At 64.1% G+C, this 55,676-nt stretch carries 57 protein-coding genes, 3 tRNA genes and 1 pseudogene (2 of these 61 running past the window's edge); 26 read left to right on the top strand and 35 right to left on the bottom strand.

The window, feature by feature from the left end; genetic code table 11:
* The 4 genes from AC1MBU_RS03100 to AC1MBU_RS03085 all read right to left on the bottom strand — a co-directional run.
* A protein-coding gene (locus AC1MBU_RS03100) for an ROK family transcriptional regulator (RefSeq protein WP_479788473.1) crosses the window boundary here: on the bottom strand, positions 1–577 show its beginning. 692 nt of this gene lie to the left of the window's left edge; 577 of the gene's 1,269 nt are visible here — the first part of the coding sequence; its start codon is at positions 575–577; its stop codon lies beyond the left edge, outside the window.
* 143 nt (positions 578–720) lie between these two features.
* Positions 721–1,803, bottom strand: a complete 1,083-nt coding sequence (locus tag AC1MBU_RS03095) for a polyprenyl synthetase family protein (RefSeq protein WP_479788471.1) — start codon at positions 1,801–1,803, stop codon at positions 721–723.
* Positions 1,804–1,884: 81 nt separating this feature from the next.
* Positions 1,885–2,955: an ABC transporter permease gene (locus AC1MBU_RS03090; protein ID WP_056545904.1), complete on the bottom strand. Its 1,071-nt coding sequence runs from the start codon at positions 2,953–2,955 to the stop codon at positions 1,885–1,887.
* Positions 2,952–4,472 carry a sugar ABC transporter ATP-binding protein gene (locus tag AC1MBU_RS03085; RefSeq protein WP_471672708.1) on the bottom strand — a complete coding sequence of 507 codons (1,521 nt, stop codon included), beginning with the start codon at positions 4,470–4,472 and terminating at the stop codon, positions 2,952–2,954. The genes AC1MBU_RS03090 and AC1MBU_RS03085 overlap by 4 nt, the downstream gene beginning before the upstream one ends.
* A 155-nt stretch (positions 4,473–4,627) precedes the next feature.
* On the opposite strand from AC1MBU_RS03085, the gene AC1MBU_RS03080 reads away from it, so the two are divergent.
* The 9 genes from AC1MBU_RS03080 to AC1MBU_RS03040 all read left to right on the top strand — a co-directional run bounded on the left by AC1MBU_RS03080 (position 4,628) and on the right by AC1MBU_RS03040 (position 13,190).
* Positions 4,628–5,671, top strand: a complete 1,044-nt coding sequence (locus AC1MBU_RS03080; RefSeq protein ID WP_479788466.1) for a substrate-binding domain-containing protein — start codon at positions 4,628–4,630, stop codon at positions 5,669–5,671.
* A gap of 87 nt (positions 5,672–5,758) precedes the next feature.
* Positions 5,759–6,931, top strand: a complete 1,173-nt coding sequence (locus AC1MBU_RS03075; protein WP_277359042.1) for a Gfo/Idh/MocA family protein — start codon at positions 5,759–5,761, stop codon at positions 6,929–6,931.
* Between the two features lie 38 nt (positions 6,932–6,969).
* On the top strand, positions 6,970–7,725 hold the full coding sequence (locus AC1MBU_RS03070; protein WP_277359043.1) for a sugar phosphate isomerase/epimerase family protein: 756 nt from the start codon (positions 6,970–6,972) through the stop codon (positions 7,723–7,725).
* On the top strand, positions 7,722–8,825 hold the full coding sequence (locus AC1MBU_RS03065; RefSeq protein ID WP_479788463.1) for a Gfo/Idh/MocA family protein: 1,104 nt from the start codon (positions 7,722–7,724) through the stop codon (positions 8,823–8,825). Before AC1MBU_RS03070 ends, AC1MBU_RS03065 begins: the two co-directional genes overlap by 4 nt.
* Positions 8,826–8,849: 24 nt before the next feature.
* Positions 8,850–9,848 (top strand): sugar phosphate isomerase/epimerase family protein, encoded by a 999-nt coding sequence (locus AC1MBU_RS03060; RefSeq protein ID WP_346027850.1) that lies wholly within the window; start codon positions 8,850–8,852, stop codon positions 9,846–9,848.
* Positions 9,849–9,932: 84 nt separating this feature from the next.
* Positions 9,933–10,754, top strand: coding sequence for an ammonia-dependent NAD(+) synthetase (nadE, locus tag AC1MBU_RS03055; RefSeq protein WP_277359046.1), 822 nt, complete (start codon positions 9,933–9,935; stop codon positions 10,752–10,754).
* Between the two features lie 18 nt (positions 10,755–10,772).
* Positions 10,773–11,573 (top strand): exodeoxyribonuclease III, encoded by an 801-nt coding sequence (locus AC1MBU_RS03050; RefSeq protein ID WP_056545896.1) that lies wholly within the window; start codon positions 10,773–10,775, stop codon positions 11,571–11,573.
* A 3-nt stretch (positions 11,574–11,576) separates the two neighbouring features.
* Positions 11,577–12,425, top strand: a complete 849-nt coding sequence (locus tag AC1MBU_RS03045) for a DUF8083 family protein (RefSeq protein ID WP_479788460.1) — start codon at positions 11,577–11,579, stop codon at positions 12,423–12,425.
* Positions 12,426–12,548: 123 nt separating this feature from the next.
* Entirely contained in the window at positions 12,549–13,190 is a 642-nt protein-coding gene (locus AC1MBU_RS03040; protein ID WP_479788457.1) for an MFS transporter, read from the top strand.
* On the opposite strand, the gene AC1MBU_RS03035 is transcribed toward AC1MBU_RS03040, so the two are convergent.
* The 5 genes from AC1MBU_RS03035 to AC1MBU_RS03015 all read right to left on the bottom strand — a co-directional run bounded on the left by AC1MBU_RS03035 (position 13,183) and on the right by AC1MBU_RS03015 (position 18,355).
* Positions 13,183–13,941 carry an alanine--tRNA ligase-related protein gene (locus tag AC1MBU_RS03035; protein WP_479788453.1) on the bottom strand — a complete coding sequence of 253 codons (759 nt, stop codon included), beginning with the start codon at positions 13,939–13,941 and terminating at the stop codon, positions 13,183–13,185. The genes AC1MBU_RS03040 and AC1MBU_RS03035 overlap by 8 nt on opposite strands.
* A 43-nt stretch (positions 13,942–13,984) precedes the next feature.
* Positions 13,985–14,995 carry a LacI family DNA-binding transcriptional regulator gene (locus tag AC1MBU_RS03030; protein ID WP_479788451.1) on the bottom strand — a complete coding sequence of 337 codons (1,011 nt, stop codon included), beginning with the start codon at positions 14,993–14,995 and terminating at the stop codon, positions 13,985–13,987.
* 6 nt (positions 14,996–15,001) lie between these two features.
* Positions 15,002–15,958, bottom strand: coding sequence for a carbohydrate ABC transporter permease (locus AC1MBU_RS03025; protein ID WP_056545889.1), 957 nt, complete (start codon positions 15,956–15,958; stop codon positions 15,002–15,004).
* Positions 15,955–16,920 carry a carbohydrate ABC transporter permease gene (locus AC1MBU_RS03020; RefSeq protein WP_479788446.1) on the bottom strand — a complete coding sequence of 322 codons (966 nt, stop codon included), beginning with the start codon at positions 16,918–16,920 and terminating at the stop codon, positions 15,955–15,957. Before AC1MBU_RS03020 ends, AC1MBU_RS03025 begins: the two co-directional genes overlap by 4 nt.
* Before the next feature lie 85 nt (positions 16,921–17,005).
* Positions 17,006–18,355 (bottom strand): ABC transporter substrate-binding protein, encoded by a 1,350-nt coding sequence (locus AC1MBU_RS03015; RefSeq protein ID WP_277359052.1) that lies wholly within the window; start codon positions 18,353–18,355, stop codon positions 17,006–17,008.
* A 164-nt stretch (positions 18,356–18,519) separates the two neighbouring features.
* Between AC1MBU_RS03015 and AC1MBU_RS03010 the strand changes: the two genes are divergently transcribed.
* Positions 18,520–20,253: a glycoside hydrolase family 13 protein gene (locus AC1MBU_RS03010; RefSeq protein WP_479788444.1), complete on the top strand. Its 1,734-nt coding sequence runs from the start codon at positions 18,520–18,522 to the stop codon at positions 20,251–20,253.
* Between the two features lie 43 nt (positions 20,254–20,296).
* Here the strand turns inward: AC1MBU_RS03010 and AC1MBU_RS03005 are convergent, their stop codons facing one another.
* The 6 genes from AC1MBU_RS03005 to AC1MBU_RS02980 form a co-directional block, all read right to left on the bottom strand.
* Positions 20,297–20,905, bottom strand: coding sequence for a hypothetical protein (locus AC1MBU_RS03005; RefSeq protein ID WP_277359054.1), 609 nt, complete (start codon positions 20,903–20,905; stop codon positions 20,297–20,299).
* Positions 20,902–21,489: a DUF6286 domain-containing protein gene (locus tag AC1MBU_RS03000; protein WP_277359055.1), complete on the bottom strand. Its 588-nt coding sequence runs from the start codon at positions 21,487–21,489 to the stop codon at positions 20,902–20,904. The genes AC1MBU_RS03005 and AC1MBU_RS03000 overlap by 4 nt, the downstream gene beginning before the upstream one ends.
* Positions 21,486–21,866, bottom strand: a complete 381-nt coding sequence (locus AC1MBU_RS02995; RefSeq protein WP_346028049.1) for a hypothetical protein — start codon at positions 21,864–21,866, stop codon at positions 21,486–21,488. Before AC1MBU_RS02995 ends, AC1MBU_RS03000 begins: the two co-directional genes overlap by 4 nt.
* Positions 21,857–22,048: a DUF2273 domain-containing protein gene (locus AC1MBU_RS02990; RefSeq protein WP_277359790.1), complete on the bottom strand. Its 192-nt coding sequence runs from the start codon at positions 22,046–22,048 to the stop codon at positions 21,857–21,859. Before AC1MBU_RS02990 ends, AC1MBU_RS02995 begins: the two co-directional genes overlap by 10 nt.
* Positions 22,049–22,057: 9 nt before the next feature.
* Entirely contained in the window at positions 22,058–22,498 is a 441-nt protein-coding gene (locus AC1MBU_RS02985; protein WP_277359789.1) for an Asp23/Gls24 family envelope stress response protein, read from the bottom strand.
* A 66-nt stretch (positions 22,499–22,564) separates the two neighbouring features.
* Positions 22,565–23,044: a hypothetical protein gene (locus AC1MBU_RS02980; RefSeq protein WP_346027846.1), complete on the bottom strand. Its 480-nt coding sequence runs from the start codon at positions 23,042–23,044 to the stop codon at positions 22,565–22,567.
* Between the two features lie 167 nt (positions 23,045–23,211).
* On the opposite strand from AC1MBU_RS02980, the gene AC1MBU_RS02975 reads away from it, so the two are divergent.
* Entirely contained in the window at positions 23,212–24,432 is a 1,221-nt protein-coding gene (locus tag AC1MBU_RS02975; RefSeq protein ID WP_479788439.1) for a sensor histidine kinase, read from the top strand.
* An 18-nt stretch (positions 24,433–24,450) separates the two neighbouring features.
* Here AC1MBU_RS02975 and AC1MBU_RS02970 read toward each other — a convergent pair whose 3' ends face one another.
* The 6 genes from AC1MBU_RS02970 to AC1MBU_RS02945 all read right to left on the bottom strand — a co-directional run bounded on the left by AC1MBU_RS02970 (position 24,451) and on the right by AC1MBU_RS02945 (position 27,760).
* On the bottom strand, positions 24,451–25,899 hold the full coding sequence (locus AC1MBU_RS02970; RefSeq protein ID WP_277359786.1) for a glycosyltransferase family 2 protein: 1,449 nt from the start codon (positions 25,897–25,899) through the stop codon (positions 24,451–24,453).
* A 9-nt stretch (positions 25,900–25,908) separates the two neighbouring features.
* On the bottom strand, positions 25,909–26,880 hold the full coding sequence (locus AC1MBU_RS02965) for a HEAT repeat domain-containing protein (RefSeq protein WP_479788436.1): 972 nt from the start codon (positions 26,878–26,880) through the stop codon (positions 25,909–25,911).
* Between the two features lie 5 nt (positions 26,881–26,885).
* Positions 26,886–27,254, bottom strand: coding sequence for a response regulator transcription factor (locus tag AC1MBU_RS02960; RefSeq protein WP_277359784.1), 369 nt, complete (start codon positions 27,252–27,254; stop codon positions 26,886–26,888).
* Between the two features lie 163 nt (positions 27,255–27,417).
* Positions 27,418–27,493 (bottom strand) — tRNA-Phe (locus tag AC1MBU_RS02955).
* 56 nt (positions 27,494–27,549) lie between these two features.
* Positions 27,550–27,623: transfer RNA gene (locus AC1MBU_RS02950), tRNA-Asp, on the bottom strand.
* Positions 27,624–27,687: 64 nt separating this feature from the next.
* Positions 27,688–27,760, bottom strand: a tRNA-Glu gene (locus AC1MBU_RS02945).
* A gap of 141 nt (positions 27,761–27,901) precedes the next feature.
* Here AC1MBU_RS02945 and AC1MBU_RS02940 point away from each other — a divergent pair.
* The 3 genes from AC1MBU_RS02940 to AC1MBU_RS02930 all read left to right on the top strand — a co-directional run bounded on the left by AC1MBU_RS02940 (position 27,902) and on the right by AC1MBU_RS02930 (position 30,848).
* Entirely contained in the window at positions 27,902–28,261 is a 360-nt protein-coding gene (locus AC1MBU_RS02940; RefSeq protein ID WP_346028048.1) for a metallopeptidase family protein, read from the top strand.
* Between the two features lie 37 nt (positions 28,262–28,298).
* Positions 28,299–29,216 (top strand): cation diffusion facilitator family transporter, encoded by a 918-nt coding sequence (locus AC1MBU_RS02935; RefSeq protein WP_056545857.1) that lies wholly within the window; start codon positions 28,299–28,301, stop codon positions 29,214–29,216.
* Between the two features lie 141 nt (positions 29,217–29,357).
* Positions 29,358–30,848: a C40 family peptidase gene (locus tag AC1MBU_RS02930; protein WP_479788431.1), complete on the top strand. Its 1,491-nt coding sequence runs from the start codon at positions 29,358–29,360 to the stop codon at positions 30,846–30,848.
* On the opposite strand, the gene AC1MBU_RS02925 is transcribed toward AC1MBU_RS02930, so the two are convergent.
* Positions 30,845–31,861, bottom strand: coding sequence for a universal stress protein (locus AC1MBU_RS02925; protein WP_277358764.1), 1,017 nt, complete (start codon positions 31,859–31,861; stop codon positions 30,845–30,847). The genes AC1MBU_RS02930 and AC1MBU_RS02925 overlap by 4 nt on opposite strands.
* A gap of 263 nt (positions 31,862–32,124) precedes the next feature.
* Between AC1MBU_RS02925 and AC1MBU_RS02920 the strand changes: the two genes are divergently transcribed.
* Entirely contained in the window at positions 32,125–32,817 is a 693-nt protein-coding gene (locus AC1MBU_RS02920; protein ID WP_277358765.1) for an FAD-dependent monooxygenase, read from the top strand.
* 8 nt (positions 32,818–32,825) lie between these two features.
* On the opposite strand, the gene AC1MBU_RS02915 is transcribed toward AC1MBU_RS02920, so the two are convergent.
* Positions 32,826–33,485 (bottom strand): copper resistance CopC family protein, encoded by a 660-nt coding sequence (locus tag AC1MBU_RS02915; protein ID WP_277358766.1) that lies wholly within the window; start codon positions 33,483–33,485, stop codon positions 32,826–32,828.
* A gap of 114 nt (positions 33,486–33,599) precedes the next feature.
* Here AC1MBU_RS02915 and AC1MBU_RS02910 point away from each other — a divergent pair, with 114 nt between their 5' ends.
* Positions 33,600–35,030, top strand: coding sequence for an NCS2 family permease (locus AC1MBU_RS02910; RefSeq protein WP_428831025.1), 1,431 nt, complete (start codon positions 33,600–33,602; stop codon positions 35,028–35,030).
* Positions 35,031–35,041: 11 nt separating this feature from the next.
* Here the strand turns inward: AC1MBU_RS02910 and AC1MBU_RS02905 are convergent, their stop codons facing one another.
* The 5 genes and pseudogenes from AC1MBU_RS02905 to AC1MBU_RS02885 form a co-directional block, all read right to left on the bottom strand.
* Entirely contained in the window at positions 35,042–35,878 is an 837-nt protein-coding gene (locus AC1MBU_RS02905) for a spermidine synthase (protein WP_346027840.1), read from the bottom strand.
* Between the two features lie 31 nt (positions 35,879–35,909).
* Positions 35,910–36,224 carry a TM2 domain-containing protein gene (locus AC1MBU_RS02900; RefSeq protein WP_277358769.1) on the bottom strand — a complete coding sequence of 105 codons (315 nt, stop codon included), beginning with the start codon at positions 36,222–36,224 and terminating at the stop codon, positions 35,910–35,912.
* Position 36,225: 1 nt separating this feature from the next.
* Positions 36,226–36,780, bottom strand: a complete 555-nt coding sequence (locus AC1MBU_RS02895; protein ID WP_277358770.1) for a GNAT family N-acetyltransferase — start codon at positions 36,778–36,780, stop codon at positions 36,226–36,228.
* Positions 36,781–36,839: 59 nt separating this feature from the next.
* A pseudogene (locus AC1MBU_RS02890) lies at positions 36,840–37,486 on the bottom strand (O-methyltransferase).
* Positions 37,483–37,836 (bottom strand): thiamine-binding protein, encoded by a 354-nt coding sequence (locus AC1MBU_RS02885; protein WP_277358772.1) that lies wholly within the window; start codon positions 37,834–37,836, stop codon positions 37,483–37,485. The pseudogene AC1MBU_RS02890 and the gene AC1MBU_RS02885 overlap by 4 nt, the downstream one beginning before the upstream one ends.
* 135 nt (positions 37,837–37,971) lie before the next feature.
* Here AC1MBU_RS02885 and pta point away from each other — a divergent pair, with 135 nt between their 5' ends.
* Together pta and AC1MBU_RS02875 are read left to right on the top strand one after the other, a co-directional pair.
* Positions 37,972–40,065, top strand: coding sequence for a phosphate acetyltransferase (pta, locus tag AC1MBU_RS02880; protein ID WP_277358773.1), 2,094 nt, complete (start codon positions 37,972–37,974; stop codon positions 40,063–40,065).
* A complete protein-coding gene (locus tag AC1MBU_RS02875; protein ID WP_277358774.1) occupies positions 40,062–41,189 on the top strand; it encodes an acetate/propionate family kinase in 1,128 nt (375 codons plus the stop codon). Before pta ends, AC1MBU_RS02875 begins: the two co-directional genes overlap by 4 nt.
* Positions 41,190–41,239: 50 nt before the next feature.
* Here AC1MBU_RS02875 and AC1MBU_RS02870 read toward each other — a convergent pair whose 3' ends face one another.
* Complete coding sequence (locus AC1MBU_RS02870; RefSeq protein ID WP_346027838.1) at positions 41,240–41,551, bottom strand: AzlD domain-containing protein; 312 nt, start codon at positions 41,549–41,551, stop codon at positions 41,240–41,242.
* A complete protein-coding gene (locus AC1MBU_RS02865) occupies positions 41,548–42,267 on the bottom strand; it encodes an AzlC family ABC transporter permease (protein ID WP_346027837.1) in 720 nt (239 codons plus the stop codon). Before AC1MBU_RS02865 ends, AC1MBU_RS02870 begins: the two co-directional genes overlap by 4 nt.
* Before the next feature lie 102 nt (positions 42,268–42,369).
* Between AC1MBU_RS02865 and AC1MBU_RS02860 the strand changes: the two genes are divergently transcribed.
* A complete protein-coding gene (locus AC1MBU_RS02860; protein WP_479788423.1) occupies positions 42,370–43,545 on the top strand; it encodes a zinc-dependent alcohol dehydrogenase in 1,176 nt (391 codons plus the stop codon).
* Positions 43,546–43,611: 66 nt separating this feature from the next.
* Here the strand turns inward: AC1MBU_RS02860 and AC1MBU_RS02855 are convergent, their stop codons facing one another.
* Together AC1MBU_RS02855 and AC1MBU_RS02850 are read right to left on the bottom strand one after the other, a co-directional pair.
* A complete protein-coding gene (locus AC1MBU_RS02855; RefSeq protein WP_479788421.1) occupies positions 43,612–45,417 on the bottom strand; it encodes a glycoside hydrolase family 15 protein in 1,806 nt (601 codons plus the stop codon).
* Positions 45,418–45,429: 12 nt separating this feature from the next.
* On the bottom strand, positions 45,430–46,320 hold the full coding sequence (locus tag AC1MBU_RS02850; RefSeq protein WP_479788419.1) for a glycerophosphodiester phosphodiesterase family protein: 891 nt from the start codon (positions 46,318–46,320) through the stop codon (positions 45,430–45,432).
* A gap of 132 nt (positions 46,321–46,452) precedes the next feature.
* On the opposite strand from AC1MBU_RS02850, the gene AC1MBU_RS02845 reads away from it, so the two are divergent.
* On the top strand, positions 46,453–47,658 hold the full coding sequence (locus AC1MBU_RS02845) for a DUF445 domain-containing protein (RefSeq protein ID WP_479789710.1): 1,206 nt from the start codon (positions 46,453–46,455) through the stop codon (positions 47,656–47,658).
* Between the two features lie 2 nt (positions 47,659–47,660).
* On the opposite strand, the gene AC1MBU_RS02840 is transcribed toward AC1MBU_RS02845, so the two are convergent.
* Together AC1MBU_RS02840 and AC1MBU_RS02835 are read right to left on the bottom strand one after the other, a co-directional pair.
* On the bottom strand, positions 47,661–48,434 hold the full coding sequence (locus tag AC1MBU_RS02840) for a hypothetical protein (protein ID WP_277358780.1): 774 nt from the start codon (positions 48,432–48,434) through the stop codon (positions 47,661–47,663).
* A 105-nt stretch (positions 48,435–48,539) separates the two neighbouring features.
* Positions 48,540–48,806, bottom strand: a complete 267-nt coding sequence (locus tag AC1MBU_RS02835) for a GlsB/YeaQ/YmgE family stress response membrane protein (protein ID WP_056545828.1) — start codon at positions 48,804–48,806, stop codon at positions 48,540–48,542.
* A gap of 297 nt (positions 48,807–49,103) precedes the next feature.
* Here AC1MBU_RS02835 and AC1MBU_RS02830 point away from each other — a divergent pair, with 297 nt between their 5' ends.
* The 6 genes from AC1MBU_RS02830 (at position 49,104) to AC1MBU_RS02805 (ending at position 55,428) form a co-directional block, all read left to right on the top strand.
* Complete coding sequence (locus AC1MBU_RS02830; protein WP_056545827.1) at positions 49,104–49,361, top strand: DUF6458 family protein; 258 nt, start codon at positions 49,104–49,106, stop codon at positions 49,359–49,361.
* A 214-nt stretch (positions 49,362–49,575) separates the two neighbouring features.
* Entirely contained in the window at positions 49,576–50,343 is a 768-nt protein-coding gene (locus AC1MBU_RS02825) for a DeoR/GlpR family DNA-binding transcription regulator (RefSeq protein ID WP_277358802.1), read from the top strand.
* Positions 50,340–51,320, top strand: a complete 981-nt coding sequence (locus AC1MBU_RS02820) for a 1-phosphofructokinase family hexose kinase (protein WP_479788416.1) — start codon at positions 50,340–50,342, stop codon at positions 51,318–51,320. Before AC1MBU_RS02825 ends, AC1MBU_RS02820 begins: the two co-directional genes overlap by 4 nt.
* A gap of 17 nt (positions 51,321–51,337) precedes the next feature.
* Positions 51,338–53,380, top strand: coding sequence for a PTS fructose transporter subunit IIABC (locus AC1MBU_RS02815; protein WP_479788414.1), 2,043 nt, complete (start codon positions 51,338–51,340; stop codon positions 53,378–53,380).
* A 23-nt stretch (positions 53,381–53,403) separates the two neighbouring features.
* Positions 53,404–55,122 (top strand): phosphoenolpyruvate--protein phosphotransferase, encoded by a 1,719-nt coding sequence (gene ptsP / locus AC1MBU_RS02810; RefSeq protein ID WP_479788412.1) that lies wholly within the window; start codon positions 53,404–53,406, stop codon positions 55,120–55,122.
* Between the two features lie 30 nt (positions 55,123–55,152).
* Complete coding sequence (locus AC1MBU_RS02805; protein ID WP_056545823.1) at positions 55,153–55,428, top strand: HPr family phosphocarrier protein; 276 nt, start codon at positions 55,153–55,155, stop codon at positions 55,426–55,428.
* 209 nt (positions 55,429–55,637) lie between these two features.
* On the opposite strand, the gene AC1MBU_RS02800 is transcribed toward AC1MBU_RS02805, so the two are convergent.
* Positions 55,638–55,676 carry the end of a hypothetical protein gene (locus AC1MBU_RS02800; protein ID WP_479788410.1) on the bottom strand. It continues 702 nt past the right edge of the window, so the window shows 39 of its 741 coding nt (coding positions 703–741); its start codon lies beyond the right edge, outside the window; its stop codon occupies positions 55,638–55,640.

Below are 55,676 nucleotides of genomic sequence, written 5' to 3'. Positions count from 1 at the left end.
GAAGTGCGGCGAGCGGTTCATCACGCCAGCCGAGGTGCGGCGCTTCGATAACCGTTCCATCGACGGGATCCACCAACCCTGGAATGGCCAGCCCAACCCCCATGATCCTGTGTCCGGCGGGCAGCGACGTGCGCATTCCCGAGTAGACCGCTTTCACGATATTCACCACTTCGGGCACCGACGGCGCACGAACCGTATGGAACCGTACCGGATTCACGATGTGGCCGCCGAGCGAAACAAGTGCCACGCTGACGACGTCGATATCCGGGTTCACCGACAGCGCCAGTGCCCCGCGGCTCGGCTCGATCATGATGCTGGGGCGGCCGTGCTGCTGCGCCAGGTCGAGGTTGCTCTCCACAACGAGGCCCAGCTGGACCAGTTCGCCGACGAGCGCGGCAATGGTTGAGCGGTTGAGCCCCGTGGCCCGGGTGAGCTGTGCGCGGGAGACGCCTGCCATGGAGTGCACGAGCCGCAGCACCGTTGAGAGATTGTGCTGCCGGGTTGAATCGCGGTTATTACCGAGGTTGGTACCCGCGACCGTGCGGCGAATGCGTTCATCCTGCGATGGCGAAGTCATTTCGGAGGAACGCGCCTTCCTGGCAGATCGCCTCGGTGCCGGATTTGTTCCTTCATGATAACGGGGAACCACGAAGTATTTACGGCTAGGTCTCTCGCGGTGCAGTTCCGGAGGGCAACCGTGGCGGAGCAGCAGGAATGAGGTTAGTTGGAGTTCACGTCTGAGATGGCGGCGAACAGCATGCGCTCAAGGCTGCTGCGCAACCCGTTGGGCACGCCCTCGGACTCCAGGTGCATGACGGCGAGGTGTGCGTTCTCGGTAGCCAGACTGACCGCGAAGTCCCTGGCACCGCAGGCCACCAGCACGGAGCGGACGTACTCGGCGCTGGAGGCTGTCAGGTCCGGGGAGCCGATGAGTGCCGCGATGCTGCTCCATTCCGGCCGCGTTGCTGCATAGGAGAGCAGGGCTGTCCGCTTGCCCTCCCTCAAATCTCCCCAGCTGGTCTTGCCCGTCCGGCTTTCCCTGCCGAAAACACCCAGCAGGTCATCGGAAATCTGGTAGGCGATCCCGGCGTAACGCCCGAAAGACGTCAAGGCCGCGACGACCGGCTCCGGAGCCCCGGCCAGCACGGCTCCAGCCTGTAGCGGCGCCTCGAACGAGTAGACAGACGTTTTCTGGTGGGCCGTCTTGGTGATGTCCTCGAGCGAGGGCATGTCCTGCGTCCGGCTGAACTCAATGTCGAGGACCTCCCCGCCCACTGATGAGAAAACGGCGTCATCGAGGATGTCGCCAAGCCGCTGCGCTACGGCCTCCGGTGCCGCCACGGACCTCAAGAGCCGGTAGGCACCCGAGAGTGCGAGGTCGCCGGCGAGTACTCCTGCCGAAACTCCGGCGTGCTCAGCGGCCGCCGGGGAAGCTCCGGTGCGCAGTGCCCGGTTCCTGTAGTGGCCGGACACGTTGGGGCTGCCGCGACGGACGAAGTCACGGTCAATGACGTCGTCGTGAATGATCAGCGCGCTGTGCAGGAGCTCGTAGACGGCGGCGAGCTGCGCCGCGCTGGAGGCATCAGTACCTCCCAGCTGTTTGTAGGCAAGCAGAACCAGCCGCGGGCGGGAGCGCTTGCCGCCCGCGGCTGCCCTTTCCAGCGATTCCCAGAGACCGAGGTAGGCAGCGTTCACCGATACAGCACGGAGTTTCGCGTCACTGAAGAACCGCTGGAGGGCATCCTCAACCAGGTCGAGGTCTGCGTTGCCGTGCAGCGCGTAGTCCGCGTTCAGGAAACTCACCGACTCACCTTCCGGTTACCGCTGCTCGCCCGGCTCCCTGAGTTCGGGAGCCGGCTGGGTGACCTGCATCCTGGTGCCCGGTCAGGCCTTCGCTGGCTTCGTCTTGGCCCGTCGTGTTTTGCCACTGGCTGCAAAGCGCTGCTGCAACAGAACGGCGACCACGATGATCACGCCTTTGGCTAGAGCCTGAACGGAGGTGTCCAGATTGTTCTGAATGAAGACGTTGGTGAGTGTGCTGAAGATCAGCACACCAAGAACCGTGCCCATGATTGTGCCGCGCCCGCCGATGAGCAGTGTTCCACCAACAACGACGGCGGCAATCGCGTCCAGTTCGTAGAGCAGACCGTGCGTCGAGGTACCCGCGGTAGTACGGCCGAGCATCATGACAGCCGCAATGCCCGCGGCGAGTCCGGCCAGGACGTACAGGTAGACCAGGTGGCGCTTCACCTTGATACCCGCCAGGCGGGAAGCTTCGAGGTTTCCGCCGATGGCGATGGTCCGCCGGCCGAACGTGGTGCGGTTGAGGAGGAACCATCCTGCAACAGCGGCAAGGAGGAAGATCCACACGAGAACAGGAACGCCCAGGAAGTCAGCGCGCATGACCTGCAGGAAGTCCTGGTTGACGACGATCTGCGTGCTGCGCCCGGAGATGAGCTCGGCCAGACCCCGTGCGCCAACCAGCATGGCCAGCGTGGCAATGAAGGCGACGACATTGCCATAAGCAATCACAACCCCGTTGATCAGGCCCGCTCCGGCACCGACCGCGAGCGCCACAAGCACCATGAGAATCCAGGATGATTGCGTAGCGGCCAGCTGGACGCTGGTCAGGGTAGCAACGACGGTCGCCAGTCCCATGACCGAACCGACCGAAAGGTCAATGCCTCCGGCGGTGATAACGAAGGTGACGCCGATGCTGATCACACCGATGATCGAGGCGTACCGGAGGATGGTCAGCATGTTTTCGGGGTTGAGGAACCGGTCCCCACTGGTGATGGCACCCACCACGAACAGCAGCACCAGGGCAATGACCAGCCCCAGGCTGCGGCCTCCGGAGCCCTTCAGGAAGCTCTGTAGCGGGTTGGCCTTCGGGGCGCTGTGGTCGGCCGACGCGTCGATGCGCGGTTCAGCCACCTTGGTTTTCTGCTCGCTCACGCGGCACTTCCCTTCATGACGAGGTCGAGCACTCCGTGCTCGTCTAGATCGCTTGCTTTGGTTTGGGTGATAACGGTGCCGTCATCGATGACGAGGACATTGTCGGCGAGGCCGAGCACTTCCTCGATTTCGCTCGAAACAACAATGATTGCGGTCCCGGCAGCGGCGAGTTTGCGGATGAGCGCGTAGATTTCAGCGCGCGCCCCGACGTCGACGCCGCGGGTTGGTTCGTCGAGCAGCAGCACCGGAGTTCCGTGCACGAGCCAGCGGGCGAGGAGTATCTTCTGCTGATTTCCGCCGGAAAGCGTCCGGGCCGGGCGGTCCGGATCAGCTGGACGCAACTCGAGGGCTGCGATCTGCTCGCGCGCGGCGTTCCGCTCTGCCTTTTCATTCAGATATCCGGAGCGGGCAAAGCGCTCGAAGGTCGAGAGCGTTACGTTCTTGAAGATCGGTTCATCGAGAATCAGGCCCTGACTTTTGCGTTCCTCCGGCGAAAGCCCGATTCCCGCGTCAACCGCGGCTGGAACAGACCCGGGACGCAGCACCTTGCCGTTGACGGATACCGTCCCGGAAGAAGCCTTCCGTGCACCGTAGATGGTTTCAAGGATCTCCGACCGCTTGGACCCGACGAGGCCGGCGAGCCCGACAATCTCGCCTGCCCGTACCGTGAAACTGACATCCTCGAAGTGTCCGGCCAGTTCCAGGTTGTCGACCTTGAGAACTATGGGAGCATCGGACGGTACCGGTGTCCCCTCCGGGAAAACGTTCTCGACATCCCTGCCGGTCATCAGACGGATCAGCTCAGCCCTCGACGTATCGGTGACGCTCAGACCGCTCGCTGTGCTCCGTCCGTCCTTGATCACGGAGATGCGGTCACCGATCTGGCGGATCTCTTCCAGCCGGTGGGAGATGTAGACGACGGCGATGCCCTGGGCCGTGAGCTCGCGCACCACACGGAAAAGGTTAGCCACCTCGCCGGAGTCCAGGATGGCGCTCGGCTCATCCATGATGATCAGCTTGGTATCCCGCGACAGTGCGCGCGCCATGCTCACGATCTGCTTGTTGGCGGCAGAAAGCGAACCGACCTCGGTGGACGGCGAAAGACCGCCGTGCCCGAGCCGCTTCAGCAGGGTACGCGCGATCGCATTTGTCTTCTTGACGTGGAGCACGCCTCCGCTGGCGCGTTCATGCCCGAGGAAGATGTTCTCCGCTACGGACAGTCCATCCACGACGTCGAGTTCCTGGTACATCGTGGCGATGCCGAGATCCAGGGCGGCGGTGGGGCCGGGAATCGAGATCTCCTTTCCCTCCCAGCGGATTTCACCGCCGTCGGGCTGGTGTACTCCGGACAGCGTCTTGATGAGGGTGGATTTACCGGCTCCGTTCTGACCCATGACGCAGTGCACTTCTCCTGGAAGTACCTGCAGGTCGACGCCTTTAAGCGCCTGGACACCAGCGAATTGCTTGGTAATCCCCCAAACTTCGAGCAACGGACGTGGCTGATCTTCTTCGAACATGAGACGAAGCTAACACATTATGTCGGCAATCGGTATAAAGTCGTCGATTTCTTTCGATCTTCTGTTATTGTGATTGCAGTCACGCGAAGAAGCGGCCATGGAAGACGCATGCTGCACCCTTGCGAAGACGCACCTAACTCATTGAGGAGATTCACATGCTTGCAGTTCGTACGGGCCGGAAGATGCTCGTCACCACCGGTGCCTTCCTGGCTGTCGGCGCCCTTGTCACCGGGTGCACAGCCGACGCGGGTAACACCAACACGCAGCCCACCAATGCATCCGTCGAAGGAAATCAGGCCGAAGGCGACACCGTAGTCATCGGGTTCTCCGGACCTGCTGCCGACCACGGCTGGCTGGGCGCCATCAACTCCGCTGCCATCGCTACGGCTGAAAACTACCCGGACATCGACCTGCGTGTCGCCGAGGGAACCAATGACGCCAACCTTCAGATCAGCCAGGTTGAACAGTTCATCAACGACGGCGTCGATGCCATCGTGCTCCTGCCGACGGACGGCGCCGCCCTCACCCCGGTGGCCACCCAAGCCATGGAAGCCGGCATCCCGGTCATCAACGTTGACCGTGAATTCTCGAGCCCGTTCGCTGCCCGCACCACCATCCTCGGCGACAACTACGGAATGGGCGTCAGCGCCGGCACCTACATCTGCGAACAGCTCGAAGGTGACGAGGACGCAGTGGTTGCCGAGATCGCCGGCGTCGACTCCCTACCCCTGACTCAGGACCGCAGCCAGGGCTTCGCCGATGCACTGGAGTCATGCGGCCTCGACGTGGACAACCGCGTCGCAGCCGACTTCACCATTGCCGGAGGCGAAGCAGCAACCTCGCAGCTCCTCTCCGCAGCTCCTGAGATCGACGCCATCTGGAACCACGACGACGATCAGGGCATCGGCGTCCTGGCCGCCATCGACAACGCGGGTCGCGATGAGTTCTTCATGGTCGGCGGCGCAGGATCCGCGAACGCAATGCGTGAAATCGAGTCGGGCGAGAGTGTTCTCCAAGCTACCGTCATCTACCCGTCCACTCAGGCAGCAGACGGCATCCTGCTCGCCCGCCTGATCGCTCAGGGCAAGGCCATGAGCGACCTGGTGGAAGTGGAAGTTCCGAAGCGCATCGTTCTGAACGCTCCGGTTGTCACCAGTGAGAACGTTGAGCAGTACCTGCCGACCGCCTTCGAATCGTAGGACACTAAGGGGCGGGGCGCTCAATCGCTGGCAGGGCGCCCCGCCTCCATCCAACTGCTTATAACCGCCGCCGGATAAAGAGGAAACATGCACAACGACGCACCACCCCTGAGAATCGCCCTGATCGGACACGGATTTATGGGGGCTGCCCATTCGCAGGGGTGGCGGGTTGCACCGCGCTTCCACGACCTGCCGGCCCGGCCGGAGATGACCCTGCTCGTGGGGCGCAACGCCCGTGGAGTAGAGGAATCGGCTCGTAAATGGGGCTGGGAAGAGACGGCTACTGACTGGCGGGCGGCCATCGCCCGCGACGACATCGACGTCATCGACATCGTTACTCCCGGCGGATCCCATGCGGAGATCGCCATTGCAGCGCTTGAGGCGGGAAAGCACGTTCTGTGCGAGAAGCCGCTCGCCAACACCCTCGAAGAGGCTGAGGCGATGGCAGCCGCCGCTGACCGCGCCGGCAACAACGTCTTCGCGATGGTTGGTTTCACCTATCGCCGCGTTCCTGCAGCGGCCTTCGCGAGGGATCTGGTTCAGTCCGGTGCAATCGGCGAGGTCCGTCAGGTACGTGCCGCGTACCTGCAGGATTGGCTGGTTGACGCCGACGCCCCGCTGACGTGGCGGCTGCAGAAGGAATCCGCCGGCTCCGGCGCACTCGGTGACCTCGGCGCGCATGCGGTAGATCTCTCGCAGTTCATCACCGGCCAGAAGATCACAGGTGTGAGCGGGATCCTCAACACTTTTGTGCACGAGCGTCCGTTGCTGGCCGAAGCCTCCGGGCTCGCAGGCACCGCCTCAGCCGAGCGGGGAAGCGTCACAGTGGACGATCTTGCCCTGTTCAGCGGCCGGTTCGACGGCGGCGCGGTGGGCTCATTCGAAGCGACCCGCATGTCCACCGGGCGCAAGAACGCGTTGCGCGTTGAGGTGGCCGGCTCCACCGGCGCGATTTCCTTCGATCTGGAGAACATGAACTCGCTCGGCTTCTACGATGCAACCGCGCCTGATACCCGGCAGGGCTTCACCAACATTATGGTGACGGAGCCCTCCCACCCCTACATGTCTGCCTGGTGGCCCACCGGGCACATTCTGGGCTATGAACACGGATTTGCCCATCAGGCCAAGGATTTCGTCGAAGCAATCACAGCGAATCGCCAGCCGGAGCCGTCCTTCGCGGACGGACTGCAGGTGCAGAAGGTCCTTAACGGTGTGGAGCGCAGCGCGGAAGCTGACAGCATCTGGACTAAGACTATCTAGTACCGGCTATCCCGACGGCGCCAGCGAGAGGATCCCACGTGCCAACTCCACCCCTGTCTGTCCAGCTCTATACCGTCCGCGAAGCCCTCGAGGCTGATCTGGACGGCACCATCGACAGACTTGCATCGATCGGTTTCTCACGGGTCGAGCCCTACAACTTCGCAGCGAATACGGCGGCGCTCTCCGCTGCGCTTGAACGCAACGGCATGGCCGCTCCGTCGGGCCACGCACCGCTGCTCGACGGCGACCGCGACCTCATCTTCGAAGCAGCCCGGACACTGGGCATCGGCACGGTCATCGAGCCCATGGTGCACCCTGAGCGGTGGACCACCGAGGAGGCCGTCGAGCAGACCGCACAGGCCCTCAACGAGGTGGCGGCCCTCGGCGCGGAGTACGGCATCACCGTCGGCTACCACAACCACTGGTGGGAGGTGGAAACCGATTTCGGCGGCCGCACCGGGCTGGAGGTCCTCGCCGGCGCCCTGGATCCCGCCGTCGTGCTTGAAGTGGACACCTACTGGGTGGCAGTGGGCGGGCAGGATCCAGCCGAGCTGCTCGCGAAGCTGGGCGACCGCGTGCGGTTCATCCACCTCAAGGACGGCGCGCTGGACAAGGACAACACCTCGCAGGTGGCGGTGGGCGCCGGACGGATGGACGTCCCCTCAGTCCTGGCCGCTGCCGGATCGGTAGAGGTAGGTGTCGTCGAGCTCGATGACAGCGCCGGTGACCTGTTCGAGGCGCTCGAGGCGAGCCTGCACTACCTGCAGGCGGACTCCAGGCAGGCAGGAGCATGAGCGGCCCGGTGGGCGTCGGCATCATCGGTGCGGGCGTCATCAGCAAGGAGTACCTGACCAATCTCACGGCGTTCCCCGACGTCCAGGTCCATATCGTCGCGGACCTCTTCCCCGAGGCCGCCCGGGCGCGTGCCGAGGAGTTCGGGATCGCTGCCTCCGGGACTGTCGAGGACGCGCTCGCGCACCCGGACGTCGACATCATCGTCAACCTGACCACTCCCGCCGCGCATGTACCGGTAGGGCTCGACGCTGTGGCTGCGGGGAAGCACGTGTGGAGTGAGAAGCCGTTCTCGCTCGACCGCGAATCAGGCCGGTCACTCCTGAAGGCCGCTTCCGACGCCGGCCTCCGGCTGGGCTGCGCCCCTGACACCTTCCTCGGCGCGGGGCTGCAAACAGGCCTCCGGATGATCCAGCGTGGGGACATCGGAGTGCCGCTTACTGCGTTGACCCTCATGCAGTCCCCCGGGCCTGAGGCCTGGCACCCCAACCCGGCCTTCCTGTTCCAGGAGGGTGCCGGCCCGCTTTTCGACATGGGCCCCTACTACCTGACAGCCCTCGTTCAGACATTCGGTGCGATCGGGACCGTTGCTGCGCTCGGATCACGGTCGCGGGAAACGCGCATCATCGGCTCCGGCCCGCGCGCCGGTGAGGAGTTCGCCGTCACCGTTCCGACCCATGTCAGCGCCCTGGTGCAGTTCGAGCGCGGCGCTTCCGCCACGAGCAACTTCAGCTTCGATTCACCGCTCCCCCGGCACGGTTTCGTCGAGATCACCGGCTCGGAAGCCACCATTGCCTTCCCGGATCCCAACATGTTCGACGGCGACATCCGCCTCCACCGCCACGGCGCCGAAGACTGGGAGACCTTCCCGGCGGTCGGTTCCACCTACGGGCGCGGTACCGGAGTCCTCGACCTGGCCCGCTCAATCCGCGCCGGCGTTCCACACCGCGCACAAGGGGAGACTGCCTTCCACGTCCTGGACACCATGGCTTCGATCGCGGAGTCGGTGGACAGTCGCACGTTCGTTGACGTTGCCAGCTCAGCCGTGGCTGCCGAGCCGCTGCCCGAGGACTGGGATCCCACCAGCCGCACGCTTTCCTGACCCACTCACACAAGGAGAAAAATCATGGCACGCAACTTCACACTGTTCACCGGCCAGTGGGCCGACCTGCCGTTTGAGAAGGTCGCCGAACTCGCGGGCCAGTGGGGCTACGACGGCCTGGAAATCGCAGTCTCCGGAGACCACCTGGACGCGTGGCGGTGGGACGATGATGACTACATCCAGGACCGTCTCGACATTCTGGAGCGCAACAACCTGAAGGTCTGGACCATCTCCAACCACCTCAAGGGCCAGGCGGTCTGCGACAATCCGATCGACTTCCGCCACGAAGCCATCGTCGGGCCGCGCGTTTGGGGAGACGGCGATCCGGAGGGCGTCCGGCAGCGTGCAGCGGAGGAAATGAAGCTCACCGCCAAGCTTGCGCAGAAACTCGGGGTGAAGACGGTCGTCGGGTTCACCGGGTCCTCGATCTGGCAGTATGTCGCGATGTTCCCGCCCGTCAGCCAGGACGTCATCGATGCCGGTTACCAGGATTTCGCCGACCGTTGGAACCCCATCCTGGACGTGTTTGATGACTGCGGTGTGCGGTTTGCACACGAGGTGCATCCCTCCGAAATCGCCTACGACTACTGGTCCACCAAGCGCACGCTTGACGCCGTCGGCAATCGTCCCGCTTTCGGCCTCAACTGGGATCCGAGCCACTTCATGTGGCAGCAGATCGACCCGGTAGCCTTCATCTCCGACTTCGCTGACCGGATCTACCACGTGGACTGCAAGGACACGAAGATGCGGATGGGCGGCGGCCGCAACGGCATCCTCTCCTCCCACCTGCCGTGGGGAGATCCGCGCCGCGGCTGGGACTTCGTGTCCACGGGCCGTGGAGACGTGCCCTGGGAAGACAGCTTCCGCGCGTTGACCTCGATCGGCTACGACGGGCCGATCTCGGTTGAATGGGAAGACGCCGGCATGGACCGCCTGGACGGAGCCCCCGAGGCCCTGGCCTTCCTCAAGAAGTTCGACTTCGCGCCGTCGTCATTGTCCTTCGACGCCGCCTTCAAGCAGTAGCCCTTGGAGTTTTTGTCGCCTACCTGCGGTTTACGCGCGTTTTAGGCAGCAGGTAGGCGACAAAAAATGAGTACGCTGGGTCGCATGCGTGAACTCCAGGCGAAGATTATCGAGGAAATGGGCGTACGCCCCACCATCGACCCTGCGGAGGAGATCCGCCGGCGCGTGGACTTTCTCAAGGACTACGTCCGGGCCACCGGCACCAAGGGCTTCGTGCTCGGCATCAGCGGCGGCCTGGACTCCACCCTTGCCGGAAAGCTCGCGCAGCTGGCGGCTGATGAGTTGAGGTCCGACGGCGTGGAGGCAACGTTCGTCGCGGCTCGCCTGCCGTACAACGTGCAGCATGACGAAGACGATGCCCAGGCGGCCCTGGCGTTCATCGAACCGGACCGGTCCGTTGTCTACAACGTCGCTCCCGCCGTGGACGGTTTCCAGGCTGAGTTCACCAGCGCTGCAGGCAACGAAATGTCCGATTTCAACAAGGGCAACGTCAAGGCGCGCGTACGAATGGTGGCGCAGTACGCCCTGGCCGGTGATGACAACCTACTGGTGATCGGCACCGATCACGGCGCGGAATCAGTCACCGGCTTCTTCACCAAGTACGGTGACGGCGGGGCAGACATCCTTCCCCTGTTCGGCCTGAACAAACGGCAGAATCGGCAGGTTTTGAAGGAACTTGGCGCGCAGGAGCGCCTCTACAACAAGATCCCCACTGCGGACCTGTTGGATGAGAACCCGGGGCAGAGCGACGAGCACGAGCTCGGTCTCACCTATGAGCAGATCGATGACTACCTCGAGGGTCGGGACGTTCCCGAGGAAGCCGCGCAGCTGATTGAGCGCCGCTACCTGATGACCCGACACAAGCGCACCGTCCCGGTTTCCCCCGACGACTCGTGGTGGCGCTGATTAGGTAACGTAGCAACTGTGAAAATAGCGACCTGGAACGTTAATTCCCTCCGAGCCCGTGCCGACCGCGTGGAAGCCTGGCTTGACCGCTCCGATGCGGACGTCCTAGCCATCCAGGAAACCAAGTGCAAGGACGACAACTTCCCCTGGGACATGTTCGAGAAGAGCGGCTACGAGGTTGCGCACTTCGGCTTGAACCAGTGGAACGGCGTCGCCATTGCATCACGTGTGGGGCTGACCGATGTTGAGCGCACCTTCCCCGGGCAGCCGGTGTTCGGGAAGGACACCGACCCCGTGCAGGAGGCCCGCGCCATCGGCGCCACCTGCGGCGGCGTGCGCGTGTGGAGCCTGTACGTACCGAACGGGCGGGCGCTCGGGGACCCGCACATGGCGTACAAGGTCGAATGGCTTGAGCTGCTGCGCAAGCACGCCGTCGGACTGCTGGAGGCAGACCCCTCCGCCCAGGTGGCGCTCACGGGGGACTGGAACATCGCGCCGCAGGATGAGGACGTCTGGGATATCGACCTCTTCGTCAACAACGGCTACACGCATGTGAGCCCGCCGGAGCGCGCAGCCTTCCACGCGTTCGAGAACTCGGGCTTCACCGATGTTGTCCGCCCCCACACCCCGGGCCCCGGTGTCTACACCTACTGGGACTACAAGCAGCTGAGCTTCCCCAAGCGCATGGGCATGCGTATTGACTTCATCCTGGCCTCCCCCGCCCTCGCAGAGCGGGTCAGCGGCGCGTCGATCGACCGGGAGGAACGCAAAGGCAAGGGTGCCTCTGACCACGCGCCGGTCATCGTAGAGCTGACCTGATCCATGGCAGACGTGCCCGGCGCCGGCAGCAGTTTCCCCTACGTTTCCTACCTACGGGTGTATGAGCCGCTTGATGCCTTCAGTGACGCCCAGCAGCTCGCCATCCTGGAACAGCGGACTCGGGGCCGCAGGGTCACCGAGCAGCTGGAACGCATCGATGCGGTGCGGCGCATAACGCGCGCAGTATCGGACCCGTTTCCGCACCATGCGCAGGATCTTGTGCGCGTGCTGCATTTCCCGCGCAGCAGCGGCACCACCGCGCCCTACTACTGCCCCAATCAGCTGGCGGTACGCACCTACCTGTCCGCTGAGTCCCTCGAGCAGACCATCCGCGGTCCGCTGATGGATGTGCTCCTCCCGGAGATCGCGAGGGAGGCGCACCAGGCGCGGCTCGATCCCGAAACGCTGACCGAATCCACCGCCAAGCTGCATACCCGCTCTGCGACGTGGGGCATCCCCTTCGCCTGGTTTGTCCTCATCCACGAAGACGACCTCACCGAGGTGGTGGACGACGACGGCGAAGTCCACACCGTCCGAGTCTCCGCCACCATCAGCGACTGCATCGATCGTGCGCGCCGTGCCGTAGCCGGGCTCGCCATCGCTGCTCCGGAGCTTGATCTGCTGGAAGAGCTCACCGAAATCACGGAGTGGCTGCAGTCTTTCCGCCGCGACGCCGTCGTCGAACTCGACTACGGACCGGTTGCGGACCTGGTATTTCCGGACGAGTCCCCCATGGATGTCCGGATGGGAATCGAGTGCCTCGCCGAAGCGGATATGACCGGCGCGGCCGCGGCTTACCGCCGCCTCGCGTCACGGTGGGTTCCCATTCGCCAGCTCGCACGCGCGTCCTGAGCCGGCGGACTCGGCAACGCATGCAGCTCCGCCGGAATCCCGCCTTTGTCCGGTTCTGGGTTGCTTCGACGGTCTCGGATTTCGGTACCTACCTCACCACCGTGGCGCTGTCAGTGCTCATCCTTGTTGCGGCCGCTGGGCCTGAGCACGCACGTCTGGTTCATCGGCTCAGCGATGGTCGGCACCGTTCTTCCGGCCCTGATCCTCAATGACCTTCAACTCGGCGCGCTCGGCCTGGGTCTTGTCCTCGGCGGAGCGGGAATCGGTGCGGTGCTGGGCACCACCTGGTCCTCGGGCTGGGGTGAGCGCTACGGCACCGGACGGGTCATGGTGGCGGCGAGGCTGGCCCAGCCGGCCGCCGTCGTCGTCGTGGTTCTGGCACCACTGGTGGCAGCCGGGCAGGCGGGCGGCGGGAGCATCGAAAGTTGGCCGGCCACGGTGTGGGCGACGTTCGCCTGCGCAGTCCTCGGGCAATTCCTCTTCGGCCTGGCGATGGGCGCCGAGGGGCCGCTGGAGATGGGGTACTGGCAGGGGGTCACTCCGGATGCGCTGATTGCCCGGATGAGCGCAACCAGGCGGTCCGTGAACCGCGGCATGATCGTTATCGGCGCTCCCCTAGGCGGCGCCCTGGCTACGGCGTTCGGCCCCGTCGTGGCTCTCGGCTCCGCCGCGGCGGTCATGCTGGCGGCCGCACTGATCCTGGCGGTTTCACCCTTCCGGGCGGCGTGCGAGGCGGACCTGCTGGACTCGGACGCCGCTAGTTGACGTCCTCCACAGCGTAGGAGACCTTCGTGACGCCCTTTTTCGACTTGATCTTGGGAATGCTCAGCGTACCGACCTCCGCGACATCCCGGACATGGGTTCCACCGCACGGCACGCCGAACGTCTGGTTGTAGAGCACAATCCGCGCGGGCTTGTTGGTCGGGATGTTGTCCGGGACATGCCTGCAGTACTCACCCATGTCCGCAACCGGCATGAACCGGATCTCGTTGCGGCTGCCTTCGCCGATGATCTGCGCGACCTCCTGTTCGATGCGCTGCCGGACATCCTCCACCTCACCGGGCACGTCCCCGGTGTACTCGACAAAGGACATGTGCGGATAGTGCGCACCCTTACCTGGCACCCAGGGCAGTTCCAGCCGCTCAACGGCGAGATCAACGATATGCCCTGCGGAATGGAGCCGCGTGTTGACAGCCCTCCGGTCTGCGTCCACTTCCAGCACGACGGCGGCGCCCTCCAATGTTGCCTCCCCGCCCGCGCATTCCTTCCACGCTTCACCGGCGCCCAGGTGATGGACAACCCCGTGCTCGTCGAGGCGCACCTCCTCGACCCGAAGGGCGGCGTGCCCGCCGCGGATGGTGCCGGTGTCCCAGTCCTGTCCGCCGCCGCGGGGGTAAAAGCAGGTGCGGTCCAGTACAACGTCGAGCCTGCCGTCCTCGAGCACGGTCACCGCTGTGACGGTTGCGGGCGCGGTCAGGACATCGAAATCGTCAAGGTAGAGGAGTTCAGTAGCCATGCGTACCAGCGTAGCGACCGAATTGAAACCAGGACGGTAGCAGCTAGCGGGGTGCCGGACCCGTCGAGGCGCGCTGGATGAGTTTATGGGGTTGCGTTGGCGGGTTCAGCACGGGCAGCGCCCCCTCCAGCTCCCTCAGGAGGAGATCCGCGGCGAAGGCTCCCTGCTCCTCAGGCACTTGCCGCACGGTGGTCAAGCCCATAGGCCCGGCGAACTCGTGATCGTCGATACCCACGATCGACAGTTCCCCGGGCACGCTGATGCCGAGTTCGGAAGCAGCCATCAGGGCGCCGAAGGCCATCTCATCGGAGGAGCAGAACAGTGCGGTGGGGCGTTCATCCACGGTGGACAGCATCCGCTTCACGGCGATCTTGGCCTCACCGAACCGGAAATCGCCGAACACGGACCAGTCATCCCACAGGGGCAGCCCGTGGGCGGCCATGGTCGCTAGATAAGACTCCTCGCGGATGCGGGGCACCTCGAAGTAGAGACCGAAGGCACCGCCTCCGCGCACGTGCCCAATTCTGGTGTGGCCAAGGGAAATCAGGTGTTCGACGGCGTCCCGCACGGCAGCGCCGTCGTCGATGCCGACGTGCCGCACTCCCTGAACGGAACCGCCCACCACAATGGTGGGCGATTCCAGTTCACGCAAAGCCAGGTGCTCGTCTTCGGTGAGCTCCATACACATGACCAGGAGGGCGTCGATGCGCTTCCGCAGGATGGAGCGGTGAAACACGCGTTCCCGGTTGACTCCCGTTCCGCCGAGGCTGAAAACAATGAGGTCGTAGCCCGCGGCCCTGAGCTGACGGTCAACCCCCTCAAGGACGGCCGAGAAATACCAGCGTTCGATCAGGGGCAGCAGCACGCCCATCGCCATGGTGCGTCCAGAGGCCAGGCCGGACGCCGCTGACGACGGCACGTACCCGAGTTCCTGAGCGGCACTCAGTACCCGGGCGCGGGTCCCCGCCGAAACTCCGGCGAGGCCCCGCAGGGCGCGCGACACGGTTGCGGTTGAAACTCCCGTGGCTACCGCAACATCTTCGATGCCGGTCACGGTGCATCAGCCCTTGAGGCCACCAGCCAGCAGACCACGGACGAAGTACCTCTGCAGCCCGAAGAAGACCAGCAGCGGGACGATCATGGACACGAAGGCGCCGGCCGTGAGTCGGTGCCATTCGCCGCCGCGGGTACCGGTGAGCTCGGCGAGCCGCTGCGTAATGGGCGCAACGTCCCCTGTACCTCCGGAGAACACCAATGCAACCAGCAGATCATTCCAGACCCACAGGAACTGGAAAATGGCATAGGAGGCCAACGCCGGCACCGACAGTGGAATGATGATCCGCCAGAAGATGGTGGCGTGTCCGGCGCCGTCCACCCTCGCTGCCTCGATCACTTCACCGGGAATCTCCGCGATGAAGTTGTGCAGCAGGAAGATGGCCAGCGGCAGCGCGAAGATGGTGTGCGCAATCCACAGCTGTGCGTAGGATCCGGATGGAAGGAGCTCAAACTCGCCGATCTTCAGGTTCACAAAGAGGGTGAGCAGCGGAATCAGCGCCATCTGCAGAGGAATGATCTGCAGGGCGAAGATGAACACGAACAGTGTGTCCTTCCCGCGGAAACTGCTCCACGCGAAGATGTAGGCCGCCATGGAGGCGATCACCAGCGGTATGAGCGTCGCCGGAATCACGATCGCCAGGGAGTTGATGAAGTACTGGCCGAGGTTCGGCGACTGGCTGCCGCCCGAGATCAGGACGTCCGCGTAGTTGTCGAGTGTGAACTCGAAGTTCGAGAGCACGTTCCACCAACCATTTTGGTTGATGTTCTCTTCCGGCCTGAACGAGGAAATGAACAGCCCGAGCGTCGGTACGGTCCAGATGACAGCGATGATCACCGCGGCGATCGTGGCGCCGCGGGACGTCAGTCGCTGTTTCACCCGGCGGGCGATGGGCGGTTGTACCGTGGTGTCTTCCCCGGTGTCTTTGGTTCCCATGGCTGGAACAGCTGGTGTCGAAGTCATCGGATTTCCTTCTGCTTCTTGAGCACGCGGGCGTTGTAGATAACCACGGGCAGCACCATCAGGAACAGGATCAGCGCCAGTGCCGCGCCCCGGCCGGGTTCGTTGGCCCGGAATGCCTGCGTGTACATCTCATTGGCGATCACGGAGGTGTCATAGTTTCCGGCGGTCATGGTCCGCACAATGTCGAACACCTTCAGGGTGATGATCGTGATGGTGGTGATCACCACCACCAACGCTCCGCGGATTGACGGAATGGTGATGCTCCAAAACTGCTGCCAGGCAGTCGCACCGTCCAGGCGCGACGCCTCCACGATGTCTGCGGGGATGCCTTTGATGGCGGCGGAGAGAATCACCATGGCAAAGCCCACCTGAATCCAGACCATGACGGCGATCAGGAAGAAGGTGTTCCCCGGTGCCTCGAGCAGGAACTGACGCGGTTCGCCGCCGAACCAGACGAGGATCTGGTTGACCAGCCCGATCTGCTCCTGTTCCACTCCGCGGTAGGCGTACATGAAGTTCCAGATAATGCCCGCGCCCACCATGGAGATGGCCATCGGCATGAAGACGAGTGCCTTCAACACTCTCTCGCCGTGCGCCTTGTCGATGAAGACGGCATAGACGAGACCGATGACCGTGGAGATCGTGGGCACGAGAATCACCCATAGGACGGTGTTCCGAAGGGTGACCAGGGCGGTCGGCTCGGTGAACATCCAGATGAAGTTGTCCAGACCGGTGAGGTTTCCGTCGCGGTCGGTGAACGCGAGGAAGGTGGTCTGCAGCGCGGGCCAGACCATGCCGACAATCAACAGGATTGCAGCGGGTGCCAGAAAGCCGATGATCGTCGCCTTGTCGCGGAACGATTTGGGTGCACGGTCCACCAGCAGCATGATGATCCCGATGACGGCGGCGAAGATCGCCATGGCGATCACCACCTGCAGGAATTTCTCGCCGAGATCCTCCATAACGCAGCCTCCTTGCTGGGTGCGGTCAGTTGTCAGGACAGACCCGGCGTCCCACTACCGTGGAACGCCGGGTCCGCAGAAGGAACTACTGGGGCCAGCTGCTTTCGATGGTGTCAACCACTTCGTTGGTCGGCGTGCCATTGATCCATTCGACAATGCCGCTCCAGAAGGAGTTGGCGCCAACGGCGCCCGGCATCAGGTCGGAGCCGTCAAAGCGGAAGACAGTGTCTTCGCTCTGCAGCAACTCGATGGACTGCCGGTCCAGCGCGCTTTGTGCCAACGACGGGTCGAGGGCCTTGTTGGCGCTGATTGCGCCGCCCTCGGAGACGCGGTTATTGGCAAACTCACCGCTTGCCATGAAGGTCTGGAACGCTACCACCGCAGGCTCATCTGAGTACGCTGCGACAAACTCGCCGCCGCCCGTGATCGCGCTGCTGCCTTCCTCGACACCCGGGGTCATGAATGCCCAGACGTCTCCGTCTTCGGCAACCTCGGTTCCTTCAGGCCAGTTGGCGGCCTGGAAGGATGCCTGGTGGTGCATGGCGCATTCGCCGTCGAGTACCGGCTGGCCGGCATCAGCGAACGGAGTGGTCAGGATGGAGCGCACGTCTCCGAAACCGCCATTGACGAACTCGTCGTTCTTCAGAATTTCACCGACGGAATCGAAAGCTTCCACGATCTGGGGATCATTGAACGGAATCTCGTGGTTCACCCACTGGTCATAGACCTCAGGTCCGGCCTGGCGGAGAACATAATCTTCAACCCAGTCAGTACCCGGCCAGCCTGTGGCTTCACCGGATTCGAAGCCTGCGCACCACGGCTTCATGGTTCCCTCGGCAGCGATGTCCTCAGTGAGGGTCATCATTTCATCGAGGGTGGTAGGGATTTCCCAGCCCTTCTCCTCGAAGGTTGCAGGGTCATACCAAACGTAACCCTTGACGTTGGCGAGCATCGGGGCGGCGTAGAACTCGCCGTCCACGGTGCCGTAGCCCTTCCAGTCCTCGGACCAGTTCTCGTCGACAAGTGCCTCGACGGCATCCGGCGCGGGCAGGACGTTGCCGCTGGCAACCTCGGCTGCAAGCAGACCCGGCTGCGGGAAGATGGCGATGTCCGGCGGGTTCCCGGCCTGTGAACGGACGCCGATCTGGGTTTCGAATTCCTTCGAGCCTTCGTAGACAACCTCGATGCCGGTGCACTCGGCGAAATCGGCCCACGAGTTCTCGAGACTCTCCGCTTCGACGTCGACGATGGTCGAGTAGACACTTACCTCTTCACCATCGAAGGTTCCGTAGTCCTCGTAGTTAGCGCAGTCGGCAGCCGGCTGGTCCCCGCCTCCTTCGCCCTCGCTTCCCGATCCACAGGCGGAGAGTGTGAGTGCTAGCACGCTGAGTGCGGCCACTGGCAGCACCGCTTTCTTACCGCGAATAATCGCCATGAAAATGACTCCTTTGTCCGGCAGCTAGGCACTGAATTGGTTACCGCCGCCTTGCCTCTTGATACGATCAAAGTAAGCGCTTACGTTGTGATCTGCAACACCAGGCGCACCCGACCGCCCCGTCGATATCCAATCGTGACCCACCATCCTGCAGAGGAGCCCCCATGACTGCCTCCGATCTTTCAACTCCCGTCCACCCGGTTCAGGACCGTGGAGGCGCCGCCTGGTGGGAAGACGCCGTGATCTACCAGATCTACCCCCGTTCCTTCGCGGACGGAAACAGCGACGGCATGGGTGACCTGCACGGCATCACCAGCAAGCTCCCCTACCTTCAGAACCTCGGGGTGAACGCCGTCTGGCTTTCGCCGTTCTATGTTTCACCACAGGCGGATGCCGGCTACGACGTCGCTGATTACCGGGATGTGGATCCCCGCTTCGGCACCCTCGCTGACTTCGATGCCATGTTGGCCGACGCCCACGAGCGCGGACTCAAGGTGATCGTTGATCTGGTACCCAATCACACTTCGGACGAGCACGAGTGGTTCCAGGCCGCCCTGCGCTCTCCGAAGGGCTCCAGCGAGCGCAACCGTTATATGTTCCGGGACGGCGGCGGCGAGAACGGCGAGCTACCCCCGAACAACTGGCAGTCAATTTTCGGCGGCGATGCCTGGACGCGGGTGGAGGACGGCCAGTGGTACCTGCACCTGTTTGACACCAAGCAGCCGGACCTCAACTGGGAGAACCCCGAAGTGCATGAGGAAATGATCTCTGTCCTGCGCTTTTGGCTGGACCGCGGGGTGGACGGCTTTCGCATCGACGTGGCGCACGGCCTCGTCAAAGCGGAGGGACTGCCGGACTGGGCCGGCCGCGAGAGCATGGTGGGCGACGTACACACCCCCGATGCAGCCGAAGAATCAACAGCCACCGAGCCCACGCCGCCGTACTTCGACCAGCCCGGCGTCCATGCGATCTACCGCGACTGGAACCGCGTCCTGGCCGAGTACCCCGGGGACCGCATGCTGGTCGCGGAAGCGTGGGTGGAACCGGCGGAGCGGCTCTTCCACTATGTTCGCCCGGACGAGATGCAGCAGGCCTTCAACTTCGATTTCCTGCGCGCCGGTTGGGATGCCGGGCGCCTGACCGCAAGCATCACCGAATCACTCGCGCAGGCCGGGAATGTCGGTGCGCCCAGCACCTGGGTCCTCTCCAACCACGACACCGTCCGGCACACCACGCGCTTCGGCCTGCAGGACCCGACGCAGCTGCCCAAGGGCGTTGGGCCGCGGGATGAGCAGCCTGACGAGGCGCTGGGACTGCGGCGCGGACGCGCAGCGATTCTCACCATGCTGGCGCTGCCCGGTTCCGCCTACCTCTACCAGGGAGATGAGCTCGGCCTGCCCGAGCACACCCTGCTGGATGACACCGTCCGCCAGGACCCCGCGTTCTTCCGCACGGAGGGCGTGGAGCGCGGCCGCGACGGCTGCCGGGTGCCGCTTCCGTGGAAGGCTGACGCACCGGGCTTCGGCTTCAGCACAACCAACAACAACGACGACGCCGCCCCCTGGCTGCCCCAGCCCGCCGGCTTCGCGGCGTACGCGGCGGACGTCCAGGTTGACCGCCCCGGCTCCGTGCATGAGCTGGTGAAGTCGGCGTTGACCGAACGCTCTTCGCGTGGACTGGGGCGCGGATCGCTGGAGTGGGCGCCGGAGCACCGCCCCGGCGAGGGCGTGATCGCCCTTACCAACGGTTCAGTGCTGGTGGCTGCGAACATGGGCGAGAAGCCCATCGAGCTGCCTTCCGGCGTCGTCGTACTTGCCAGCGCGGAAGATGCCGTATCTGAAGCGGGAGGCGGCAAGAAGCTGCAGCCGGACTGCGCGGTCTGGATCGAGCGGTCCTGACGCAGCCGGCGCCGCGCGGGACTAGCCCTAACGCACCCTCTGCCTAGCGCACCCTTTCGGCGCGGGTGAAACGCGAGCGGGCACCGGAGCTGATGCTGATCAGCACCGGTGTCTGCACGCCGAGCACGGCATCCAGCGCAGACACGAGCGCCGAGACCTCCTCCGCTACCACATAGGGCGCCACGCCCTGCCGCGGGAAGACCTTCACCTTCAGTGCAGGCCGGCCACGGAACTCATAGGTGGATACGGCCGAGTTCACAAGGTCCACCCGCTCACTCAGTGCAGCCTTCAGGGCCTGCTCCGCCACCGCCGCGTTGATGGTGACGCTGCCGGGAACCGGGTGGTCGTCGTCGTCATAGGCAAGCGTTCCTGACCGTCCCTTCCCCTGGTTGGCCACCCACGCGAACATGAGGATGATCAGCAGCACCATCAGCAGGGCTAGAACGATCCAGAGCCAGCTGTCCCGCTGCCCGGGGAGGGTTGTAGCGTCCAAAACGTTGCTGATCCACTGACCAGCCTGCGCAGCCGTTGACTGCCACCAGCCGGCGACGGCGGGGACACCGAGCGCCATGGCGAGCGCTCCGGCGAGCATCAGTCCCAGACCGAAGACTGCGAGCAGGATCCGGTTGATGGTCCGTGGCGTCTGGTTCACTGCCCGATCACCCCGGACTGCGCAATCGCCACCGAGACCTCGGGCACCGGATCGATGGCGGTCCGGCGAAGCTCATCCTCCACGGCCGCCTGGACGGACTCCTGGTTCACGGGGATGCCGGATGTTGGCCGCACCTGCACGTCGACGAGCCGGCGGCCGATGGTCACCAGCACCTGCTCCGGAGTCACCCCCGCAGCCACGCGCGCGCGGCGCGCCAGCGAGGATGCCAGCACCTCCGCATCGACAACGACGGCGGCGCGCCCGTTGGGAATGCTTAGCCGCGCCCGCCTGCCGGGAAGGATCGCAGCGAGGAAAAACAGGAGCCCCACCAGGAAGATCAACACTCCCGCCGCGGCAAGCACTGAGGCGGAGACACCTGCCGGAAGCGCACCCAGCCACCCTGCCGTTGCCTCCGGCCCCAGTAACCAGGGATTTTGGCCAAGCGCCTTCAGAGCGGCCTCCAGCATCACGTACAGGCAGACGAGGATGACCAACCCGGCAACGATCGTGGCCGGTACCGCCCGGGATGCGTGGGTTTCCCGGTGGATGACGTCCGAGGTCAGGCGGGTGGTCTCATCATTCATTGCGTCCTCCCGCGCTCACTGACACGGGCGCCGGTGACCCTGATGTCGACGCGGCTCAGACGGGACCCGCTCAGCTGGGCGACCCGCTCAAGAATGACCCCCTTGGCTCGATGCACGCGGTCCTCAACGGATCCACCGAACATCTCAACAGCCGCGGGGTCCGCTGCCACCCGGTGCAGGGAAGGGATGGCGATGGGCGTAGCAAGGCTGAGGGCGAGCAGACCGGCGTCGTCAGACCAGCTGGCGCGGACCTCGCGGACGGGAACCCGAAGCACCTCGGCTGCAACGGCGCACGCTGTGCTGGTGAGCGCCTGCGTGCTGATCCGGTTGTGGCCGGCCAGCCGTTGCGGCGCTGCGGCTGCTGCGGTCACGATGATGAGCGGCGTCCGGCCAGGGCATCCCGCACGCTGCGCAGGTCGAGCTTGCCCTCCGCAACCCGGCCGACGAAAGCGCCGATAGCCATGAAGAGTGCCACCAGGAGGAAGCCCCAGAAGTGGAAGATGAGCGCAGCGAAAGCAAGGATGGTGCCAACGAGGATACCGACGACGGTGAGGTTCATAGTGGCTCCTTAGCTCGCCGCGGGGCGGGGCTTCTCAGTGCTCTTGGGATCATTCAGGCCGGGCACGTGTACATCATTGATTTCAACGTTGACTTCAATCACCTTCAGGCCCACGAGCTCACCGACAGCGGCGAATACGGCTGCGCGCACCTGGTCGGCCACCGCAGTGAGCGGGTAGCCATATTCAGCAACGAGGTTGATGTCAACGGCGGCTTGAATCTCCCCCACCTCCACGTGCACACCCTGCGCCAGGTCGCTGCCACCGACCACATCGCGAAGCGCCCCAAGCGCTCTGCCGGTGCCGCTGCCCAGCGCGTAGACCCCCGGCACCTTGCGGGCGGCGATCGCGGCAACCTTTGCGGCGGCAGTTTCGGAGATGGTTGTCCTGCCGGTTGCGGATTCAGTAACGGGCGCTACGCCCGCCGGCCCTGTTCCCTGCTCGTGCTCCATGCTGGCGCCCTTTCTCTTTCGCCCAGCCTAACCCTTCCGCTGAACCTTTGACACGCGCCGGAAGGGTCAGCGGGAAGGCTCGCTGCAGTGCTCCCTGAGCCACTCCTGGACTGGCTGCAGCGCCTCACGGAACGCGGATTCATCAAACTGGCCAGTGCCGTGCGGGCCGCTCTCAGCGGCGTCCGCCACCCGGACGAAATGCGGCTTGAGCTCGTCGGGAACCTTGCCGTGCAGGTGATGCAGCTGATCCTCAAGCTTGGCCATGGTCTCGGGATCTTCATCTCCCCTGAAACTGAGCGGGGCCAACAGTACAGAGGAGATTCCGGCGGCAACAACCAGGCAGTCCGCCATGGCCGCTCCGGTGTTGTGTGCGCCCTCCGCGAGCCGAGGATCGGGCGATTGGAACATGGATGGCGAAGACTGCGGTGGTTCGGAAGGGATAGGCGGCATGCTCAGGGTGCTGGCTGCCTCCGGTGGGGCAGCGGCGCACCCGGCCAGGGACAGGGTGAGCGCACCAAAAACGGCCACGGCGAACTTGAGTCTCACGCCTGGCGGTCCTTCCATTGAGGGGTGGTGGCTGATGGAGTGCCGGCTGCCTGCAGACAGGGCTCCACCTCTCTAACGGTCAACGGCGTGAGTCTTCTCCCGCAGCATGGCCACGGCCCGCCAGCCGTTAGACTTCCCCCAGGACGTGCAGGAGGGGGAACCACACCGTGTCCATAGAGGTAGGCAGCCGAAGCGAGACACAGCGGCTTCTCACACTGGAGCGCTATTCCCTTGCGGACGGGTTGTCCGGCCGCGAGGGAACCTATTACGAGGATCTCGACAACCTCGTAGTACTGGCCGCGGACGTATGCAGGGTCCCCTTCGCTGTCATCAACATCATCACCGCCGACCAACAGCACCAGATAGCCGCTCGGGGTATCGAAGCGAGTGTTTGTTCACGCGAAGACTCAATGTGCGCCCAGGTCTTCCGCTATGGCCACACGGTCATGGTGGAGGATTGTCTGGAGGACCCGCGGTTCCGCGGGAACCCATTTGTCACCGGTGAGATCGCCGAGGTCCGCTTCTACGCCTCTACTCCGCTCATCACCGCGGAGGGCGACGCGTTGGGAACACTGTGCGTATTCGATGATTCACCCGGCTCGATCACTCCACAACAGAGCCGCAGCCTCGAAATCCTGGCCACCCAGATCATGGACATCCTGAACTTGCAACTGCGGACACGCGAGTTGAGCACCGCCCTGCAGGAGCTGAAACGCAGCAATGAACTCCTCGCGGAATTCGCCGGGCGGGTGAGCCATGATCTGCAGGGTCCGCTCACAAGTATTCGCGGCTTCGCCGAGATGCTTGAGGATGACACCGCGATTCCCGCCCGCAGCACCAGCCGGAAATACCTCGAGCGCATCGGTGCCAGCGCGGGCAGGATGACGGCGATGATCGAAGAGCTCCTCGCATTTGCCCGCTCCAACGGAACTCTGCGCGTCCAACCGGTCAGTTTGGCGGCAACCGTGAGAGCCGTGCAGGACGACCTCACCGCCGCCATCTCCGCTGCCGGAGCGCGCCTTGAGGTGGAGGAATTTGTGGGCCAGGCTGATCCCACCCAGCTACATACGCTGTTGCAGAATCTGCTCCAGAACGCCCTGAACTACCGCCATCCCCACAGGTCTCCCAGAGTACGGATCAGTGCCGGCCAGTCCGCCGAAGATAGGTGGTGCCTGAAGTTCGAGGACAATGGCATCGGGATTGCTCCCGAAGACCGGCAGAGGGTGCTCGAACCGCTCGTGCGGCTGGAGAGCAACGCAATAGCCGGTACCGGGCTCGGCCTGGCAACCTGCAATCGGATTGCCCAGGCGCACGGCGGTTTCCTTGAGCTGGAGGAGACCGAGGGCGGCGGCCTGACCATCCTCGCGTGTTTTGGCAGCGGTAGTTAGCAGGAACACCGGCGCCGGCTACGGTGACGCGTTCTCGAAACCTGTCCGGGTCATGGTGCCCCAGACCTGCTTCTTGCCGCGAAGCGCTGCCCACCAGCCCTGAATCCGCCAGATAGCGGTCAGCTGGCGGTACCCGATGTTTTCCTGAACCGATACCAGCAGGGCCACCCAGAGATCCCCCCACCGGTTGTAGCGGTGGAACGAAGCTTCCTCGACCAGCAATGCCATCAGCGAGACAAAAATGGCATAGAGGTACGCGACAGCGATGAACGCGAGCGCGTAGGGCACGTTCACCACGCCGAGCAGCAGTCCCAGCGGGACAATGACGAGGCCAAAGAGCTCAATGGCGGGAGCGATGAGCTCAAAGATCCAGTAGTAGGGCAGCGCAATCATGCCCACGGTCCCATAGCGGGGGTTGAACGTCATGCCGCGATATTTGATCAGGACTTCCCACAGACCGCGGTGCCACCGCCGTCGTTGTCTTGCAAGGACCGCGGCCGTGGAGGGAACTTCCGTCCAGCACACCGGTTCGGCGATGAAGATGACGCGGTACTTCCGTTTGGACCGGCGCATCATCCGGTGCAGGCGCATGACCAGTTCGAAGTCCTCGCCGATGCAGTCCGGGTCCAGACCACCCGCCTGGGTCACGAGGTCGCGCCGGAACATTCCGAAGGCACCGGAAATGAGAATCAGGGAATTGAGTTGGGACCACCCCGCCCGCCCAAGGAGGAAGGAGCGCAGGTATTCCACGATCTGAATGCGGGCGAAGTAGTTCTTCGGCATGTTCACGCTGACCACGCGGCCTGCAACGACCTCGCATCCGTTGGCCACGCGCACCACTCCGCCGGTTGCGATCACGCGCTCGGGGTCATCAGTGAAGGGCTTGGACACCACAAGGAGGGAATCGGGATCCAGCAGGCTGTCGGCGTCGACCATCACCACGAGGTCCTTGGACGCGACGTTCAGTCCCATGTTCAGCGAATCCGACCGGCCCGAGTTTTCCTTGTCAACAACCACGATGGGCAGCGCGGTATCCCGCGCACGGTAGATGGCGCGGATGGTTCCCCGGACGGGCACCTTGACGGACACTTCCCGCCGGTCTTCGACGAGGTCATAGACATCGATCAGCGTTTGCAGCGTCTCATCCGAGCTGCCGTCATTGACCACCACGACTTCGTGATCCGGGTAGCGCAGGTCGAGCACAGAGCGGACGGACGTTGCGATGACTGCGCCCTCGTTATACGCCGGCATCAGGACGGAGATTCCCGGACTGAGCGGGGATGCGGCGGTGACTCGGGCCCCGGCAAAGGACTGCCGCCGGAGATGCGCGGTGAAATTCACGCTCGCGAAGATGATCAGCAGCAGCAGGAACGAATTGATCACGATGAAGTAGGCCAGTACGGGGTACGCCGTGATCTCGAAGAGCAACCGGATTGCCGCTCTCAGCGGCTCAAGCACGTTCTCCATCCGTTCCCCCTATGCATCCACGAGGATGCGGCGGACATCCGCATCGGCATGCTCGATGACCCGCCTGCGCACGTCGCGTGCCTCGGCGCCAGGCATCGCCTTGAGAGCTTCTCCTGCTGCCTGCCGGACAGACGACGACGCAGCGCTTGAGCAGGAAATGTCCGCAAGTTCGCTGATGGCAGGCTTGTGGCCGAGCCGTCCCAGTGACCGGGCGCAAGCAGCGATGACGACATCGGACGCACCTTCCCGGCCCCGCTCCGCAACCATGCAGTCGAACAGTGCGTCCGCGGCTTCCGACATGAGCAGCAGGCCCACCACAGCCGCAGAGCCATATCGGATCCCGGCGTCCCGGTCCCGCAGACCCTCGATATACACTGCGGGATCCTGTTCGGGCAGATTGAGCAACGCCGTGGCGGCAACCGAGTGCGGGATCCCGCTGGTCAGCGAAAGCGCATCGACGAGGTGCCCTCCGGCCTCGGGCTGGGCCGCGACGCCGAGGGCACGCGCCGCCACAAGACGGACCTCGAGGCTCTTGTCCTGAAGGGCGGCCGTCAAGGGGCCGATGACCTCCCTGCCGCCGAGAATGCCGAGCAGTTCAGCCGCAGCAGCCCGCTGAATGGCGCCGCGGGAATGGATTCGGTCAAGGGATCGGCTGAGCAGGCCGCGAGCGGCGAGGATGCGGATCATGGCCTCGCGCACATCACCACGAACTTCGGGGATCATGCGCAGCAGGGTGTTTTCCACGTGCTCCCCGAGGGCGCCCGTTGTCGATGCGAGTTCCGACTCCAACTCCGCCAGCGCCTCATCCTCGGCAACCGCGAGCATCATGATGCGGGTGCGGATTGCCTCGTCATGGACAGTCCTCCGGCGCTCACCGGCGTGGCGTGCCGCCTTGATGAGAACGACGGCGGTCAGAGCCAGCACGCACGCGACAACCAGAACGACAACGGCGACCGCCAGCACATCCCATGAGACCAGCACGGGAGTTAGCGTGCCAGGATGCCGGCAACCCGGGCTGCGAGTTCGCGGGGGCTGAAGGGTTTGACGACGTAGTCGGTGACGCCGGCGGCGAACCCATTCTCGATATCGCGTTCCTGGTTTTTGGCGGTCAGGAGGATCACCGGAACGGAGATCGGAGGCTCTGCCGAGCGCATCATTCTGACCATGTCCACCCCGGACATGCCAGGCATCATGACGTCGGAGATCACAAGGTGGTACTCATTGTTGGTGGCCAGTTCCAATCCGGCGACCCCGTCACCGGCGGTCTCAACCTCGTAACCGCTTGACTCAAGCTTGGTGGAGACGAGATCGCGGATGTCCGCGTCATCGTCAACAACCAGGATTCTGTGTGGCATTGCCGATCCTCCCCGCAATCCTTGCATCTTGCCCCCTACCCAGACCTAGCCTAATCGACGGCCGGTGACCCTGTTTCGATTCGTCGCTGATGCGCGGAAGGATTGGCTTGGCGGGGAAACTGCGGGGCAAAGCAAAAGCCCCCGGTTTCCCAGGGGCTTTCAGTGGTGGCTCCGACCGGCGTCGATCCGGTGACCTTTCGATTTTCAGTCGAACGCTCTACCAACTGAGCTACAGAGCCTTGCAACCATCGTGTGATGATCACCGTCGACGCCCGGACTTCTCCGACCGCCTCAGCGACCCTGACGGGACTTGAACCCGCGACCTCCGCCGTGACAGGGCGGCGCGCTAACCAACTGCGCTACAGGGCCTTGCGATTTTGCAAGAGTTTGATCCTATCAGCACCCAAACGGTGCTTTGAACCACCCCCTTGCGTACCCCCAACGGGATTCGAACCCGTGCCGCCGCCGTGAAAGGGCGGTGTCCTAGGCCGCTAGACGATGGGGGCCAGGACCACACAAGTACTTTACTCCTCGTTGTGGACCTCTAAAACTATAGGGCTTCGATCTCGATTACACAAAACCTCTGAATCGCCGGTCGGACGTCCTGCGGAAGCGACGGCAGTAGAGTTTCCTCCGTGCCCATCGATATGAGCCTCGAGGACTTCGAATCAGCGGTCGACGACGCAATTGACCAGATCCCGGACAGGCTGGCGAGGGCTATGAACAACGTCGCCATCTTCGTCAAGGAGGAATTTGAGCCCGGCCCCGGCGAGGAAGCGGATCCCGACCTGCTCGGCCTCTATGAGGGTACTCCGCTGACGGAAAGGGACTCCTGGTGGGATGCCGGCTCCCTGCCCGACCGCATCAGCATCTTCCGGCAGCCGCTGCTGAGGATGTGCGGGAGCCGCGAGGAACTCGTGGATGAAATCCTCATCACCGTGATCCACGAGGTTGCGCATCACTTCGGGATTGATGACGAACGCCTCCACGAGCTGGGCTGGGGGTAACCCAACCTGGCTACCGCCGGGGCTTCATACTGGTTATATGGGCGCACACTCTCATGGGCATCCCGTCACCGCGACGGGGAAGCACCGCAAGTCGCTGGTGCTGGTCGTGGCGATCACACTCGCCGTCGTTGTTGTTCAGGTGATCGGCGCTGCGCTGTCCGGGTCCCTGGCCCTGCTCGCTGACGCGGGCCACATGCTTTCCGACGCCGCCGGCGTTTTCATAGCGCTGCTCGCCTCCTGGATAGCAACCCGGCCTGCCACTGTGCGGAGCACCTACGGCTACCAGCGGGCAGAAGTGCTGGCGGCACTGGCCAATGCCGTCATCCTGGTGGTGATCGCGGTGGTCATTGCGATCGAGGCGTTCCGCAGGCTGGGTGAGCCAACAGAGGTGCGCACGGACATCATGCTGATAGCTGCGCTGCTCGGCGGCGCAGCGAACCTCGCCTGTCTGCTGATCCTCCACGGCGGGCATAAGGAAAGCCTCAATCTTCGAGGCGCCTATCTGGAGGTGCTGGGAGACCTGCTTGGGTCAATCGCCGTGGTGATTGCCGCCGTCGTCATCGCAGTGACCGGATTCCTGCAGGCTGACGCCATAGCCTCCATCCTCATTGCAGCCATGATTCTGCCGCGCGCATGGAGCCTGCTGAGAGACGTGATCAATGTGCTGCTCGAGTCCGCCCCCAAGGGTGTGGATCCGGCGATGATCCGGGAGCACATCCTGAAAGTGCAGGGGGTTGTCGATGCACACGACATTCATGCGTGGACCATCACCTCCGGCGTTCCCGTCTTTTCGGCCCACGTGGTGGTGGACACCGAAAGCCTGAACGCCGAGGGTGTTGACCGCATGCTCGACCGCCTTACGCACTGCCTCAGCAACCACTTCGATACCGAGCACTGCACCTTTCAACTTGAACCGCTGGAGCATGCCGTGCATGAGAGCCGGCAGCACGCCTGACTCGGGCGCGACACGCCGTGAGCGGCCTTGCGTTGGGAATGACACCGCTGTTGTTTATGATACTGGTGTGACAAATGTTGCTAAAGTGACATTTGGGGCTCTATCCTCGGACAAGTCTGGTTGCCGTCCGAGGATCGAGTTATGCCGCAAACCTTTTCGCAGCGCGGATTTTCCGCGCTCACTGCCATGCTCGTGGGATCGCTGCTCACCGTGGGATTGACGCCGTCGCCAGCCTTTGCAGCATCGGATCTGCCCAGCCCCGCCGACATTGCCGCTGCGGAGGACAACACAGCTGCGGCGGCGGAACTCGTGACAGAGATCGAAAGCATCCTCGAGAATGCTTCCGCAGAACTGCAGGGCGCGCAGGTTGAGGCAATGAAGTCGCAGGGCGCCTACATTGATGCACTCGCGGAACTTGATGAGCGGCGGTCGACCGCCCAGCGGCTTTCGGCACTGGCCGGGCAGGCTGAGCAGACCTACCGCACTGCCTCCACGGAGCTCGGTCAACTTGCCGCGGACATTTACCGTGCGGGCGGCATCATGCCGGACAGCAGCCTCCTTTCGTTCGCCCAGGACCCAGGCAGCATCATGTATCAGGCCTCCACTGTCGAAGGCATGGCCGCCTCCCGGTCACGCACCGTCAACCAGGCTGAAACTGCGGCGAAGTCGCTCGAGTCCCTGCAGGCCGACGCACGCAACGCGGAGCAGGCAGCCGCCGACGCAGCCGAGGCCGCGGAAAAGGCCGGAGCCGCCACAGAATTCGCGATGGCGAGCGCCGCGAGCCTGGTGGAGGAGAAGCAGGCCGAACGCGGAATCCTGGTTGCGCAGTTGGCGCAGCTGCGGGACACCACCGCGGCTCTCGAGGAGCAGCGTATCGCCGGCCTTGAACAGGAACGACGCGAGGATGAGCTCGCTCGCATTCTTGCCGCATCAGCCGAGGCGGCTGCCGCAGCGACCGCCTCGCCTCGCTCCGAAGCACCGCTTGCTCCAGCCCCCACACTGGTGCCGCCGGCGCAGGATTCTCCGCAAACACCCGCGCCGGCACCGGCGCCCCAGCGACCCACCATTCCTGCTCCGGCACCTGCTCCGCGTCCGACGACGCCGGCTCCTGCTCCCGCGCCCGCTCCGGTTCCGCCGCGACCGGCACCCCAACCTGCACCTGCACCTGCACCTGCTCCCACGCCGGCACCTCCTCCGCCGGCACCGGCACCGGCACCCCAGCCTGCACCGGCTCCTGCTCCGCCTGCAGTGAATCCCGGCGGAGTGGCGGCAGCCGTCAGTTACGCCCGTGCGCGCGTCGGAGCGCCCTATTTCTATCAGTGGGGAGGCAACGGTCCGCGGGGTTATGACTGCTCCGGGCTGGTGCAGCAGGCCTTTGCCTCAGGGGGCATCTCACTCCCGCGTACAGCGTCCGCGCAGTTCTACGCGGCACGAACCCATGTCCCGCTGTCGCAGGCGCAGTTCGGCGACCTTGTCTTTTGGGGCGAGGGCGCCGGCATCTGGCACGTTGCCATCTACGTAGGTAACAACACCGTGGTCAACGCCCTGAACCCCTCACAGGGCATTCTCGAAGTGAATCTCGCGAATATGAGCGGGATGGGCGCACTCAACCCGCTCGCTGCGCGGTTCTAGGCGACCATCGGTCCGAAGTTTGCGCGGTCCGTCAGGCGAGGATCCTCCCTGTCCGGCACCACAAGAACCGGGCCTTTCGCGTGGTGCAGCACGCCCTGGCTGGTGGAGCCGAGCAGCATTCCGGCGAATCCGCCGCGGCCGCGGGTGCCAAGCACAACCAGCTCGGCCGTCCGTGATGCCTCGATCAGCACCTCAACGGGAGGCCCGTCGAGGAGTTCCACTGATATGTCCAGTTGAGGGAAATGGCTCTGCAGCCATGCCTTCCCCGCGTTGAGTTGAACCATGATCTCCGCGTGGAGTGCGTCCCGGTCAACCGGGGTGGGCATCCATGCAAGTGAACCGGTGAAGGGCGGCAGTGAACACACCACCCGTACGGGCAGACCACGAGACTGCGCCTGCTCGGCTGCAATCAGCGAAGCCATGCGCGCCTGCTCGGAGCCGTCAACTCCGACCACAACCACCTTTTCGATCTCTTCCGCGCGCGGGCACGGCTCGCCCTTCGGTTTCGGTGCGGATACGCCGGCCTCATCGAGCCTCGGGGCACAGTACAGCGGTACAACCACAGTGGGGCACTTTGAGTGCGCCGGCAGCGCGGCGCTCACGGAGCCAAGGAGGCGTCCAACGAAGCCTCCCCTGCCACGCGAACCCACAACCATGAGTTCGGCCTCCTCGGAGAGCTCAAGGAGCACACCTGCGGCATCACCGCTCTCCACCCGCGGCACAATTTCGATGTTGTGGTGACCGGCTATCTTGCTGATGGACTGATCGAGGACCGCCTGCGCCCCCTCCCGGATCACCGAATCATCCACGGTTGCGTAACCGGCATCCATGCTCGACGCCGCGAAGACCGGGACGGTATAGGCAGTTACTACATGGAGTGGGCAGTGGCGGCGCTCGGCCTCCTGTGCCGCCCAGACGAGAGCACACATGCTCTGGTCGGAGCCATCAACCCCCACAACCAGTCCGCGCCCCTGGGAATGCCACGGCGCCTCCGGCTTATGAGCCTCACTCATGGTCCGCCTCCTCGCGGTTGAACCTCAATTGACACCTTCGCTCAGCCGTCCAGATATTTCTAGCCTACTCTCCAGTAGGAGGACTATTCAGCACCCAAAAAGTTATATAGGCTTCGAGAATCGTTATCGGGCGGATGGTCTCCACAAAGGTTCCCGCCCGCTTTCAGTGCGCTTGGTTGACCCGTTCGCAGCCAAGTGTCCGCACAGCCCGGAAGAGGCGCCGGGCTGTGCGGAATTCTCCTTCGTCCAGGAGGTTTTCATCGATGCTGCCGAAGCCGATCGACCACGTCGCCGCTGATCCTTCCGTGCCCTCAGCCGCAGAGATGACCACCACAGTGGTGATTGGCTCCGGGTTGTCCGGGCTGGCCGTTGCCAGCGAGCTGAGCCGGCGCGGCGTGCAGTCCATCGTGGTCGAGAGCATCGAATGCCTGAACTCCGGGCCAAACCGAACCGTAATGACGGACTCGGTGTCGCTGTCCGAACGCACGGAACTCCTGCGGCTGCTGCGCTGCTACGCGTCAAGCCACTCACTGGACATCCGCCAGGAGACGGTTGCTGAGGGACTGTGCATGGTGGGCTATTCCCAGCTTCTTCCGGCTCCGGTACTTGGGTCCAAGAAATGGGCGGTGCAGACGCGGAACGGCGTCCTGCTCGCAGACCACGTGGTCTTGACCAAGTATCCACAGAACCAGCTGCGCCGTTTCGTGCAGTCCCTCGGCCTCGCAGTGGGAATCGACATCAAAGCGGCGCTCCGGGCTATCGGTCTCTACCTCATCGGGGTGGGCGAGATGCTGACGCCGACAACTCGGGAAATTGTCCGGCAGGCCAAGGTCATCAGCGACTCAATTGTCTCGCAGGGAGCTCTCGCGGCTCAGGTGATCCAGCCAGTGAAGGCTTCCGTGATGGCCGCCGCTGTTGCCGGATCAACCAGGCGTCCGCCCGCAATCAGCGCCTGAGAAGGTGCCTACGCGGCGTCGTCGTTGTTGCCCTGGGTGAGGCGCCGCCTGGCTCCAAGTGCCAGCACCACAGCGAGCGCAATCAGCACCGCAATCATCAGGATGACTCCCCAGGAAAGACCGGAGTCTGCCGCCGGCTCCTGGTCAAGCGCGCCGGGGTCAGCTGTTTCGATCGGGCCTGCTGTACCCGCGGACGCCTCAGGCGTCCCCGCAGCCTCAGACGCCTCGGCAGCAGCGCCTGCCGTAGCCGTGAAGTCGAAGGTACCTTCAATCGGGTGCGAATCAGAGGACACCACACGCCAGTTCACCGTGTAGGTTCCGGCCGGCGCCCCGGCGCGGATCGCCTGTGTGGCCACGGTGTCAGTGATGGAGACCTCGCCCTCAGCCCAGTCTTCGCCCGCAGCATCAAGCACCTGAACCTGCGAGCCGATGGTCGCAGGAACATTGGTGAACGTGAGTTCAATCGCCTGAGGCATTGTCTTGAGCGTTGCACCCGGCTCCGGAGTCGAGGAGCTCAGCTCATCATGCGCTGACGCAATCGAGGCTGATCCCAGGACTAACGCGAACGCAACCAGAAGTACGCCGGCCAGGAGCACGGCGGTGCGCTGAACGGAACGCGCACCCGGAATACGCGCCGCGCGCGCTGCAACTACTGCGGAAGGCTTCATGCCTTAAGCCTACGGGAGCGAACTGGCAGAATCCTGAATCCGCCATTGGATAGACTCCTTGAGCGAAACTCCCCCACCAACAGAGGAATACCCGTGCCTGAACTGCGCACCGCGATGGACCGCTACTTCCAGCTCACCGCTCGCGGATCAACCTACTCACGTGAAATCAGGGGCGGCATCGCCACGTTCTTCGCGATGAGCTACATAGTGGTGCTCAACCCGCTGATCCTCGCTGGAGCGGACGCAAGCGGAGGCAGCCTCGGGTTTGAACGTGTGGCGGCAGTGACCGCGCTCGTCGCGGGACTGCTGACCATCCTCATGGGCGCCTGGGCCAAGTATCCCTTTGCTCTTGCCACCGGGCTGGGCGTCAACGCCTTTGTGGCCATCACGGTTGCCACCAATCCGGAGCTCACCTGGCCGGACATGATGGGCCTTGTGGTTCTTGCCGGCCTGACCATGCTGGTGCTGGTCCTGACGGGCTTCCGTACCGCAGTCTTCAATGCCGTGCCGGAGAGCTTGAAAACAGCGATCGTCGTCGGTATCGGGCTCTTCATCGCACTGATCGGACTGGTGAACGCCGGTTTTGTCCGGCGTATCCCAGATGTTGCGGAGACCACCGTGCCGGTCGGGTTGGGATTCGGGGGCGTACTCCTCGGCTGGCCCACCCTGGTGTTCGTATTCGGCCTGATCCTGACCATCGCACTGGTGGTCCGCAAGGTTCGCGGCGGCATCCTGATCGGTGTCATCGCCGCCACCATTCTGGCCGTCATCATCGAAGCCGTGGCGAACGTCGGGCCGAGTGTGGGACCGGACGGCTCCAACCCACAGGGCTGGTCGCTCGTTGTTCCGGAGCTTCCTTCCGGGGCCTGGATCGGCCTCCCCGACCTGAGCCTGGTCGGCAGTGTCAGCGTCTTCGGGGCGTTCGGCAGCCTCGGCGCCACCGCCGCCCTGCTGCTCACCTTCACCATCCTGCTCAGCATCTTCTTCGACGCCATGGGCACCATGGTGGGCCTGGCAAATGAAGCAAAGCTGGTGGACAAGCGGGGCAACATCCCCGGCGTCGACCGCGTTCTCATTGTTGACGCTCTCGGAGCGGTGGCCGGCGGGGCGGGATCAGTCTCTTCCAACCAGATCTACGTCGAATCGGGCGCCGGTATCGGCGAAGGCGCGCGCACCGGCATCGCCAACATCGTGACCGGCCTGCTGTTCCTCGTGGCCATGTTCTTTACGCCGCTGATCTCGCTGGTGCCGTTCGAGGCAGTGGCGCCTGCCCTCGTCGTCGTTGGTTTCATGATGGTGTCCCAGGTGGGCCGGATTGACTGGCAGGACTGGGGAATCGCCATTCCCGCGTTCCTGACGTTCACGCTCATGCCGTTCACCTACTCGATCGCCAATGGACTGGGCGCCGGGTTCATCGCGTACGTCCTGGTCCGCACGTTCCAGGGCAGGGCCAGGGAAATCCACCCGCTGATGTGGGCCGTGGCAGGTGCATTCGTGGTGTTCTTCGGGATCGGCCCGATCGAGCAGCTGCTCGGCGTCGGCTGACCCACCCGTTGCTAGTCGGTGAGGACTGCCGCGCCACTGATGAAACGGGTCACCTGCGCATCCCGCCACAGGTGCGCCGGCACTCCGCCGCCAAGCAGCTCACGAGCCAGGCCGGGATCCTCCCCAAGTGGAGCATCGCTTCCGGCAAGAATCACATTCCCGTAGCGCCGGCCCTTGAGCATTGCGGGGTCCGCAATGATCACGGTATGGGTGAAGGCAGCGGAGATGGTCGCCGCCTCGCGCCGCGCCATCCCCAGGTCCGGGGAATCCCCGCAATTGACGACATAGACCCCGGCCGCATCCAGGACACGCTTGGCGTGCTCAACAAACTCGACGGTGGTCAGCGGGGCTGGAGTGCGGCTGCCCGCGAAGACGTCCCGGATGATGAGGTCCCGGCTACTCGCGGACAGTGCCTCAGTGACTTTGCGCGCTTCGCCAACACGGATCCGTAGCAGCGGTGCACGCGGCAGGTCGAACCACTCACGCACCAGGCCCGCGAGCGCGCCGTCGAGTTCCACGACCACCTGCCGCGCATCGGGAAAGGTCACGGCAAAACTCCGCGCCAGCGAGCAGGCCCCGCCACCAAGATGCAGGGCGCGGAGCCGGAACGTGGACGGCCACTGGGACGTTACCAGCGAACTGATCCAGCGCATGTACTCGAAGTCGAGCCGGGCAGGATCGGTGAGGTCGATGTGGGAACTCGGCACACCATTGATGTGAAGCACCCAGCCGTTGGGATTGAAGCGGTCGTGGACGAGCTCACAAGTGCCGGTGTCGATGGTGTGAATGCCGGGAACCGGACCGCCGTCTGTGCCCGCTGTTTCCCTGCGCTCGCGTTGGCGTCCCATTGATCCTTACGCTTTGCCTGGTGCCGTTCGGCTAGTAAGGACGGACGGCACCCTGGTGGTGCAGGTGTGCGTTGACCTGCCGCACCCTGCCCGGAATGGTGAACAGGTCAATGACCATCATGATCCACAGCGGGATCAGGAACAGGAACCCGAGAACAAACCACGCCGTGGCGTAGCCAATGAGACCCAGGCCCAGGTAGAGGAAGCCCATCCCGTTCTGGCGCAGGTAGAACTTGTGGGCGCCGAAGTTTCCGAGCAGGAACCAGAGCAGGTAGGCGAGCCAGCTTTCCTTCGCGGCGTAGACCACCACGTGTTGAGAAGGCTGGTTGCCGTAGTAGTTGGACACGTCATTCCCCTGTCAGTTGTGAACCTGATGCCGAAGCGCTGATGCGCGGCGGCTCGACGGCGCAGGCAGCGCGCACCATCCGAATCTCATGAAGGCCGTTCCACCGTTCGGAGAGTTGTTCCCGCTCTCCGTCCGGAGCGAAGCCGAGCTTGCGGTAGAAAGCGATGGCGCGTTCGTTGCCCTCCAGGACCCAGACGCACGCGGCGGCATCGCCGATAGCGGCATCGGCGAGCGCCCGGCCCAGACCGGTGCCGTAATACTCCTCCAGCACGTACAGCATAAAGAGTTCGACGGCGGCAGGAGGGTTATCACCCCGCGCCTCACCGCCTGCTGCAATACCGACGATCGCGCCGTCGTCGTTGACCGCTACCAGCGGTACGCTGCCGCTCTCATCGAATCCCTGTCTCCACGCTTCGGCGATGGCCTCGATGCCGTCATCCAGGCCATCGAGGACTTCTTCGCGCACCTTCCCCCGGTAGGCCTGGCGCCAGCCCTGGTTCTTCATGCGCAGCGCAGCTTCGGTCTCGTCGATGCGGAGCGGACGGATGGTGGCCATGCCGTTCATGCTATCGGGAACGACGACGGTCACTCGCCTGCAGCGGTTGTAGCTGCGTCCTAGTTGACGATGGCGACCGCAAACCCATCCCAGTCCTTGGACCCAACTGTCTGCAGGGCAGTCGCATCAAGGCGCGGGTGGCTACCGAGCAGTTCCAGCGCCCTGCGGGTGCCCTGGATGTCTTCGTCGCCGTTCTCGTCCAGCACGCTGCCCCCGCGCACCACGTTATCGAGCACAATGACGGATCCCGGCCGGGACAGCTTCACCGCCCACTCCAGATAGTTGGGGTTGTTCGCCTTGTCCGCGTCGATGAAGAAGAGGTCATAGGGCCCTTCCAGCGTGGGAAGCGTCTCCAGTGCCGCTCCCACGTGCACGGTTACCTTGTGCCCGACGCCGGGGCCACCTCCAGATTGCGCCTGGCCACCTCTGCATGGGCGGGCTCATACTCGCAGGTATCAATGGTTCCGCTCTCGGGAAGACCGCGTGCCAGCCAGGTGGTGCTGAAGCCGCCCAGCGTACCGATCTCCAGGACCCGCTTCGCCTGATGGATACGGGCAAGGAGCATGAGGAACTTGCCCTGCCCGGCAGTCACTTCAATGGCAGGCATACCTGCGTTGCGGGTATTGTCAACGGCCGCAAGGAGAGCGGCGTCCGGTTGGACCACCGTGCGGTTCAGGTAGCTGTCAACCTCTGTCCAGTTACTCATGAGTGGCCCTGGTACTCGTCCATCTCATCAATCGCGCGCTCGAGGCGCTCCACTTTTCCGCTGAGCTCGCCCGTGTGGCCGGGACGGATGTCCGCCTTGAGCACCAGGGAGACGCGGCTGCCGTACTTGGCCACTGCCTCCGTAGCGCGTCTGACCACGTCCATGACCTCATCCCACTCACCCTCGATCTCGGTGAACATGGAACTGGTGGAGTTCGGCAGGCCGGAGTCACGCACGATCTTCACGGCTTCGGCTACCGCGGCGTGAACCGAACCGTCCCCGTTTTCGCTGGTGTCCTGACGTGCGCCGCTGGGCCGGCCGGAAGGTGCAACTGAGAAGGCTACGAGCATGGGAAACAGTCTGTCAGGTTTGGCCCCACCGGTCACCCGTTCCGTACGTCGACGGTGAACCGGCAGTCCGGAGGGTGACGCAGGCAGCAGGCGCCGGGCAGTGACTATGCACCGTCGATCGTGCAGGATGAAGGAATGACCACCCGCGGAATTTATGTCAGCGCCATGGCCCCCGGGTCAGGCAAATCGCTCATCTCCCTGGGGTTGGCCAGCATGCTGCAGGGGCACGCGGACAGGATCGGCTTCCTTCGCCCAATCTCGGAAGCGGAAGACGGCAACGATGATCCGATGGTTCTCCTCATGCGGCGCGCGTTCGGGCTGGATGAGAAGACCGCCAGGAGCGCCATGACGCGGGCGGAAGCCCGGGCCCTGCTCGTGTCCGGCGAGCGCGAGGAAATCGATGCGCGTTCCGTCTCCGTGTACAGCGAGATGGCGCAGTCCTGCGACGTAATCATCGTGGAGGGGACGGACCTGAGCGGGCAGGACGCCGCCGTCGAGTTTGATCTGAACGCACGGCTGGCGAACAATCTGGGCGCCATGGTGCTTGCCGTGGTAAGCGCAAAGGACATGACCTCCGCTGAGGCAGCTGACGCCGTCGACGTCGCGCGCAGGGAACTGGACGCAGCGGAGGTGTCGCTGCTGGCCATGATGGTGAACCGTGCGGCAGAGAGCGCCGTAGAGGCCATCCGCGATCAGGTGCGCCCGGGGAAGTCCGGCCGCCCGGTCTACGTCATTCCCGAAATGAGCGAGATCTCCCAGCCGACAATGGCGGAGGTTGCCGGCGCCCTGGACGCGCGTCACATCGCCGGCGGCGCCAGCCTGGAACGTGATGTCTCCTCCATCCGCGTCGCTGCCATGAACGTTGGCCACTTCCTGGAACTGCTGACCGACGGCGCCCTCGTGATTGTTCCCGGAGACCGGGCGGACGTGCTGGTGGCAACTGTGGCGTCGTCGTTCTCGCCTGAGTTTCCCGTGCCCTCCGGCATGATTCTCACCGGTGGTCTGACGCCGGACCCCAATATCCTTGCCCTGCTTGCCCATGCCACCTTCCCTGTTTTCGCGGTCGACGACGACACCTACACGGCCGCGAAGCGCGTCAGTGAGGTGCGCGGCGAGATTGCGACCGGCTTGCGGCGCAAGGCTGCCGCCGCACTTGGTGTGTGGGCACGGCAGGTGGATGCGACGGAGCTGCTGGAGCGCCTTGAGCTGCCCCGGCCGGTGAAGATGACTCCGCTGCGGTTCCTGCACGAGCTGATCGAGAAGGCCCGCGCGGACCGTAAGCATGTGGTTCTACCCGAAGGCCTGGACGAGCGGATCCTCCGCGCCGCTGAGATCCTGCGCCGCCGGGATGTCTGCGACCTGACAATCCTCGGACCGGAGGGACAGCTGCGCGAGCGTGCCGCCGGCCTCGGTGTGGACCTGACCGGGCTCACCCTGCTGGACCCGGCAACCTCGGACCTGCGCGAGGAGTTCGCTGCGGAGTACGCGCGGCTGCGTGCGCACAAGAACGTCTCGCTCGACGACGCCCGGGACCGCATGCTCGATGGCTCCTACTTCGGAACAATGATGGTTCAGCTGGGTTACGTTGACGGCATGGTCTCCGGCGCCGCGCACACCACCGCGAACACCATCCGGCCCGCGCTTGAGTTCGTGAAGACGAAGGAGGGCGTGAAAATTGTCTCCTCCGTGTTCCTGATGCTGCTTCGTGACCGCGTGCTGGTGTACGGAGACTGCGCCGTCAATCCGGATCCCACCGAGGAGCAACTGGCGGATATCGCTGTGGCGTCGGCTGAAACGGCTGCCCAGTTCGGGGTTGAACCGCGCGTGGCCATGCTCTCCTACTCCACCGGAGAGTCGGGTTACGGAGGCGCAGTGGACGAGGTGCGGCGGGCCACGGAGCTGGTCCGCTCGATCCGCCCCGACCTGCCGGTGGAGGGGCCCATCCAGTACGACGCCGCCGTAGACGCCTCCGTGGCAGAGTCCAAATTGCCCGGGTCGTCGGTCGCGGGGCAGGCAACCGTCTTCATATTCCCCGATCTGAATACAGGCAACAACACGTACAAGGCGGTTCAGCAATCAGCCGGTGCGGTCGCCGTGGGGCCGGTGCTTCAGGGCCTGCGCAAGCCGGTCAATGACCTGTCACGGGGCTGCACCGTCGAAGATATTGTGAACACCGTCGCCATCACCGCCGTGCAGGCGCAGGGCACACCAGCGCAGGAGGCGCCATGATCATCCTCGTCATCAACTCGGGCTCGTCATCGCTCAAGTACCAAGTCCGGGATTCCGTGAGCGGGGAGCGCCTGGCCAACGGGCTGATCGAGCGCATCGGCGACACCGCGAACGGCGGCCCGAAGGATCACACCGAAGCGCTGGACCGGGTCACCGAGGAGCTGGACGCCAAGCTGCAGGGCAAGTCCATCGACGCCGTCGGTCACCGCGTGGTTCACGGCGGCGAACGGTTCAGCGAACCAGTGCTCATCACGAATGAGATCATCCGCGCGATCGACCGGCTCAACCCACTGGCCCCGTTGCACAATCCTGCCAACGTGCAGGGTCTGCGCGCCATTGCCGAGCGGTGGCCGGACATGCCGCAGGTGGCTGTGTTTGACACGGCCTTCCACCGCACGCTGCCCGAGCATGCGTGGCGGTACGCCGTGCCGGATGAGCTGTACAAGAAGTTCGGCATCCGCCGGTACGGGTTTCACGGCACCTCCTTCGAGTACGTGACTCGGCACGCCGCCGAGCTGCTCGGGATGCCGCCAACCGAATTCACGGGCATCATCGCGCACCTGGGCAACGGCGCGTCCATTACTGCTGTGCAGGATGGCCAAAGCATTGATACCTCGATGGGGTTCACTCCGCTGGAGGGACTTGTCATGGGAACCAGGTCCGGCGACATCGACCCGTCGATCCTGCTGTTCCTCAGCCGGGAGGGCTACATGGAGAAGGATCTCGATCAATTACTCAACCGCGGGTCCGGCTTGAAGGGCCTCACAGGCCACAATGACATGCGTTCCATCGAGGAGTCCGGGGACGCTGCCGGCACCATGGCGCTGGAGATCGCCTCCTATCGCCTCGCGAAGTACATCGGCGGGTACCACGTTGCTGTTGGAGGCGCGCAGGCGCTCGTGTTCACGGCGGGCATCGGGGAGAACTCCTGGCGTTTCCGGGAGCGGGTGGTCAAGCGTCTGGGCGCCCTGGGTGTCTACATTGACGACGCCGAAAACCAGAAACCGGGCGGCTCGCCGCGGGAGATCAGCACAGAGGAATCGGCTTTCCCGGTCCTCGTGGTGCCCACAGACGAAGAGGCGGCTATCGCTGAGGCGACTGCCGCCGTCGTCGGCTCTGTCTAGATCCCTGCTAGTGAGCCACTCGGCACACGCGAGCGGCCGTATTCACGGGGCTAGGGGGCGCCAAGAAGACGCGCCAGTGCCGCGGCGCCCGCCCCCACGAGGACGACGACGAGGAACGGTGCCCGCAGCCACAGCGCCACCCCTGCTGCGACGACGGCCGCGAGGCGCGCATCAATCACCAGGGATTGCCCGCTCGAAAAGGTGTTCACGGCGGTCAGTGACGCGAGCAGCCCGATAGTCAGCGTGCCGGCGACGCGGGTCATGTGCGGGTTCTCCATGAGGCGCGCGGGCACCAGATAGCCGGCGAGCTTCGTGAGATAGCTGATTCCGCAGGCAATGAGGATCCAGATCCAGAGGTTCACCGGTGTCCTTCCGTGGGATAGGGCTCGACATCGGGCTCCAGGCCCTCGCGCGGGGGACCGGAACTGAACCAGCCGGCCAGCGCAGCTACCGCGGCGGCCAACAGGATCGGGATGCCCGCAGGCACAAAGGGGACGGTGAGCAGGGTAACCAGCGCACAGACCACGGCGATGGCCGCCGGCTCCCGCGCCTTCAACCGGGGCCACAGCAATCCGAGGAATGCGGCGACCGCAGCGCCGTCCAGGCCCCATTGCGCAGGATCACCGAGTGCGTTCCCCAGTAGCGCGCCCGCAAGGGTAAAGACATTCCATAGAACGTATATACCGATCCCTGCAACCCAGAACCCGCGCGCCTGCTCCTGGGGATCGCTTTGTCCCGTGGCCGTCGCCGTCGATTCATCAATGGTTACCTGGGCGGCCGCGAAACGGCGCAGGCCGCGCGGCCGGAGCATCGCGTTCATCTGCATGCCGTAGACGGCGTTGCGGATACCGAGCAGGGAAGCCGCGGACATCGCGGCCGCCCCGGTTCCGCCGCCTCCCACCACGCCGATGAACGCGAACTGGGAACCGCCGCTGAATAACAGGAGACTCAGTGCCATGGTCTGCAGGAGGTCCAACCCGGAGGCGACTGACAGGGCACCGAAAGACACCCCATAGAGGCCGGTAGCCACGGCAATTGACAGTCCAACCCGGACAGCCGGGGATCTCGATAACTCCACCGGCCAAGCGTATGCCGTTCCGCCTATGGGGTTCACTTCCGACGGAATCCCGGCAATACTGAGTATAGTCAGCATGCTTACCAACCCCTTGGAGAGACCAACATGAAGGCACTTACCTGGCAGGGCAAGCGATCGCTCAGCATCGACAACGTTCCTGATCCGCGAATTCAGGAGCCCACGGATGCAATCGTTCGCATCACTTCAACCGCGATCTGCGGATCCGACCTTCACCTCTACGAGGTGCTCGGTCCGTTCATGAACAAAGGGGACATCCTTGGCCATGAACCAATGGGCATCGTGGAAGAGGTGGGAAGCAGCGTAACCAACCTCACGCCCGGAGACCGCGTGGTCATCCCGTTCAACGTAGCGTGCGGCCACTGCTGGATGTGCAATCAGGGCCTGCAGTCCCAGTGCGAGACCACCCAAAGCAGGGACAAAGGCACTGGCGCGAAGATGCTCGGGTATTCGGAACTGTATGGCTCCGTGCCGGGCGGCCAGGCCGAATACCTGCGCGTTCCGCACGCAAACTACGGGGCCGTCAAGGTGGGCAGCGAGCTGCCCGACGAGCGCTACCTGTACCTTTCCGATATCCTCCCCACCGCCTGGCAGGGCGTGAAGTACGCGGACGTGCCCGACGGCGGGACCCTGGCCGTCTTCGGTCTTGGTCCCGTTGGCCAGTTCGCCAGCAGGGTCGGGAAGTACCTCGGTCAGCGGGTAATCGCGGTTGAGCCCGTGGCGGAGCGCCGCGCAATGGCAGAGCGGCACGGCATCGAGGTTGTCGACTTCTCGAAGAATGTCGGCGATGAGCTTCGGGAAATGACCGACGGGCGCGGCCCGGACGCCGTCGTTGACGCCGTCGGCATGGAGGCACATCACTCACCCCTCGGCGCCTTCGCACAGCAGGCCGTCGGGCTCCTCCCTGACGCTGTAGCCAAGAAAGCCATGGAAACAGCCGGAGTGGACCGGCTGAGCGTCCTGCACGCGGCGATTGATGCGGTGCGCCGGGGCGGAACTATATCCATCAGCGGCGTGTATGGCGGCACGGCAAGCCCCATGCCTCTGCTGACCATGTTCGACAAGCAGATTCAGACACGCATGGGTCAGTGCAATGTCCGCCGGTGGACCGATGAACTGCTTCCCATCGTGGAAGACCCCTCGGATCCGCTGGGCGTCATGGATCTCAAGACCCACGAAGTTCCTCTGGATGAGGGACCGGCTGCCTACGAAACCTTCCAGAAGAAGGATGACGGCTGCATCAAGGTGGTGCTCAAGCCTTAACCGTCCACCGTTCATCTGACAGGACACGCCCCTTATGACCCTTCATAAGGGGCGTGTCCTGTGAAATCAGTGGGCGAGGGAGACCTGCTGGGCCGCGTGGATCGCATCGGCGGCCCGCACCAGCCCCAGGTGGGAGAACGCCTGAGGGAAGTTCCCGGCCATCCTGGCGTTTCCGGCGTCGTACTCCTCGGACAGCAGGCCAAGCTGGTTGGCGTAGCCCACCAGCTGGTTCATCAGTTTCTTGGCGTCCTGAAGCCTGCCGGTATGCGCATACTGCTCAACGAGCCAGAAGGAACAGGCAAGGAACGGGTGCTCGCCGGGCGCCAAGCCATCGATTGATGATTCGGTGCGGTAGCGGAGTAGCAGCCCATGCTCATCGAGCAGCTCTTCTTCCAGCCTCGCAACCGTGCCGATCATCATCGGGTCGTCGTAATCAACGAATCCGACCTGCGGCAGCTGCAGCAGTGATGCATCCACCAAGGTGGTGCCGTAATACTGGGTGAAAGAGTCCACCTCCCTGCTGAAACCCTGCTCAAGGATCTCGATGCGGAGCTCATCCCGGAGTTGCTCCCATCGGTCTGCCTCACCCTTGAGACCGTGTTCGCGGACCGCGCGGGCTCCGCGGTCGAACGCGGCCCACATCATGACGCGGGAGTGCGTGAAGTAGGCCGGCTCACCGCGCATCTCCCAGATACCGTGATCCTTGGCGCTCAGGTGTTTCTCCAGGAACCCCAACAGTGCATGCTGCAGCGGCCAGGAGAATTCGTCTTCCTTCACTCCGCGCTTGCGCAGCTTTTCCAGGGCAACCATCACTTCACCGACGACGTCGGCCTGGTATTGGGTCACGGCCCCGTTGCCGATCCGAACTGGAGCGGAGTCCGCGTAACCCGGCAGGTGCCCCAGGACTTTCTCGGGAAGGTTCCGCTCACCCGAAACGCTGTACATGATCTGGAGATCCTCGGGGTCGCCGGCAACCGCACGGAGCAACCAGTTCCGCCATTCCGAGGCCTCATCCTCGTAGCCGTGCGTCATCATCGCTTCGAGCGTCAATGCGGCGTCACGTAGCCAGCAGAACCGGTAATCCCAGTTCCGCTCGCCGCCGAAGGCCTCGGGCAGCGACGTGGTGGGGGCCGCGACGATGCCGCTGGTGTCTTCATGCGTCAGGGCACGCAGCACCAGGAGTGAGCGCTTGACGATGCCGTCATACTCGCCCTGCTTCTCGCAGCTTTCCGCCCAGCCCTGCCAGTAGTCGATGGTTGCCTGCAGTGTGACGTCGAAGTCCAGGGGCGTCGGCTGCGGACGGTGGGATGGGTACCACACCAGCTCGAGGTCCACCTTTTCACCGGCTTCGACGGTGAACTCTCCCACGTGGCGGTGATCGGCGGCGCGCGGAAGATGGGTGCCACGCAGGAGCAGTGCATCCGGCCCGGCCATCGCGAGAATTCCGGGACCGCCCTCCTCATGGGTACGCCGCACCCATGGCAGCACCTCGCCGTAGCCGAAGCGCACTACAAGCTCCTGGCGCATCGGCACTGATCCGCTGATTCCCTCGATGCGCCGTGCAAGGGATGCGCGCCGGTCATGGATGGGCATGTAGTCGGTCACCAGGACTTCACCGGCTTCGGTACGCCATCTGGACTGCAGTACGAACGTGGAGTCGATGTACTTCCACTCCACCAGCTCCGCAACACCGGCGGCGTGCGCCGGCGCCACGAGCCAACGTCCGTGATTGTCATTGCCCAGCAGCGCGGAAAAAACCGACGCCGAGTCGAACCGAGGGTAACAAAGCCAGTCCACGCTCCCACCCCGGGAAACGAGCGCACCGGTATGAAGATCGGAAATCAGCGCGTAGTCCTCAATCGGCATAGCCATGCGATAACTCAATCACACCCGGCCGGTCGAGGACTCCCCTTTGAGCCTGCCAAGTACATACGCCGGACGGTTGGTAGTGATCTCCTGGGCGCCGAGGTCGCGGAGGAGGTCTATGTCGTCGTCAGCGTCAACCGTCCACACCCGCAGGCGAAGCCCGGACTCGAGCCACCGCGCAACCCGGTCCGGATGCGCACGCACGTACGCGATGCTTGGCCCGGCGATTCCCACCGCTCCACTCGCGATGATGCGCTCGCCCTCGTGCAGCGCGCGCCGGAGGAGGTTCATCACGGCCGCAGCGGTGAGTGGGCCCAAAGTTTCGCGCACGTCATCAGGCTGCACGTCGGCCACCAGCTGGCAGACGACGTCGGCGGGCACGCGCTCCAACAGGTGGCGGACCGAGTCGGGATTGAAGCTCATGAAAGTGATGTGCAGGTTGGCGAGCCGGGAAGTCTCCGGGTCATAGCCCTCCCTCATCAGGAAGGCGATCAGCCGTTCCTCCAGCTTGAGCCCGAAGGGGCTCGGGTGCTTCAGCTCGATGGCCAGCTCAAGCTGGCGTCCGTCCGTACGCAGGAGATCCAGCAGGTCTTCGAGCGTGAGCAGCTGATCGGCCACACCGCCATACCCTGGCGGGATATTCGCCCCCTTCCATGACGCGAAGTCCAGTTCACGCAACTGTCGCAGCGTATGACCTCCCACGTCGCCCGTTCCGCTGGAGGTGCGGTCCAGCGTGGTGTCGTGAATGCAGACAAGTTCCAGGTCCTCAGTGAGGTGGACGTCGCATTCCACCCCGTCAGCACCTTCCGCGAGCGCCTGCAGAAAAGCAGCGCGGGTGTGTTCCGCGTACTGTTCGCTCGCCCCGCGGTGCGCGAAAACCAGGTGCTTCACTGCTCGTTGTTCTGCCACAGGCCTTACGCTAGCGAATCGGCGGCGTGACTGTCCTCCGGACGGCTGGTTAGATGGGAATTCAGCATCGATGCGGAGGACTAAGTGAGCATTGCGTTGACCGATACGGAGCGCGCCGCGGGTCTGAGGCGGATGAAGACCGTTGCGACGGGCCTGCTCGCCATCATGGCGGTGATTTTCCTGATCGCCTTCGCCCTTCAGGAGCAGTACCCGTGGTTGCAGTACGTCCGCGCTGCTGCGGAGGGCGGCATGGTGGGAGCCCTGGCCGACTGGTTCGCCGTGACGGCCCTGTTCAAGTACCCGATGGGGCTCAAGATTCCCCACACGGCGATCATTCCGCGCAAGAAGGACCAGATCGGCACATCACTGGGGCAGTTTGTGGAGGAGAACTTCCTGTCGGAGTCCGTGGTGCAGCAGAAGCTTTCCTCACTCGGCCTCGCCCAGCGCGCCGGCGCATGGCTCTCCCGGCCGGAGGGGGCAGACCGCGTAGCCGTGGAAGGTGCCGCCCTGATCCGCGGTGCTTTCACCGTGCTGGATGACGACGCCGTCCAGAAGGTCATCGAATCAATGGTGCGCAAGCACGTGGTGGACCCACCGTGGGGGCCGCCGGTCGGTCGCATGGCAGAGCGCGTCTTCGAGGAGGGACACCACCACCGGCTCATTGACCTGCTGGTGGACCGGGCAGCCGAGTGGGTGGACGGCAATTACGACGTCGTTTCCCGCGTTGTGTCCCAACGCTCACCCACGTGGGTGCCGCACTTCGTGGACGGGCTCGTCGGCGACAAGGTTTATGTGGAGTTCCTCAAGTTCGTTCGGGCGGTCCAGGCGGATCCCCAGCACGATGTCCGGCTCTCCATCGACAAGTATCTCAAGGACCTCGCCCAGGATCTGCAGCATGATCCGGTCATTATTGCGAAGGCCGAGGAGATCAAGGCCGGCATCCTTGATGACCCGCGTCTGCATGATGTTGCCGCACGGGCCTGGTCCACCATCAAGACAGCCCTCCTGGAAGCAGTCAATGACCCTGATAGTGAACTGACCCGAAACTTCAAGGCTGCGGTCCGCGACTTCGGGCGGCGTCTCACCACGGACGAGGATCTTGCGGGCAAGATCAACAGGTGGATTTCCGACGGCGCCGGTTACCTCGTGCGGACCTACCGAAGCGACATCGCGGGCATCATCTCCGAAACTGTGGAGCGCTGGGACGCCGAAGAAACCTCACGGAAGATCGAACTCCAGGTCGGTAAGGATCTTCAGTTCATCCGGATCAACGGCACCGTGGTCGGCGCTCTTGCCGGACTGGGCATCTTCTCATTGGCCCACGCGCTGTTCGGCTAGCGTCAGGGCTGCGGGCCGTTACCGGTCTCCGGGAGCTTCTCGAGCTCCGTGAGCAGCTCACCGGGGATGACGGTGGGCGGTGGACCGAAGGCTTCCCGGGTTGCCTCGATGACCGTACGGCCCATCTTGTGGTTGGCCACCCCGCCCACAGCTGCGCCTACCCCGAACGGGAGCGCCCGGCCCAACAGGGCGCCGCCCTGGCGCGCGAGCATGCGCTTGAGGAAACGCTTGCGGATGCTGGCGCCGATGCCGCGTACTGCGGAGGAGGACATCGATCCGCCGACCACGTTGCCCCAGTGACGCGTCACTCCGCCCGCTGATGAACCGATGGTCGCCTGGATGAGAGCCGAGCCTTCCTCACCCATGAGGATGGCCATGACGAGAGTGCGGGCACGCTCCGGATCCTCTGTGGAGATTCCGTGCAGCTCCGCGACTGATTGTGCATAGAGCGCCGTTGCCTCCAGAAAACCGACGGTGGCGGCGGCGGAAAGTCCCAGCGAAACCACTGTTCCAATAGCCGGGACGACGGCGGTGCCTCCGACAGCCGCTCCTGCGGTTGTGATCGCAACGAGATAGTCGCGCTCCAGTTTTGCGTTCAACTCGGCACCGGTGGCCGTTGGGTTTTTTCTGCGCAGTCGCCGCAGGTTGGCGAGAACCAACGGTCGTTGAATATCGATAGCCCGTTCCACCGCGCGCTGGATGCCCGGCTTTGGTTGGCCGTTGCGGTCGAATACCGCTCCGCTGGCAAATTTCCCCGCAGGGTTGAAGCGTGCCATAACTGATCCTTCCGTCGAGTTGTTCAAGTTTGGGCGAGCGCTTGCCTCAACGCAAAACGCCCCGTCGGATGGGGGCCGGCGGGGCGTTTGGTCGATGTACCCGGTTTATGCGTGCGAGCGATTCTTGGTGATAGCTCCGTAAACGAGGAGAACGATGATCGCGCCGCCGATGGCCAGCAGCCACGAGGAGATCGAGAAGAACTCGTTCACGCCGACGTCGAAGAGGAGGTTACCCAGGAAGCCTCCGAGGAGGGCCCCGATCACGCCCAGGATCAGGGTCATGATCCAGCCGCCGGCCTGCTTGCCGGGCAGAATCAGCTTGGCGATGGCGCCCGCAATAAGGCCGAGAAGAAGAAATGCCAGGAAATTCATGAAGTGCTCCTTTATCGAACTTCTAACTGCGCAACATATATGTCGATTTCGACGATGCACCGGAGTGCAACTGCACACTACCTTACTTGATAAGTGAGCTTAGTAATAGCATACGCCTCACCGGTGGAACTATTAAACTCCTGCTCGACGACTTTGCAACCCCTTGTAATCGAAACTTCACCAGAAACGGGATCGACAGTATGCTGATCACGTGGCGCTTATATTCCGGCAACCCGCCGTGGCTACTGGGACTAACAGAAGAATTCCTGAAGCGGGTCAAATCAAGGAGTGGTTGGCATGAGAATCGGTTCCTCCATTGTCCTCATTGCACTTGGTGCAATATTGGCCTTCGCAGTCTCAGATAATCTGGTGAACTTCATCGACCTCACCCTGGTGGGTTACATCCTGATGGGGGTCGGCATTCTGGGGCTAATCATTTCGCTCCTCATGAATGCTCCCCGCAACCAGAAGCGGGTCAGCGAGTCGCGTACCGTCCAGGACCCCAACACCGGCGAGCGGATCACCCGAAACGAGACCCGCGACGGCGGGATCTGACCGAACCTGTCAGCGGGGCTGCCGAGCAGTCCGTACAAGAGAAGCCATCAGCGCCGTCGGCGCTGGTGGCTTCTTCCTTTTCGCGCCCTCTCCGAGAAACTGCCATAAGCAGATCTGCCTTTCCTTCCGTTTTCATTGACACCCAAACAGAAACACAGATAGAGTCACTGAAACAGAAATGGTTGTGACGGTAGTCACGCAGCGAGGAGGAACGGTGTTCGCCGAGGAACGCTATAACAGGATCGCAGCGCTGGTTATGTCCGAGGGCCGGGTAACTGTGGCCCAGCTGGCATCGCGATTCAACATCACCAAGGAGACTGTCCGGCGCGATCTCGCACTGCTGGAGAAGGACGGGCTCCTGCGTCGGGTACACGGCGGTGCCGTTCCCGCCGCCAGCGCAAGCACCACTGAGCTGAGTCTCACAAGCCGTGAAGGCCGCAACCAGGCAGAGAAAGCGCGCATCGCCAAAGCCGCGCTGACAATGGTTCCGACCGAAGGTTCGATTGTGCTGGACGGCGGAACCACCACAAGCAGCCTCGCTGCACTCCTTGCGCAGGAAGCTGGGAACCAGCTCCTCGTCATCACCCACTCCGTACCGGTAGCCTCCACCCTGATCGGCTCATCACTCCAACTGGAATTCATCGGTGGCCGGGTCCGCGGCCTGACCAGTGCCTGCGTCGGCAGCGGCACTGTTGCGCGCTACAGCGGCTTCCGCCCGGACGTCGTTTTCATCGGAACCAATGGAGTGCACCCGGAATTCGGGCTCAGCACTCCTGACCCGGAGGAGGCCTCTGTGAAGGCAGCAATCGTTAGATCCGCTCGCCGCGTCGTCGTACTGGCGGACGCGTCGAAATTGAACACAGAGACGCTCGTCAGCTTCGCCGAACTTGGCGACATAGACGCCCTGGTCACCGACGCCCAGCCGGACACCGGTTTCACCCGCGCCCTCGCCGAGGCGGACGTCGAGCTGGTCATCGCATGATCATCACGCTCACAGCCAATCCCAGCCTGGACCGCACCATTGAGCTCGCCGCCCCCCTGGCCCGCGGTGCGGTGCAGCGTGCAACGGCCAACCGCCAGGAGTCGGGCGGCAAGGGAGTCAACGTCTGCCGGGCCCTGTCCGCCGGCGGCGCCGAGGCGCTGGCAATCCTTCCCGGCCACGAGGATGATCCGGTACTCACCGGTCTCCACTCCGCCGGTGTCCCCTACCGCAATCTGCCCATCGCGGCAGCACTTCGCAGCAATGTCACGCTGACGGAGCCGGATGGCACCACCACCAAAATCAACGAGCCCGGTCCGGCACTGAACCAGCGGGAAGCTGACGCCCTTATTGACCTGGTGGTGGAACTGTCCGACGACGCCCGCTGGCTGGTCCTTGCAGGGTCCCTTCCGCCGGGCCTTGCCCCGGATTATTACGCTGAAGTCGTTCGCGCGGTAAGGAACCGCCACGGCGACCGCGCTCCACTGATCGCTCTGGATGCGTCCGAAGCAGCGCTCATAGCGGCGATCGAGAACAACGCCGCTCCGGACCTCCTCAAGCCGAACGCCGAGGAACTCTCCCAGCTCACCGGCCTTGGAGTTGGAGACAGCCTCGAGGACCAGCAGGACCTCGCGGTCGAAGCAGCTACCCGGCTGCTCGCCCGCGGCGTCCGTTCGGTCCTTGCAACCCTCGGTTCCAAGGGCGCTCTTTTGGTTACCGCCGACGGCGCGTGGCACGCACAGCATCCACCCATCACAGCAATCTCCACCGTCGGCGCCGGAGACTCCGCGCTTGCCGGCTACCTCCTGGCGCAAACCCGCGGCGCCAGTGCCCCCGACTGCCTGCGCCAGGCGGTGGCTCACGGCTCGGCTGCTGCATCCCTACCGGGTTCAACAGTGCCGGCCCTGCACCAAACCACACCGGACGCGGTTACGGTCCGGGTGCTCGCTTCAACCCATGCTTCCCCCAACCACTTATAACCTCCAAAGGAACTCCCATGTCCGCAATGATTACGCCCGAACTTGTCGTTCTCGACACGTCGCTGGGCACTGACCGCGCCGGCGTCATTCGCCGGCTCGCCGAACTGGTGGTGGCGCAGGGCCGCGCCGACCAGGTGGAAGGGCTTTTCGCCGATGCTCTGGCCCGCGAGGAAAAGACAGCCACCGGCATCCCCGGCGGCATCGCCATTCCGCACTGCCGGTCCACTGCCGTTCTTGAACCGACCCTGGCGATGGCACGCCTTGAGCCGAAGGTGGACTTCGGCGCCAAAGACGGTCCGGCAGACCTGGTGTTCTTCATAGCGGCTCCGGAAGGCGCCGACCAGCAACACCTCAAGCTGCTGTCGAAGCTCGCCCGCTCCCTGATCAAGAAGGACTTCACCGCCGCGTTGCGCTCCGCATCCACCGAGCAGGAGGTCGTGGCTCTGGTGGAGGAAGCCCTCGAAGCCGCTCCTGCCAGGAAGGAAGGCGGCGCTACTGCCGTGAAGCCTGAGTCCGCGGACCCGGGAACCACAACGCCGCCGGACGCAGCCCGGACCAAGCGACTGGTCGCCGTGACCGCATGCCCCACAGGTATTGCCCACACCTACATGGCAGCCGACTCACTCGTCGCCGCGGCCAAGGAGCGTGGCATTGACCTGCAGGTCGAGACGCAGGGCTCCTCAGCATCCACTCCCCTCGACCCGTCAGTGATCGCTGCAGCGGATGCAGTAATTTTCGCCGTCGATGTCGACGTCCGGGACAAGCACCGGTTCGCCGGCAAGCCGGTCATCAATGCGCCGGTCAAGCGCGGCATCGACGAGCCGGGAGTCATGGTCGAGGAAGCCATCGCCGCGGCAGATAACCCCAATGCCCGCCGAGTTGCCGATTCCTCCATGCCTGGGTCCGACGACGACGGCCCTCGTGAAGGTGTCGGCGGCCAGTTGAAGCGCGCGCTTCTTACGGGCGTCAGCTACATGATCCCGTTCGTTGCAGGCGGCGGGCTCCTCATTGCCCTGGGCTTCCTCCTCGGCGGGTATGACATCACCGGATTCGCTGATGACATGGTGGTCAACAACAGCCTCTGGAACCTCCCTTCCGAGTTCCCCGAGACAGCCCAGGGCGCTCTCGGCGCATACCTCGGGGCGGTGTTCTTCAAGATCGGTTCCCTGTCGATGGGCTTCCTGGTCCCAGCCCTGGCGGGCTACATTGCCTACGCACTCGCTGACCGTCCCGGCATTGCCCCGGGCTTCGTTGCCGGTGCTGTTGCCGGCTTCATGGGCGCGGGTTTCCTGGGTGCGATTGTCGGCGGTCTCCTGGCCGGCTACGTCGCCATGAAGATCGGTAAGCTGGCAGTTCCCCGCTGGCTGCGCGGCCTGATGCCGGTAGTGATCATCCCGCTGGTGGCGTCGATTGTGGCCTCCGGCCTCATGATCCTTATCCTGGGTGGTCCGATTGCCGCCCTGACCGTTGCGCTCAACGATTGGTTGTCGGGTTTGACCGGCACCGGTGCGGTTCTGCTTGGCATCATCCTCGGGCTCATGATGGCAATTGACCTCGGCGGTCCCATCAACAAGGTTGCCTACGCCTTCGCAGTCGCCGGCCTCGGCGCTGGAGCCATCGACAACCAGGCTCCGTGGCAGATCATGGCGGCCGTCATGGCCGCCGGTATGGTCCCGCCGCTGGCAATGGCCTTGGCCACCGTGATCGACCGCCGCCGCTTCTCCCTCGCAGAGCGCGAGAACGGAAAGGCTGCATGGCTCCTCGGCTCCGCGTTCATCTCGGAAGGCGCCATTCCGTTCGCTGCCGCTGATCCGCTGCGCGTCATTCCCGCAGGCCTGCTGGGATCCGCGGTCACCGGCGCGATGATCATGGGTACCGGAGTCACCTCCCAGGCACCGCACGGCGGAATCTTTGTATTCTTCGCAATCGGTAATGTCGTTATGTTTGTTCTATCGATTCTCGTGGGCATGGTCATCTCGGCCCTTGCCGTGGTGGCCCTGAAGCGGTTCGCCGTGCGCAAGCCGGCCCCGGCCGCCGCCTCCGAGTCGGTTGCCGCATAGTCCCTGACTGAGGAGTTGGACCATTGAGCACCTTCACCGGCGTAGGGGTAAGCCCCGGCAGGATCGTTGGACCGGTGCGGCAGATGCCGCGCCCGGTAGCTGAACCGTCCGCCCGGGAGAAATGGTCCAACACCACGGTTGATGAGGAAACGGCCAGGCTGAAGGCTGCCGCGAAAAACGTGCAGGCCGAACTTCAGCAACGCGCCGACGCCGCAACCGGTGACTCGAGGGCGGTCCTTGAGGCAACTGCCATGATGGCCGCGGACCCCATGCTTCTGAAGTCCGCGAACGCCCTCATTGTTGCCGGAACCTCTGCCGAGCGCTCGGTGTGGGAAGCCGGCTCCCAGGTGGCGGACATGCTGAGGGGCCTCGGCGGTTATATGGCCGAGCGCACCCAGGACGTCCTGGACGTCCGCTCCCGGATTGTCGCCGAGTTGCGCGGGCTGCAGGCGCCCGGTATCCCGACAGCCGACCATCCGTTCGTCCTTGCGGCGGAGGACCTCGCCCCTGCGGATACCGCCACGCTCAACCCGGAGCTTGTGATCGCCCTGATCACCAGCTCCGGGGGTCCGCAGTCACACACGGCCATCCTGGCCCGCGCGCTGGGGCTGCCCGCCGTCGTCGCCGCCCGCGGCGTTGAGACTATCGACGACGGCACTGAGGTGTTTGTCGACGGCGCCGCCGGAACCGTGCTCTCCGGCCCGGGCGATGCAGAACGGACGGCAGCGGCCATCTGGGCGGAGCAGGCACGTTCGCTCGGTAGCTACAGCGGAACCTGCACGACGACGGACGGGCACCGGATCCCGCTGCTCGCCAATGTGGGATCGGGTGCTGACGCCCGCAAGGCGGCCGATGCTGGAGCTGAAGGCGTAGGACTACTGCGCACCGAGTTCTGCTTCCTCAACCGCGATACCGAGCCGACGGTCGAGGAGCAATCCGCGGCATACCGTGAGGTGTTCGACGCGTTCCCTGCCTGCAAGGTAGTGATCCGCACTCTTGATGCCGGCGCAGACAAGCCCCTGCCCTTCCTTACCGATGCCTCCGAACCCAACCCCGCGCTCGGTGTTCGCGGCTACCGCACCGAGCTTTCGACGCCCGGTGTGCTGGACCGCCAGCTGAAGGCAATCAGCGAAGCAGCCGACGGCGCAACAACGGACGTCTGGGTCATGGCACCCATGATTTCCACAGCGGAGGAGGCCCAGCACTTCGCTGAATCCTGTGCGGCAGCGGGATTGAAGGTGCCCGGCGTCATGGTTGAGGTTCCGTCTGCAGCGCTGACCGCAGGAGCAATCCTGCAGCGCGTGAACTTCGCGTCGATCGGAACCAATGACCTGACGCAGTACGTCATGGCAGCGGACCGCCAACTCGGGCCGCTGGCCGCCCTGAACGACCCCTGGCAGCCGGCTGTCCTCCAGCTGATCCGGCAGACGGTGGCCGGTGCCGAGACGGCGCGTGGCGGTAAACGTTCCAGCGGGGAACCCAACGGTGACAACGGAAAGTCGGTCGGAGTGTGCGGTGAGGCGGCCGCAGATCCGGCCCTCGCCGTCGTGCTGGTGGGTCTGGGCGTCACGTCGCTGTCCATGAGTTCGCGCGCACTTGCCGCCGTGGCTGCCGTGATTGGTTCAGTGTCCCTCACCGACGCACAGGGACTGGCACAACAGGCCCTGGCTGCACCCACTGCGATCGAGGCACGCACAGCGGTACGTGCCGGTTTGCCGATCCTCACAACCCTGGGCCTGTAGGCTCGCACAACAGCAAACGGAAGGAAGATCATGATCGAACGCAAAGCAACCGTAGCCAGCCGGGTTGGGCTCCACGCCCGTCCTGCCGCCATCTTCGCCGAAGCGGCGGGGGAACAATCGGCTGACATCACTATCGCCCTGGAGGGAAGCCCGGCGGACGAGGCCATGGACGCATCAAGCATCCTGTCGCTGATGAGCCTGGGCGCCGAGCACGGTGACGTTGTTGTGCTCCGCTCCGAGGACGACGGCGCCGGGGACGCCCTGGACTCGCTGGTCCGTATCCTCGAAACCGATCACGACGCCTGACAGCAGGCTTTTCCGGCGGCGGCAGCCCGGCCTGGAAACGAAATAGGTGCGTCCACCCGTTCTAATGGACGCACCTATTGCTGTGTAACCCGTTGACCCCCCACGGACACCGGGAGTTACATAATCATAATTTTGACACACCAGGATGAAAACGTGAACAGAGTTCGCGATATTGGTCGAAATAATCCGGCGAAAAGACTAACCGTGGATCAGTCGCGCCGGTGTTCATTGGCCAGGAAATTGGCGGA

The sequence above is a fragment of the Arthrobacter sp. PTI12 genome (assembly GCF_056679915.1).
This window is presented reverse-complemented; position numbering and strand designations above follow the sequence as displayed.

What these genes read in the sequence shown, in the direction of transcription:
- AC1MBU_RS03085 (WP_471672708.1), bottom strand. Translation starts at nt 4,472, where the DNA reads ATGTTCGAAGAAGATCAGCCACGTCCGTTGCTCGAAGTTTGGGGGATT.
- AC1MBU_RS03080 (WP_479788466.1), top strand. Translation starts at nt 4,628, where the DNA reads ATGCTTGCAGTTCGTACGGGCCGGAAGATGCTCGTCACCACCGGTGCC.
- AC1MBU_RS03075 (WP_277359042.1), top strand. Translation starts at nt 5,759, where the DNA reads ATGCACAACGACGCACCACCCCTGAGAATCGCCCTGATCGGACACGGA.
- AC1MBU_RS03065 (WP_479788463.1), top strand. Translation starts at nt 7,722, where the DNA reads ATGAGCGGCCCGGTGGGCGTCGGCATCATCGGTGCGGGCGTCATCAGC.
- AC1MBU_RS03060 (WP_346027850.1), top strand. Translation starts at nt 8,850, where the DNA reads ATGGCACGCAACTTCACACTGTTCACCGGCCAGTGGGCCGACCTGCCG.
- nadE (WP_277359046.1), top strand. Translation starts at nt 9,933, where the DNA reads ATGCGTGAACTCCAGGCGAAGATTATCGAGGAAATGGGCGTACGCCCC.
- AC1MBU_RS03045 (WP_479788460.1), top strand. Translation starts at nt 11,577, where the DNA reads ATGGCAGACGTGCCCGGCGCCGGCAGCAGTTTCCCCTACGTTTCCTAC.
- AC1MBU_RS03035 (WP_479788453.1), bottom strand. Translation starts at nt 13,941, where the DNA reads ATGGCTACTGAACTCCTCTACCTTGACGATTTCGATGTCCTGACCGCG.
- AC1MBU_RS03025 (WP_056545889.1), bottom strand. Translation starts at nt 15,958, where the DNA reads ATGACTTCGACACCAGCTGTTCCAGCCATGGGAACCAAAGACACCGGG.
- AC1MBU_RS03020 (WP_479788446.1), bottom strand. Translation starts at nt 16,920, where the DNA reads ATGGAGGATCTCGGCGAGAAATTCCTGCAGGTGGTGATCGCCATGGCG.
- AC1MBU_RS03015 (WP_277359052.1), bottom strand. Translation starts at nt 18,355, where the DNA reads ATGGCGATTATTCGCGGTAAGAAAGCGGTGCTGCCAGTGGCCGCACTC.
- AC1MBU_RS03010 (WP_479788444.1), top strand. Translation starts at nt 18,520, where the DNA reads ATGACTGCCTCCGATCTTTCAACTCCCGTCCACCCGGTTCAGGACCGT.
- AC1MBU_RS03000 (WP_277359055.1), bottom strand. Translation starts at nt 21,489, where the DNA reads ATGAATGATGAGACCACCCGCCTGACCTCGGACGTCATCCACCGGGAA.
- AC1MBU_RS02990 (WP_277359790.1), bottom strand. Translation starts at nt 22,048, where the DNA reads ATGAACCTCACCGTCGTCGGTATCCTCGTTGGCACCATCCTTGCTTTC.
- AC1MBU_RS02985 (WP_277359789.1), bottom strand. Translation starts at nt 22,498, where the DNA reads ATGGAGCACGAGCAGGGAACAGGGCCGGCGGGCGTAGCGCCCGTTACT.
- AC1MBU_RS02970 (WP_277359786.1), bottom strand. Translation starts at nt 25,899, where the DNA reads ATGGAGAACGTGCTTGAGCCGCTGAGAGCGGCAATCCGGTTGCTCTTC.
- AC1MBU_RS02960 (WP_277359784.1), bottom strand. Translation starts at nt 27,254, where the DNA reads ATGCCACACAGAATCCTGGTTGTTGACGATGACGCGGACATCCGCGAT.
- AC1MBU_RS02940 (WP_346028048.1), top strand. Translation starts at nt 27,902, where the DNA reads ATGAGCCTCGAGGACTTCGAATCAGCGGTCGACGACGCAATTGACCAG.
- AC1MBU_RS02935 (WP_056545857.1), top strand. Translation starts at nt 28,299, where the DNA reads ATGGGCGCACACTCTCATGGGCATCCCGTCACCGCGACGGGGAAGCAC.
- AC1MBU_RS02930 (WP_479788431.1), top strand. Translation starts at nt 29,358, where the DNA reads ATGCCGCAAACCTTTTCGCAGCGCGGATTTTCCGCGCTCACTGCCATG.
- AC1MBU_RS02925 (WP_277358764.1), bottom strand. Translation starts at nt 31,861, where the DNA reads ATGAGTGAGGCTCATAAGCCGGAGGCGCCGTGGCATTCCCAGGGGCGC.
- AC1MBU_RS02920 (WP_277358765.1), top strand. Translation starts at nt 32,125, where the DNA reads ATGCTGCCGAAGCCGATCGACCACGTCGCCGCTGATCCTTCCGTGCCC.
- AC1MBU_RS02915 (WP_277358766.1), bottom strand. Translation starts at nt 33,485, where the DNA reads ATGAAGCCTTCCGCAGTAGTTGCAGCGCGCGCGGCGCGTATTCCGGGT.
- AC1MBU_RS02910 (WP_428831025.1), top strand. Translation starts at nt 33,600, where the DNA reads ATGGACCGCTACTTCCAGCTCACCGCTCGCGGATCAACCTACTCACGT.
- AC1MBU_RS02905 (WP_346027840.1), bottom strand. Translation starts at nt 35,878, where the DNA reads ATGGGACGCCAACGCGAGCGCAGGGAAACAGCGGGCACAGACGGCGGT.
- AC1MBU_RS02895 (WP_277358770.1), bottom strand. Translation starts at nt 36,780, where the DNA reads ATGGCCACCATCCGTCCGCTCCGCATCGACGAGACCGAAGCTGCGCTG.
- AC1MBU_RS02885 (WP_277358772.1), bottom strand. Translation starts at nt 37,836, where the DNA reads ATGCTCGTAGCCTTCTCAGTTGCACCTTCCGGCCGGCCCAGCGGCGCA.
- pta (WP_277358773.1), top strand. Translation starts at nt 37,972, where the DNA reads ATGACCACCCGCGGAATTTATGTCAGCGCCATGGCCCCCGGGTCAGGC.
- AC1MBU_RS02875 (WP_277358774.1), top strand. Translation starts at nt 40,062, where the DNA reads ATGATCATCCTCGTCATCAACTCGGGCTCGTCATCGCTCAAGTACCAA.
- AC1MBU_RS02860 (WP_479788423.1), top strand. Translation starts at nt 42,370, where the DNA reads ATGAAGGCACTTACCTGGCAGGGCAAGCGATCGCTCAGCATCGACAAC.
- AC1MBU_RS02855 (WP_479788421.1), bottom strand. Translation starts at nt 45,417, where the DNA reads ATGGCTATGCCGATTGAGGACTACGCGCTGATTTCCGATCTTCATACC.
- AC1MBU_RS02845 (WP_479789710.1), top strand. Translation starts at nt 46,453, where the DNA reads ATGAAGACCGTTGCGACGGGCCTGCTCGCCATCATGGCGGTGATTTTC.
- AC1MBU_RS02840 (WP_277358780.1), bottom strand. Translation starts at nt 48,434, where the DNA reads ATGGCACGCTTCAACCCTGCGGGGAAATTTGCCAGCGGAGCGGTATTC.
- AC1MBU_RS02835 (WP_056545828.1), bottom strand. Translation starts at nt 48,806, where the DNA reads ATGAATTTCCTGGCATTTCTTCTTCTCGGCCTTATTGCGGGCGCCATC.
- AC1MBU_RS02830 (WP_056545827.1), top strand. Translation starts at nt 49,104, where the DNA reads ATGAGAATCGGTTCCTCCATTGTCCTCATTGCACTTGGTGCAATATTG.
- AC1MBU_RS02820 (WP_479788416.1), top strand. Translation starts at nt 50,340, where the DNA reads ATGATCATCACGCTCACAGCCAATCCCAGCCTGGACCGCACCATTGAG.
- AC1MBU_RS02815 (WP_479788414.1), top strand. Translation starts at nt 51,338, where the DNA reads ATGTCCGCAATGATTACGCCCGAACTTGTCGTTCTCGACACGTCGCTG.
- AC1MBU_RS02805 (WP_056545823.1), top strand. Translation starts at nt 55,153, where the DNA reads ATGATCGAACGCAAAGCAACCGTAGCCAGCCGGGTTGGGCTCCACGCC.